Origin of the sequence: Dactylosporangium sp. NPDC050688, from assembly GCF_040654515.1 — a bacterium.
Lineage (GTDB): Bacteria > Actinomycetota > Actinomycetes > Mycobacteriales > Micromonosporaceae > Dactylosporangium.
Window position 1 is genome coordinate 96,421 of sequence record NZ_JBFAIC010000022.1, and the last position, 51,382, is coordinate 147,802.

Genomic DNA, 51,382 nt, shown 5'->3' on the forward strand with positions numbered 1-51,382 from the left:
TTTGCCGGCGGTCGGGCCGGGTCGGGCGCAGGGTCGAGCGGTCCGACGAGTTGGTCAATGAGTTCGGTCAGCGCGCCGAGCCGGGCCAGGTGCTCGGTGCGCTCGCCCGGCGGCACGGCGGCGATGTGGCGCTGGCCAACCAGGTGCTCGGCCACCGCCCAGGCCAGTCGCACCAGGCGGTCCGCCTGCGCTCGATCGGAGGGATCCAGCCGCGCCAGCGTGTCGTTCACCGCAGACCGGGAATAGTCCGGGATCCGCGGCGGCCGTCGATCATCGGCCGGTCGAATAGGGGGTGGCGGGGCGTCGGCCGAGGCCGGCGTGCTCGGCGCCGGAGCGGGTGCGGGTGCGGGAACAGCCGACCGCGGCGGGGATGGTGGCGTCAACCGCCTCGCGGGCGAGGGCGGCGGACCCGATGTCGCATCGGCCGCGATCGTGATCGTTGCGCCGAGCTGCGCGGTCAGGACGGCCAGATGCCGACGGGTGCCGGCGACCTGCTCCGGCGTTACTGGCGACACTACCACCACGTCCTCGCCAGACCATCCGTGGTCGCGCAGCGACTGCGCGAACTGCCTCGGCCCGATCGCAAGCAGCGTCCCGTCGGCGTACCGCATTCCTATCCGGCCGCCCGGCAGGATCGGCAGATGGCAGGCGAATCCCGGCCATGCGGTCGGCTCGAGCCGCGGCTGGCCGCGGTGTCCGCTGACGAGCGGGATGCCGGGCGTACTGGACACGTCCACGCCACCGATCGGCACCAGACGCCCGTCAACATCGGACTCGAACTGTCCTGGCTGACCGTACGACTGCCACCAGGCGGGCCGCCCGTCCGGATCCACCACGGCGAGGTCAAGGCAGCCATCGAGCATAGCCGTCGCTCCGGGCTCGGCCGGGGCCCACACCGTCGCGCCGGTGACGTCAGCGAGCAGGGCAAGGTTCGCTCGCATCCGGCGCCGTTCCGCCTCCGGCTCGGGCCATGACAACCACATGCGCAGGTTGGCCTGGTAGAGCGGCACCGTGGCGAGGGCGGCCGCGAGCTCCGCGCCGTCGACCACCTCCGTGCGCCGGTCGTAGAAACCCAGCACGAAGTCGCCGCCCCGTACACCCACCCTGACGGTGATCAGGGCAGGGTGCCCGGTGCGCAGCGTGGCCGCCGCTGCCCGATCCGCGACGAACGAGCGGCGGGTGGCCAGTATCCGGCCGCCGTCCGGCAACGGCACCGTGACCAGCCCGTGGCGGGGCACGATCAGACCGCCCACCAGTTCGTACCAGCCGAAGGCGGCGCCGACGCGGCCGTCGGGCCGGATGGTGAGCCACTCCACCGGGTATCCGGTCTCCGAGTCCACCGGTACGACCTCGTCCGCCTCGGGCTCGTCCGCGGCGTCGCGGCGGAGGGGGCCGTATGGCTCCGCCGGCGTGGCCGGCACGCGAATCAAGTCGCTGCCGATAGGGGGCACCAGGATGTCGCGGCCGAGCTGGCGGGCCACCGCCCGCAGCAGCGGTAGGTTCTGCTCGCCGGGCACCGCAAGCAGCCGGAGGTCGCTGTCCGTCGCTCCGGCCCGGCGCACGAGCTCGACGAGGTCGGCCGCGCTCAGCGGGGTTTGGATACGGTCCCGACTGGCCAGGCCCCCGTCCGGGGAAACCACCAGGTCGAGGTCGAACAGGCCCGGCGGACGCAACACCGGCCGGTGGTCACCAAGCGCCGGGTTGCCACTCATGGTCCGTGCCGAACCCGCCGTCCCTGCCATGTCGGATACATACGAGCAACTTCCCCGGACGGCTCACATGTCCGGCGGATTCCTTGACGAACGGGCCGACGTCGTCGCTCCGGCGCACCATACTATCGACGTCCCGGATCTTCGTAAAACCTCCGTAAGCTCACTGATGCGTGTCGGCGGTGCCGACTCATAGCCTCCGTGAGAGATGCTAGAGGAGGTTCGATCCGCATGAGTCGATCGCCAGAACCGTCTGTCGAGGCGGGGCCAGGCTCGCGTTCGGTCCAGGCCGACGACCGTACCCAGCAGCTCTACCTGGTCCACGCATCGGCGTTGCGTCAGTTCCTGTCACGGTGGACGGACGGTGACCGCCAGGCCACCGAGGACCTGGTGCGCGAGACGGTTCGGCGGGCATCGGAGATGCTTGAGCCGGCAGGCACCGACCCGATTGCCTCCTCGTCCTGGCTGCTTACCCTGGCGCGACGGGTGGCCATGGACTATGTCCGGTCCAGGCCGGGCCGGGCCGCCCAACCGGGCCCGCGGTACAGGAACGCGAGGAACCTGGCCGGGAGCGCGTCCGACGTGCAGGTCACGCTGGCCCTCAAACAGCTGAGCGCCGAGCACTCCACGGTGATCGCCGAGTTGTTCTACCGGGGTCGCTCGGTGGCGGAGACCGCTGCGTTGCTCAGTGTCGACGAGGCCACCGTCTCGTCGCGGGCATACCACGCGCTACGCGCGTTCCGGTGCGCCATCGCGACCGAGCGTTGACAGTGGGAACCAGTTGACGGTCGGGACTGGCTGACGTTCGGGACCGGGTGTGGGAATGTACGACGCTAGGGTTGCGAGAGGTCGGCCGCGGAGAGTCGGACCTCGACCCGACTTCGCAGTTGGAGCTTGCCGAGGACGCGTGCGACGTGGGTCTCGACCGTCCGGCGGGAGATGAACAGGCGGCTCGCGATCTCGGGATTCGACAACCCCTCGGCCACGAGCCGCGCGACGGTCCGTTCGGTCTCGGTGAGCGCCGCCCAACCGACGGCCGGGCGCCGACTCGCGGCCCGGGGGCCGCGCCGGATGCCGTGGGGGCGCAGCCGGCCTTGGAGCCGACGTAGGTCGGTCAGGGCCCCCATCGCGGCGTACCGGTCCGCCGCACCGGCGAAGACGCTGCGTGCCCCCTCCAGGTCCCCCTGTTTGGCCAGCACCACGGCGAGCTCTTCGGCGGCGGTCAGCGCGTCCAGCGGCGCTCGATGGGCTTCGAAGAGCTTGTACGCCGTCCGGAGCCGCTCCGGGTCGCCGTCGATCATGCCCCGGCACAGGTCGACGTTTGCCTGGGACTTGGGCGAGGACGGCAAGTCCCGGGCATCGTCCACCGCCGCGGCGCCGGCCCGTTCGGCCAGCTCGAGGTCGTCGGCGGCGAGAGCCAGGCGAACCAGTCTGGATACGCACCCCCATCGTCCCCAGCGAGCGAGTGGGCTCGACATGTCCTCCGGGACGAGCCATACGGTCAGCTCGGCGATCGCAGCAGCCAGATCGCCTGCGGTCTCGGCCAGGCAGGCCCGCGCCCACATCAACGGCCGGGCAGCGAGCAGGTCGTCCAGCCCGTTGCCATGGGGATGCTCGCCCAACAGCGCGATCTGCTCGGCGGCGAGTTCGGCGTCGCCCCGACGGGCGTGGATGAGGGCAACAAACCCGCGGAGCAGGAGCGCTTGTTCAGCGGTTCGGGCCTCGGTCTGGGTCGCGTACAGCATGGCCTGATCCCACTGGCCGTCGGAGTAGAAGAAGGCCATGGCGGTGTTGTGCACCTCGGTGATCCGGAGCGAGCCCACTCGCTCCGCCTCCGAGATGGTCGTCCCGAGGGCCGCCTCGAACTCGCTCCATCGGGACAGGTTGAGCAGGTTGATCAGGCGGTTGACCAGCAACAGTATGCGCAGGTCGGTCGACTCCGGATCGTCGGGCCAGGGCAGGGCGAGCGCGCGTTTGATGACCTCGTATGCCTCCTCCGGGCTCGCGATCTGGAGCTGGGCGGCGAGGGCGTACCCGATGCTGATCGCATCGCCGGCCCGGTTCCCAGCCTCGATCGCCTCGGCGATGGTCCGCCCGGCCTCCTCGACCCGGCTGGCGTTGGCGACGGTGACCGCGCGCTGTGCCAGCAGGCGGGCTCGCCAGAGCGGCCCAGGGTCGAGGCGCTCGAGGAGGCCGTCGATGACGGTGATCCCCTCCGCGCTCTGGGTGGGGAGCATCTGGTAGCCGCGGCTGAGGTGCCAGGCGAACTCGCCGGCATCGCTGGGATCGGTCATCCCAGCCAACGCCGACGACCCGAGTCGGGCCAGGTCCTCCGGTCGCCGGAGGATGCGCAGCGCGGCGGCCAGCCGGACAGTCACCGCCTCCCGCCGCCGATCACCGGTCGCCAGCCTGGCCCGAGCGCGGGTGAGCAGGTCGACGGCCACGGCTGGCAACGCCAGCAGCGCCGGGCGCGGGATGCCCAGGAGCCAGTCGATGGCCCAGCCGTCGATGGCCTCGGGGGCAGCGAGCAGATGACGGGCTACCCGGTCCCAGGACGCCTGTTCGGCCGCCAGCCGGCGGGCGGCGTGTTCATGCAGGGCGACCCGCACAGCCTCGGGCACCTGGGTGTGCAGGACCTGCCGGATCAGCGGGTGGCGGATGCCCAGTTCGCGACCGAGCTCGACAACCAGGCCGGCCTGCAGCGCCTCGTCCACATGCTCGACGACGGTCGGGAGCGGTCGACTCGACATCGACGCCAGGTCAGTGATGGTGAATCGCGAGTCCAGGATGGCCGCGGTGCGCAGCGTCGACCGGGCGCCGGCGGACAGGAAGCCCAATCTGCGGCCGATGATGGTGCTCAGCGACGCCGGATACGGCGACGTCCCCGGCAGCATCTCCGCCATCCCGTTCCGGACGTCGACCGCGCCCTCCTCGACCAGCGCGTTGAGCATTTCGACCAGGTAATAAGGGTTCCCTGCGGTCGCCACGACCCCTTCGCGCAACACCGGACCGAGTGGCGCCCCCAACCGCGACTCGGCGATGGCGTCCATCGACGAAGCCTCCAGCGGGAGTAGCATGATCGACGTGGCCTGCCCGTCGCGTAGCGTCGCGGCGTGCAGGCGGGAGAGCGCGTCCGGTTCGGGCAAGGGCCGGGCCGTGGCGATGATCAGCAGCGGACTCTGGCGGGCGACGCGGAACAAGCCGAGCAGCGTGTCGAGGCTCTCCTCGTCCGCCCATTGCAGGTCGTCCGCGACGAGCACCAGGGGGGCTCGGGTGCACTCGCGATCAAAGAGCGCGATGATCCGTTCGCTGGCCGCCCGGATCATGTCGGTGCCCGACCCCCGACCGGCCAGGAGGTCGAGAATCTGCTGGCGGTCCTCGGTGTCACGGGGGATGGCCTCCAGGAGGAACCGCAGCCCGGTCGGGGCGCTCAGTTCGTCGCCGCTGGCCCACCAGACCCGCAGGTCCTCGGCCGCCGGATCGTCGAGGGCGGCCACGACGAGTGACGACTTGCCGATGCCGGCCTCGCCGCCGACCCAGACAATGCCGCCTCGGCCCTGCGTCAGCTCGCCAAATCGAGCCGACAGCTCCTTCAGCCGCTCATCGCGTCCGACGACGTTTACCACCTTCGGCATCGGGCACACTCTAGCGACAGGCGTGACTCGAACCGGATGTCCGGTTCAGTTGATTGAGACGACTTTGTCGGTACGACCAACGCGCGTACATCATTCTGGTGGACCCTGCATACGCTTCGCCCGACCGGAGCCGGACTGGCTTCGGGACGCACACTGGCCTGGGCGGCGACCAAGAGGGAATCGAGTGCGTGCACGGGCCTCCTTGAAGAGACGGCGATCCTGTGATGAGTACACCCCGATGGATCGCCGGATTCCAGGCCCACGCCGACGACGTGACCCAAGTGCAGTGGTGCTCACAAGATCACCACGATGGTAAGGGACGGTGGTGATGGCGGGGAAGCTGTTCTCTACACGACACGGGGCGCGTGGCACAACCCCACTCAGGATCGGGGACGCATCATCGGGGGCGGTGTGACGGTGGACTGCGGGTGACCGGTGTGCCATCGTGGGTCGATGTCACGGGTGGTGACTCTGCCGTCGGAGGGTAGGCTGCTTGCCGTCACCGACCTGCACGGCAACATCGCGGACTTCCGTGCGATCGTGGCCCGGTTCAGGTCCATCATGGACACTCCAGGTCCCCGGCCGCACCTGCTGTTCTGCGGGGACCTGGTGCACGGTCCGGCCATCGCGCCGCAGGCGTGGCCCGAGCATCTCGGCGACTTCTATGTCGACCAGACGCCCCGGCTGCTCGCCGAGGCCCAGCAGCTCCAGGCGGCGTACCCGGAACAGGTCCATTTCCTGCTCGGCAACCATGAGCACGCCCATCTGGGCGGCCCACAGCTGGCCAAGTTCCACCCCGACGAGGCGGCGTACCTGGAACGGCAGTACACCCCGGGCGGCTTCGAACCGATCCGCCAGTGGATCGCGGGCTGGCCGCTGGCGGTCGTCGCGCCGGTCGCGGCCATCGCCTTCACGCACGCCGCGCCGCACGCGCAGATCTCCGGCCCGCGTGACCTCGATGACCTGGCGCTGGGCGGGTACGAGTCGACGCCCTTGATGGACATGTCCTCGACGGGACCGCTCGGGGCGCTGCTGTGGGCTCGTACCACGTCCGCTGAGCGGGCCTTCGCGTTTCTTCGCGCGCTGCACGATGGGTGCAAGGTGGCCGTGTTCGGCCACGACATCGTGCGGGAGGGGCACCTGATCGAGCGTGAGCCGCTGCTGTGCGTCTCCAGCAGCTTCGGCTGCTACGACGGCGACAAGGTGTACCTGGAGTGGGACCTGGCCCGGGCGGCGGGCAGCGCCACCGAGGTCGCCCGCGACGGCCTGCGCCGGCTGCACCCCGACGCCCGGCCGGTACACCGCACCTGAACTCGCGGTGCCGCCGAACTAAGCCGGGCGAAGGTCATGCAGCAGGTTGTTCAAGAGCCGTTCCTCCATCACGGCCTGCCCCGTCCGCCGCATCGCCTCGACCAGGTGCGGGTCCCAGCCGGCCGCCGCCGGTGCCACACCCTGCAGCGGCACGCCGTCGCCAGCGTGCGCCTGATAATCAGCGACGGACATCCGCCACGGTACGCACCGCGGGTGCCGCTGCAGCGCCGCACCCGTCAGCCGGACGCCGGTCCAGTCGAAGTCGTTGCGCCACCTGATCACGGCGTCGGGGGCGGCGTGCAGCAGGCGGTGCACCGCGGCGGACGGCACGCCCTCGGTGCAGATCAGCGGGCGGGACGGGGCGCCGGCGGCCGCCCGCAGCACCGCTGGGTTCTCGCACACGAAGATCTCGTCGCACGGCAGGTGCAGCGGTTCGCGGCGCAGGTGGTACAGCGTTACTCGCACCGGCATGCCGACCTGCGCGGCCTCGCTCAGCCACCTGCCGAGCAGCCCGCCGCGGGCCGGGAGGTTCAGGACCAAGACCTGGCTGGCCAGGTCGTCCGGGATGACGCCGACCGACTCCCACAGCTCCCGCTCCTGTTCCGCGCCGGCCGGTGCGGCGACGCCGAGCCAGGCCGCCAGCGCGCGCAGCGTCAGGCCGCGGACGAAGCCGTCGTTCAGGCCCTTGGTGTCGCCCAGCACCCGGTCGGCGAAGGCCGGCAGCGGCTCGTCGGCCGCCGGCAGCGCGTCCAGGACCCGCAGCACGTCCGGGAACGGCAGGCCGGAGCGGACGATCCGGGTGATCGTGCCGTCCCTGCGCAGGTCTTCGAGCCAGCCCTCGTACCAGGGGGCGTCCGCATGCCGGGACTGCCGGGCCGCTTCGAGGACGGCCGCCCGAGCCGACGTCTCGCGGAGCGCCTCGCCGGGGCGGTTGCGCAACGGGGCGGCGGCCTGCAGCACATCGGTGAGACCGACCTTGTACGCCTCGCGAAGGTACCCGTCGACGCTGTCCAGGCGCACGGTCAGCCGGGCGGCCGAAGCTGGCCGGTACACCCCGGTGACGCCGATGACGACCAGCCGCTCCGCCTCGGTGGGGTCGCTCACCGAGATGCTGCCGGTCAGGTCGCCGCCGGTGCGTTCGAGGCTGCGGCGGGCGGCGGCGAGCAGGCGGCGCCAGCCGGCCTCGCCGGCCAGCGATTCCCACGAGGTCATTCGTCGACGAGCTCGGCGAACAGTTCGTCGGCCTCCGCTGTGGTACGGGCACCCGGCGCCTGCCGGCGTTGCGGCGATCCGAGGGCGGTGGCGAGGCTGCCGTCGAAGTCGGCGACGTTCATCGTGCCGTCCCACACCAGCAGCACGGTGGAGACGGCGTGGTCCACGGCCGAGTGGGACAGGTCGTAGTGGGCCGCGCCGCCGACCGCGGGGTAGGTGGCCCACAGGTCGTAGCCGGTCATGAACAGGTCCAGGTCGAACTGTTTGGCCAGGGCCATCAGCTCGCCCCGGCCGGTGTCGTCGACCCCGGCGAACGCCTCGTCCAGGCCGAGCAGCCGGGGCGCGTCGCGGCGGGCCGAGCCGAACAGGGCGTTCGCGGCGGCGAACAGCGGCAGGTGCAGTGACACGGACTGCTCGCCGCCGGAGAGCTGGCTGTGCCTGGCCCGGGTGAGCGGTTCGACCCCGCCGCCCGGGCGGTGGAGGGTGAACGCGAACACCCGCCACTGCCGGTAGTCGAGCACGTCGGCGAGCAGCTCCCGGTACGGCCGCTCCGGCGCGGTCGCTCGCGCCGCCTTGATCCGCCCGGCGAAGTGCCGGCGCAGCGTGGTGAGCTGGCCGGGGCCGAGCCGGGCCGGGTCGCGCTCCAGGAGCTTGCACACCTCGCGTTGGTCCGGGTCGAGGTCGTCGGACAGCCGCCAGCCGACGCCGACGGTCAGCCCCGACGACATCCGTCGGGCGCGCATCTGGCCGTCCATCGCCTGTACCAGGTCCCGCGACTCGATCGTGCGGTGATGGATCTGCCGGGCGAGCTGGCCGAGCAGCGCGTCCTCGAACACCCGCTGCTCGGCGTCGGTGAGCAGCTGCTCCTGGTCGTGCCGCTCCCGGGCGATGCGCTCGGCGAAGGACGCGACCGGCGTCAGGCCCTGCTCGTCCGCGACGCGGACCACGATCAGGCCGTCGTCGGTGTCCCACTCCGGCCGGTGGTCGAGTCCGGCGGCCGGCAGCTGCGCCTGCAGCTCGGTCAGCGCCGAGGTGAGCCGGGTGGCGCTCTGCTTGAGTGACGTCTCGGTCGGGCTCAGCTCCCGGGTGGCCGCCAGGATCGCCTCATGCAGGGCCACGATCTGCGGGTGCAGGCCGGCGTCAGGATCGGGGTCGGTCAGGTCACGGGCCGGCCAGCGCAGGTCGGTGGGGCAGCGCATGAGTCCAAGCAGGTCCGGCTGGGCGAACGGGCGCAGCCGTCCGGCGTCGTGCTGGGCCTCGGCGAGCGCGGTGACCAGTGACTGCTCGCTGAGCTCGGCGCGGGTGGCCGCGGCGACCTTCGCCTCCCGGGCCTCGGTGAGCGCCTCCCGGCGTTCGCTGAGGATCCGCTCGGCGGCGCTCACCTCGTCGGTGGTGCGCGCCACCTCGGCGAGGACCCGTTCGGCCTCGGCGCCCACGGTCGCGCGCAGCGTCCGGTACGCCTCGTCCTTCTCCTCGTGGCGGTGGCCGGCGGCGCGCGCCTGTTCCTGGGCGGCCGCGTGCCGCTCGGCCGCCTCGCCGTGCCGAGCCTCGGCCTGGGCCAGCTGTTCGGCGGCGGCTGCCGCTTCCGCGTAGGCCGCTTCCAGGCGTACGGCTCGATGCTCCAGCCGGGCGACGGCGGCCGCGACGGCCTCGATCCGGTCCATGGTGAGCGCCCGCTCCGCGCACACCCGCCGCAGGGCCGCGCCGGCGCTGGCCTGCTCGGCGACGGCCTGATCGAGGCGGGCTGCGGCGGCGGTCGCCGCCTCGGTCCGGCCGCGCAACGCGACGCCGGCCCGGTCGTGCTCGCGCAGGGCGGTGCGGACGGGCGCCGGCGACGGCAGCAGCTCGGCCGCGGCCTCCGCCGCCGCCAGGACCGCGGCGTGCCCGGCGCGTTCCTGCTCCAGCCGGCCGGTCGCGGCGTCAAGGTCGGCCAGCGCACGGTCGCACTCGGCGATGCGGGCGGCGCGGCGGGCGGCCCGTGCGGTCGCCCCGATGTACTCGCAGGTGTCCTTGACGTAGCGCCCGGCCTCGATGCCCTGCGCGTATCTACCGTCCCGGCCCACCGCCACCGCGTCCGCGCCGGGACGTACCACATCCGTGAGGGCGATCGAGGCGAGCACGGCGGCGACCCGGTCGGCCGGGACGTCCTGCTGGTCCTCGCACACCAGCACCGTGGCCAGGGTCGGCCCGGACGGCCGTTGCGCGGCGGCCAGCGGTACCAGGTAGCCGTCGCTGGCGTCCCCGGCCAGCGCGCCGGCGGCGGTCTCGTCGTCGGGGTGCAGCCAGGCGTCGAGCAGACCGGCGGCGTGCAGTGCCGCTTCGATGCCGGCGGCGTCGGGCCCGGGTACCCCGTCGGCGAAGCGCACCAGCCGCCACAGCGGGGCGCCGGGCACACCGTCCCGCGCGGCGGTGCGGCTGGTCAGCGGCGGTGGGGCGTCGTCGTGCTCGGCGGCGATGCGGTCCCGCTCCGCGACGATGCCGGCCCGTCGCTGGTCCAGGCCGGCGCGTTCGGCGGCGAGGGCGGCCAGTCGTTCCCGGCGGACGGTCACCGCCGGCCCGACGTGCCGTGTGTACACCTCCTTCAGCCCGGGTGCGTCCGGCTCGCCGATGCCGGTGACGGCGTCGGCGAGGGCCTCGGGCAGCCCGGGCAGCTCCAGGTCGGTGAGCAGCCCGGACTGCTGCTGCGACCAGGTGCGCAGGTCCTCGTGCATCCGCTGGAAGGCCGCGGCGACGGCGTCCCGCGCCCGCTGCTCGTCCTGCCTGGCCAGCTCCACCGCGGCCGTCGCGTCGGCCGCGTCCGCGGCTGCCCTGGCGTGGTCCCGCTCGGCGTGGCTGAGCCGGTCGGCGTGCTCGCGCACCGCCCGCAGGTCCTCACGGCGGCCGGCGACCCGGCCGGCGATCCTGGTGGCCAGGCCCTCGGCCGCGCTGTCCGCACTCGACCAGGGCACCCCCGCGTCCTCCGCGTCGAGTGCGACGTCGGCGGCGAGCCGGTCCGCCTTCGCCGCCGCGGCGCGGCCGGCCACGCCGGCGCGTTCCCACTCGGCGCGCCGCCGGGTCACCGCGTCCTGCTCGACCGTGACCGTCGCGGCGGCGCGGGCGGCCGCCTCGGCGAGGTCGTGCACGTGCCGCTGAAGGTCGGCGAGCTGCTCGTGCGACTGGTACGCCGCCGATGCCTTGAGACTGTCCAGGTGCGCCCGCAGCCGGGCCGGCTCGCCCGCCACCGCGTCCAGGGCGACTGCCGCGGACCGCTCAGCGCCGGCGGCCTCGGCGGCGGCCGTGCGTGCCTCGCGCAGCGCCACCTTCTGCCGGTCGACGGTGTCGCGCCGGGTGGTGACCCCGTCGGCCGCCGCCCGCGCATGGGTGCGCAGGTAGGTGGCGTACACCGACAGGAACGCGGCGGTGGCCGAGTCGGCGGCGACCAGCCCTTCCAAGGTACGGGCGACGGCCTCCATGTCGTCGAACGAGCGCGCCGCCTCCACGATCAGGTGCTCGTCGAGCGGCCGCAGCCCGCGTTGCAGCGTGCGGGACAGCTCGACCGGGTTGAGGTCCTTGGCCAGTTGCGGTTTGCGCAGCGTGAGGACCAGGTCGAGCAGCTGCTCGTACCGGGCCGGCCCGAGCCCGAACAGGCGCGCGTCGACCAGCTGCCGGTACTCCTCCGCGGAGTCGCGCACCGCCTCCGGCCCGAGCTGCGCGAGGATGTCCTTGCGGGTCAGCGGGCGGTCGTCGGTGTCCAGCAGCGAGAAGTCGACACCCACCCGCCCGTCGGCGACGAAGTGCCAGCGGGTGACCCGGTCGGCATGCCGATGGGCGCGCAGCCCGATGCCGATGGTGACGTACTGGTCGCCGTCGCTGAACTCCATCCACACGTACGCGTGGGCGCTGTCCTGCCCGCGGTACAGCAGGTTCGACTTCATCGTGCGGTCCTCGCCGGCGAACGGGTTGAGCCGGCGGGGCTCGATCCGCCCGTCGAGGACGAACGGGAACAGCACCTCGAGCGCCTTGGTCTTGCCCGACCCGTTCGGTCCGCGCAGCACCAGCCACCCGTCGACGAACAGGAACTCCTCGTCGCGGTAGTCCCAGAGGTTGATGATGCCGGCCCGGGCCGGGGCGAACCGGCGCGGGCCACGCTGCTCGAACATGACTGCTCCTAGAACAGGGTCGCCGCGGCGGACCGGCTGCTGACCGTCGCCACGGTGTTGCGGTACCGCCCGGTCAACGGCCGCACGAGCACCCCACCGGGCACCCGGCTGACCGCGCCGAACCGCTCCAGCAGCGCGACCGCCTCGTCGCCGAGCCGCTGCGGGTCGGTGTGCCACTGGGCGCCGAACGCCTTGCCGTACCGGCTGAGGATGCCGTCGACCGCCGAGCGCAGAAAACTGTCGGTGACGAAGGGTAGCCGCTGCTCGGCGGGATCGTCGTCTGCCGGCGTGCTCGACGGGTCACCGGGGTCGCTTCCCTCGTCGAGCCGGACCAGGGTGGCGGTCGGCAGCCCGGCGTCCACCTGCCCGACCAGCGCGTGCCGCGCCGCGGCGGCGTCCACCGCCGGCAGCCGCTTGACCCGCCGGCCGTCCGGGTCCGCCACCCGGTCGGCCATCTCCACCGCGAGCAGCACCGCGGCCTGCGCCACCGACCCGGCGCCCGGGAACCGCTCGGTGGAGAACCCGGCGGTGTCGACGAGCAGGACACCTTCGGCGCGGCGCTCCACCCGCAACCCGGTCAGCCGGTACAGGTCAGCGCCGAGCGCCGAACCCCGCAGGTGGTTGCCGACCGGCTCGGCGACGTCGGCGAAGTACACGACCGGCGACTCCACGACGGCCCGCCTGGCGGACTGCGCCGCCGCCCGGCGCTCGGCGTTGCCGCTGCCGGCCAGCGAACGGTCGAGCAGCCCGGCGACGGAGTCGATGTGCTGGATCACCCGGGTCGGCCGGAAGATGGCGAAGACGGCGTCGCGGGCGATGTCGTACAGCGCCTCGCCGAGCCCCGGGTCGCTGGCCCACGCGGCGCTCGAACCGTCGGTCAGCCGCAGCACCCCGCGCTCCTCCAGCCAGGCCACCGCGTCGACGAACGCCCTGCGGTCACCACCCGAATCGGGGTCCAGGCCCAGGCCCGCGATACGGCCGGCGTCGGAGGCCACCGAGTCCGCCAGTTCGCTGAGCGTGATCTGTACCCCGGCCCGGCCGAGCACCGCCAGGCACAGGCACAGGTACGCGTACCTCTGCCGGTCGAACGGCCGGCCGGTCTTGGTCAGGGCCGGCTGGGTCGGGTCGAGCGCATCGCGGGTCCGGACCAGCCGGGCGGTGCCGCCGTGCAGCTCCAGCCGGTACCCGAACGCCTCGGCGAGGTCCCGGCGCAGCGTGGCGGCGAACCTGCGCACCCGCGGCAGCGCCTTCTCGTCAGGCCAGTCCGCTGTGATCAGCGGGTGCCGCAGCACCAACCGGACCGCGCGCTGATAATCGGCCAGCTCGATGTCCGCGATGTCCTGCGCGTACCGGGAGCTCGCGCTCATGAACCGACCGTCTCCAGTTCACGCACCGCTGTCCGCTCCGCCGGGGTGATGGTCAGCGTGTACCCATCCACCAGCAACCGGCCGGCGGCGGTGCGCACCGTCGTGTACCGGCCCGGCGCCGGCACCAGGGTGAGCCGCACCCCGTGCGCGGCCGCCGCCAGCGGCACCCCGCGCGCCGCGCCGACCCGTGCGGCGAGCGCGGCGTCCAGCAGCCGCAACAGCACGGCGGTCTGCATCTCGTCCAACGTCTGCCCGGTCACCTCGCCCGGCTCCAGCTCGGCCAGTCGGCGGGCGGCCACCGTGTACCGCTGCTCCTGCTCCACCTGCGCGGCCCGCAACCGGTGGCGGCGCTCGTCGCCCCGGTCGACCCGGGCCGGCCGGCCGTTACCCTGACCGGGGGCGCGCCCGGTCTGTACCAGTGTCCGGGACAGCTCCACCGCCGGCGCATCCCACCACGACAAGCGGCTCGGCACCGCCTCAGGATCCGCGTGCGCGACCCCGACATGCCGCGGCGCCCCGAGGCCGAACGCCGCGTCATACAGGGCGTGCGCGGCCGGCAGCGACTCCACCCCGGTGAACCACGCGGCGAGGTGCCGCAGCTGCGACTCACGGCTGACCCCGCCTCGCCGCGCCTCAGTCACGCGGCGCAGCAGCCCCAGCACGTCACCGATCGCGGAGATGGTGGCCTCGGCGAGCCGGTCGGCCTCACTGGACTGGTCCGGCGCCGGCGGCGCCAGCCACGACCGCAGCCCTGCCCAGCGCCGCCGCCAGTCCTCCAGCCGCTCGACCGGCGAGTGGAACAGCCGCTCATCGGCCTTCGCCGCCGCCTCGATCAGCCGCTCCAGGCCGGTAGCCTCCACATCGTGTACCGCCGCCCGCAGCCGAGGCGTGTACCGCTGCAACTCGTCGTGGAAGTCCCGCAGGTGCGCCAGCAGCGCGTCCTTGTGCGCCAGGAACGCCTCGGGCCGCACGTCGTTGGTCCGGCTCAGATCCCCGAGCAGGTGGTAGAACCGGGCGGCCCGCTCGGCGATGTCGGCCAGCGCCCGGTCGAGCCGGTTGAGCTTGCGGTACACCTCTTCGGCGTCCCCGTCGGCGTTCGCCTGGGCGAGGGCCTGCAGGTCGGCGAGCAGGTCGGCGAAGACCAGCCGGGACAGCGTCGAGTCGTCCATCGTGGCGGTGAGCACGTTCTCCACCGCCCGGTGCGCCCGGTACCCTGCCTCGGTGAACTGGTAGACCGAGTGGCGGTTGCGGTACTCCGCGAGCGTCGCCGCCCGGGTGGCGTCCTGACCGCGGTCCAGCACACCCCATTCGACGAGCGCGTCCAGCAGGCGCGGGAGCTCCAATTCGGCCGGGTCGGGGCAGTCGGCGTGCAGCTCGCGGAGCGCGGCCAGCGAGGCGGCTACCTCGGAGGTGTGCAGGACGACGTGGTAGGCGGTGCGGGCGGCGTCGAAGGCGCGCAGGAGCCACAGGTAGGCGAGCCGGTTGTCGGCGGTGACGTAGCTGAACAACCGCATGCGATCGTCCAGCCCGAAGTCGTCCAGCCCGAACGACAGCCCTGGCGAGCTCATCCAACTCCTTCCCCAGCCTCCCTGCACCCTACCGGCGCCGCCCGACAGGCCCGCGCCACCCCGGCCGTCTTTACCGGCAAAGATGCGTTGGTCTCGGCCGTGCGGGCAAGGTTGATCTCCTACCAACCGCGCAGGCGGCACTGACTTGATGGGTTGTGGACAGTTGGCTTACCTGAAGCCTTCCAGCACCAATCCTCATTCACCCGAGGTCGCTCTGACCTGCGCCATCGGCTTGGAAGGCGCACTGAACACGTGTCCGCTCGGCCAACTCGAACAGTTGCTCCCGCTAGGCAGCGACTGGTAGCATCTGTGACATCTACGATAGCTGTGACATCTGCGACGACCAGTCAACCTGTGGGTGAACCATGCGCGCGATCGACACCTCCCATGTTCCTGCCGAGCAGTTCGACCAACTTGAGCGTGCTGCTGCCGAGATCTCGCCCGAGATGCTCGACGTCATTCGTGCGCTGAGTGAGTCCGTTCGTGAGGGCGCCGAAATCGCTGCGTTCGAGCCGACCGCCACACTCACCCCGAATGAGGCTGCCGATCGCCTCGGCATGAGTCGCACGCACCTGTACAAACTTCTCGATCGCGGCGAGATCGCGTTCGATCGTGTCGGCCGTGACCGACGCATCCCATTCAGCGAGGTCGTCAACTTCGAGCAGCGCCGCCAACGCGACCGCCGCGAACTTGCCGAGCGGTTCGCACGCCAGCAGCAGAACCGATCCGCTGCCATCGACGAACTTTCCGACCTCCTCTAAATCGACCGTTCGGCTGGGGCGTCGCTTGCGCTCCCAGCCGGCACTACCCCGGACAATGGCCCGGTGGAATCCCGACGGGCCCGCCCAACCCTCCGAGTCGTGCTGGACGATCTACTCTCCGGATGGGAGGCACCGCATGCCCAGCCGCAGGTTGGTGTTGGAGGGCTCGACCCGCTCTCGCCACTGAGCGAGCTGCCTCATCCGATCATCCACAAAGCACGCGAAAGCTTCGGAGAAGATCCACAACGCGACAACCACGTCGGGCGGATCAGGAGCAGCACCCGCTTCACGCTACTTGAGATCAAGTCCGGCCAATGGCGTGGCGGCGTGTGGATCGATCCAGGCACCGGAGTCTGCTGGCTCGTTGCAGCCGGACTCGCAAAGGGCGGCCACAAAGACCACGACGACTTCTACGAACGCGTGAAGCGTGCCGACCAATCCGGCGAGATCGACAGATGGCTTCCAACCGACGAAGACCGCCGACAGCTTAGGCGTGAAGCCGCGGCAAGGCTGTTGTCTGACTGGGAGCTCAACATACAGCGTCTCGTGCTCGAAGCACTGCGAGTGGTCTCCGAAAGCGGGACCACTGCGTTCATCCTTCCGCACCCGACGGATCCGGAGAAACGGTTTGGAGAGTGCACGCTGACCGTGGCGCAGGTGCACGAACCGGACTTCAAACGCGAAGAAACCGTTGTCGAGATCGACCTCGCGAACGAGTTCCGCACGTCCAACCTGGGCTGACAGGCGACGATTCGTGTGCTGATCTCAGTCAGTCCGCCGGAGACTAGCTGGGACCGCTTTGGTGATACTTTCTCGACAATCGGCGAGATTGGCAGTCATGTCCTTCGCGTCGGCCAGCTGCAGGCGATCACCAATCTTGGCCAAGTCGCGCAGTCAAATCCAAACGACATGGCGCACTACACGCATCGACGGAACCTTGCCCGCAGCTCGGTCGTGGGCCTTGGCGTCCGATCCATGTGCGGTATCTACTTCGTCCCATATCAGGATCACGAATCCCTGCCCAGATGCCCAGTCTGCGAGGAGCGCTACCTGGAATTGCCCACCTGACGCTGCATCGATGGTGTGAATTACCGCCCTGTGTCGGCATTGGGCGGCAGCCCTCGCCGTAGGCTCCCGAGCGCCTAGGCCACGGCCGCCGCGAACGTTGCGTATAGGTCTCCTGACAAGGGCGTTTGCAGCTTCCACGTCACCGCCATCGGTCGCTCGCCCTGGTGGCTGACGTAGGTTGCCGGGCCGAGAAACCAGAATGCGCGGTCGTCGACCCTGGACCGGGCGAAGAGCAGAATCGACCGGCCCATTGCCACATGGCTCCGGTAACGCCGTCCGGTTGGGCTGTCGGCCGGTGTCGTCGACTGGCTCTCCCAATGGATGAGGTCCCGGTTGATGGCGTAGTCGCGGTAACGGGTCGTCGGGGAGAAGTCGCCTCCCGTCTTGTCGAGGGTGAATGCGAGCAGGTCCGCGCCGGCGGACTTCGCGTCGTAGACGCCTTCTCGCCATTGCGGGGTCTTCACGCCGTTGCCCTCGCCGACCGCGGCCAGAATTTCAATTCGGGTGTACTGACCGTGCACCTGCAATGGAATGCTCGGCAGGGGTTGGTGTTGGACGTGGCTGGGCGCATCACTGAGGACGTCAAGCAGCTCATGCAGTTCGGCCATCACCTGGGGATGCGACCACATGAGGTCGGCCGCATGTTGCAACGAGTCGTCCTTCCCGACGACCTGGTCGGCAACGCTCGCCAGCAGCATCCGCAGCAACCGCTGTTCGAGGTCCGGCAGCGTGTCGACGTCCGGAGCCTGCGACCTGCCGAGCAGGGCACGGTAACCATCGAGGCGCTGAGGGTCGTCGAGGTGTTGCAGCCGTCCGATAGCCCGGCGCAGCACTGTTTCGTGCGGTCCGGCGGCGGCTACCGGCAGACCGGCTGCTTCCTGCATCGCCGACCAGCCCTGTTTGCCAGCGTAAATGTCGCTCACTTCGAGCCCGGTCTCGGCGAGATAGTCCGCCATCGTGACGGTCGCACGGCTCTGTGCGAGCGTGCGCAGCTCCGCAACCTTCGCCGGCCAGCGTGACGGGACGGCATCCCGGACGCTGCGCAGCACGATCTCCTGGGCAACACGGTCGAGCTCCATGTGGCAGCCGGCCGGCAGGAATGGAAAGCCGTTCGTGATCGCCTGCTCAAGATCGTGGCGACTGCCGCCCAACAGCGCCCGGTACCGCCGGTCGAAGCGGAACTCTTGCCGGTGCGTCCCGACGAAGTCCAGCACGGTGCAGATGCTCTTGCCCTTGGCGGTGCGGAGTCCGCGGCCGAGCTGCTGGAGGAACAACGTGGCGCTCTGCGTGGGGCGCAGCATCAGCAGTGTGTCGACCGTCGGCATGTCGACGCCCTCGTTGAACAGGTCGACCGAGAAGACAACCTGAATGGTGCCGTTCTCCAGCCCGTTGAGCGCCGCGCGCCGCTCGGCATCCGGGGTGGTGCCGACCACCGCGGTCGCGGCAACGCCGAGTTTCGTGAACCGCTCTGCCATGTACCGGGCATGGGCAATGCTGACGCAGAATCCGAGGCAGCGCATGGCGGCGACGTTGTCGACGTGCGTCGTGAGCTGTTGGAACACCAGCCGGACCCAGGCATCGTTGCTGGTGTAGACGTTGGTGAGGGCGCCCTCGTCGTAGCCGTGGCCGCGCCGCCATGGCACGCCGCGCAGGTCGACGCCGTCGTGGATGCCGTAGTACGCGAACGGGACCAGGCGGTGCTGCTCGATCGCGTCCCAGAGCCGCAACTCGGCGGCGATGCGGTCGCTGAACCAATGCAGGATCGGCTCACCGTCGGCCCGTTCCGGTGTGGCGGTCAGCCCGAGCAGTTCCCGGGGCGTGAGCTCGTCCATGAGAAACCGATAGGAGCTCGCCGCCGCGTGGTGGAACTCGTCGATGATGACCACGTCAAAGCGGTCGGGCGCGAGATGCTCCCGTGCGGTTGCGTTGAGACTCTGTACCGAGGCGAACACGTGCTCAAACGCGGTCGGTCGGGCGCCGTCGACCCACAGCTCGCCAAACGCGTGGTCGCGCATGACCTGGCGGAACGTCAGCAGAGCCTGCTCAAGGATCTCCCGGCGATGTGCGACGAACAGCAGCCGTGCCCTGGGCAGTGCGCCGCGCAGCCGGGCATAATCGACCGCCGCCATGACGGTCTTGCCGGTGCCGGTTGCCGACACCAGAAGGTTGCGGTGGTGACCACGCGAACGGGAAAGCTCGATGAGCTCGAGCATTCGCTCTTGAAACGGTTCGAGACGTACCTCAAGCGGGCTGAGCACGGCCATACTGCGGTCGGTCGGCTTCCGCTCGCGATCCAGCGCATCGTCGAACTCGGCCCGATCGTAGGGGAGGAAGTCGCCGCCCTGCCAATAGCTGTCGAAGACTGCCTCGATCTTCTTCACGACGTCAACGTTGCGTGCGGCCGAGATCCGAACGTTCCACTCGAGTCCCGCCACTTGAGCGGAGTGCGTGAGATTGGACGAGCCGACGTAAGCGGTGGCAAAGGCTGAGTGCCGGTGGAACAGCCATGCCTTGGCGTGCAGGCGGGTCGTGGACAGGTCGTACGAGACGCGAACCTCGGCGCCGAGGTCCGTCAGCATGTCCAGCGCCTTGGCCTCGGTCGATCCGGTGTACGTCGTTGTGAGCACGCGCAACGGTCTGCCTCGCGCACAGTGCGCCCGCAGGGCATCCAGCAGTGGCCGGATGCCGCTGAGCCGAATAAACGCCATCACCACGTCGATGGCGTCGGCAGAAGCGATCTCGGTGTGAATTTGATTGCCGACTCGGGGTTCGCCGGGCGCGTTCGTCAGCAGCGTGGTGTCGAGCAGCGGGATCAACGGCCCGTCCGCCGTGTGTACAGAACCGTCCGGTCGCCGCTCGCCGATTGCGCTGAGCATTTCACCGGGCGCCAGCGGCGACGCAAGCGTCGGCTCCGTTCTCGGCAGCCGCGCGCCGAGCGATTCGAGCAGCCGCTGCGCCACTTCGATGCCGACGGCGACCCGATCCTCCCCCGGCACCGCATCGAGCGCGCGTTCAACCTGTCGCGCTAGCAGCTGCGCGATACGGTCGGCGGCCTCGGCGGATCGAAGGCTCTGTCGTTTGACGAGCTCGAAGTCGACGTTGGCGAGTTGCGCATCGAGCGCTTTGGTAACGACGACCTCATAGAGCCCTGTGGGCAGCTGATCCACCACCGCAACAGTCTGACGGACGATCGACAGCTTCAGCGCTCAGGAGGGATGCTCATGCCGCACTCACTCGGTGCTGGTCCAGGTGTGACATCACCGCTTGGTTGGCTTCCCAGCCGTCGGGGAATTTGACGATTTCGTTCAGGTACATCCTTCCGGTGGACGGGTGGGCATCCAGCAGTTCCGAGATCCCCGCCCGCGCCACCACGATGCACGCATGCCGGTGGCGGGAGGTCAGCACGCACAGCCGGCCTGACTCAAGGTGGAACGCGGTCGCGTCTTTGCGGCCGGACAGGGGGTGCCAGACGATGGTGACGTCGTACTCGCGGCCCTGCAGCCGGTTCGCGGTGTCGACGGTGATCCCCGAGTCCGCCGGCAGGAACTGACGGACCGCCGCCGCCTGGTCCCGGTGTGCCGTCCCGATCGCGATCCGGTCCGCCGTCACCGGGGCGCCGCCCGGGGCCTTCTCCGACACCGCGACCGCGCCCCGCTGCAGCAGCCGCAGCGCGGCCTCGGCGCAGACCGAGGCGACCTCGGCATCCGTACGCATGCTGTGCCGGGCGGGCAGCTCGTGCAGCGCCCAACCAGTGCCGGCCGCCACCGCGAGCGTCGTGTCCAGCGGGGACGAGCCGAAGGCGTGGGTGGCGAAGCTCAAGGACCGGTCGCCGGGGCCGGTGCCGGACGTGAAGCCGGTGAACGGGTAGAACGCCTCCGACACGACCGGCGCCGCGGTGGACGGCAGGCGCCACGACACCGGCAGGCGGTGGACCTTGATGTCCTCGTTGTGCCGCAGCAGCACTGCCACGGCGCTGAGCTGGGGATCCCAGGACAGGCCGGCCCACCGCTCGGTCTCCACCGTCGAGAACGGGTCGAGCTGGCCAGGGTCGCCGACGAACAGTGTCCGTTCGAAGCGGCCCGCGATGCGCAGCAGGGCGTCGGAGCGCATCTGGTACGCCTCGTCGATGATTGCCCAGGGCCATGAGCCGCTGGTCAGTGTCGCCCACTTGGCGGCGGTGCCGACGATGACCTGGGAGCCGCCGAGTCCGGCGACGGCGGTGTCGACGGCGACGTTGCGGTGGGTGCCGATCCGGGGCGTCGCTACGTAGCCCTGCGCCGACAGGCGGCCGATCGGGATGTCGGGCGCCGCGGTGGCCAGGTTGGCGATCAGGTCGTCGACCTGCTCGTTCGTCTGGGCGACGATCGCGAGCGGTTCGCCGGACGCGGCGATGTGCCGGGCCGCCCGCACGACCAGCGTCGACTTGCCGGCGCCGGGCGGCGAGTCGACGACGACGCCCTGGCCCGGCCCGAACTGCAGGTCCGACATCACGGCCGGAAACACGTCGGTGGTCACGACCAGGCCTCCACGGCGTCCTCCTCGGTCGGCGTCGCCGGTGCCGGCGGGCCGCCATGCGTCCACGGCGTGTCCTCGGCCTCCGGGAACTGGCCGGAGGGCTGGAACGCGTCCGAGACCGTGCTGTACGTGACCAGCTCGCCCTCCGCCGGGACGCTGCCGGGCGGGGCGGTGAGTGAGCGCCCCATACCGCCGCTGAGCTCCAACTCCACATCAAGGGCACCATCGACGGGGGCCAGCGCGAGGATCTGCGCCCTCTGCGCGGGCCGGGCCGGCGACGTCACCTCGCGACCGTCGTTCAGCCGCAACGGGTCAACCGTGCGCACCGTGATGCGTGGCCGGAGCTTGCGCCGGGCTCCGCTGTCGTCGATCCGGTCCGGCGAAGCGGCGATGACCGTACCCGTGAACGCCTCGCCGGCAAGGCGGAACTCGGCCATCACGAGCGGATCGTCCAGCGCCCGCTGCGCGTCGTACGACGCCTGCGCACGCTCCAGCCGGCTCAGCCGCCGCGCCGCGGCCACGGCACTGTCGCGGCGGGCCTGCGGCAGGGGGTTGTCGCCGTTGAGGTAGTTGACGTAGTTGGTGTACGCGTCGCGGTCCTCGGCCCAGCGGTCCACGACGTGCGCACCCGGCGTGAGCTTGCGGAGCAGGTCGGCGCCGCGCCACATGAGCTCCCACGTCGGCTGCAGCTGGCTGCGCAGGTTGTCCTGCAACAACGCGAGCGCACGTTCACGGGCTGGGGGATTGCCGTCGGTGCGCGCGTACCGGTCGATGGCCGGCGCCAGCCGTTCGGCGTCGAACGTCGGGTCGGTGGTGGGGCCGGCCGGCGGGGAGTGCTCCGGGTCCTCGGCGGCGATCGCGGCGTCGAACGGTGACACCCCGGCGGGCGGGTCGATCCAGGCCAGCAACGCCGCGAGGTTGGCGTCCTCGACGGTGCTCTGCCCGGTCGCCCAGTGCGCGCCGAGCGCCGACGTCATCGGTACCAGCAGCGACGACCCGGGATACTCGGCCCGCTCGGCGAAGAACGTGAGCCACCTGCCGAGCAGCGGCACGACCGTGGGGACGGCGTACTCGCCGTAGGTGCGCCGCAGCCTGGTCGAGCGGCCGAAGAGCCGGACGAATCCGACGCCGCCGGGGTTCGGTACGAGGATCTGCGGTGCGTCGCTGAACCTGAACCGGGTGACCTTCGCCGGCACCTCTTCCTGATGCCGCGCGAAACTGTCTACATAGGACAGGACGATCCGCCCGAGTTCGGCGGCGAACGCGAAGCGCTGGTCGCGGTTGCGTGGCTGCGGCACGACGAGCAGCCGCGGCGCGTGCCGGTCGTCGCCGAGCAGCGCGGCGAGCGGGGCGTTGGCCTCGCCGGCGAGGGTCAGCGGGACGAAGACCAGCGGCCGGTCGCTGATGTGCGTGTGGCGGACCATGGTGATCCGCTGCGCGGTCTCCTGTTGCACCGCGAGCGCCCGGGCGAGCGACGTCAGCGATGTCATGCCGGCAGCCCGAAGCACTCGTTGCGCAGCCGCAGCGCGGCCCGCAGTACCCCGGCGGCCTCGGCCTGCTCCGGCGACGGCGGCAGACCCCCGCTGGCCAGGGCGAGCGCGGTCGCCACCGACTCGATGCTGCCGAGCTCCTCGCTGACCGAGCGGCCCAGCGCGTGCGTGGTCCCGCGCGCTTCGTTGCGGCAGAAGTACGACAGCTCGCACATGGCGAGGCAGTCGGGGGAGTACCGCGCGGGGATGTGCTCCAACGCGTCGCACAGCTCGCCGACCGGCCGGGTCGGTTTGCCGTCGCGGTCCGGCGCCAGGTCGAACGTCAGCCCCGCGTCTAGCGGCTCCAGCAGGGAGTCGATGCGGGTCATCCGGTCGAGCTGGCGGTTGAGCACGGTGAGCTGCCGCCGCACGTCGATGAGGGTCGCGACCGCGTGGTTGGAGAAGTTCTCCGGGCAGACCAGCACCACCCGGTCCGAGACGGTCGCCGGGTCGTGCCCGAGTTCGGCGAGCAGACGGCGCAGCGCAACGACGTACACGGCGGACTGCACCGCGGTGGCGGCCACCTTGCCGCCGTCGGCCTGACCGTCGATGACGGCGAACGACTTGATCTCGATGACGTGGAAGGTGCCCTTGAACTGGAACGCGATGAGGTCCGGCTCGAGGAACACCTGCCGGCCGCCGACGGGCAGCCGCAGCAGCGGGTGGTCGAAGAGCGTGCCGCCGTCATCGAGCCCGGTCGCGGCCGCCCCGAGCACCTGACGCGCCAGTTTGTGCCGCACCTCGTGGCTGACGTTGCCGGCGACCTCATCAAGGTCCTGGTACGCCACCTCGGGGATCGACAGGTCGAGCAGCTCGCGCAGCATCCGCAGCAATTCGGCGCAGCCGTTCGCCTTCACCTGCGACTCGAACGCCCGGGTGCGGGTGATCGCGAACGGCGACTGCCCGTACGGCGGGGGAAAGCCGACCCGGGCGGCGACGGCGCGCTTGTCGACCCCGGCCGAGTCCATCACGGCCCGGCGCGCGCATGCGGGGTTGCTGGTGAGGGCAGCGATGGTGCGTGCGTTGTGCGGCGTCGGCGGTACCGGGCCACGCAGGTGGTCGAGTCGCAGTTCCGTGCTGTTCACTGACGTCTTCCTTCGCGGGGGAAGCGGCTGGCTAGGAGTCGGTGCCTGTGCGCACACTCCTCAGGTGGCTGCCGAAGAGCCGGTCGGTGTCGTTGAGCTGGGTCCTGGCCCGGGCGGCGGCCGCTTCGCGGTGCGACCGGTCGACCGGTTGGTGCGCGAGCAATTCTGCGCGGGCGGCCCGGATCACGGTGTCCGGTTTCGCCGAGCCGATGCCGTCCGCGGCGCCGGGGATGTTCTCGGCGAACAGCCACAGCAGCCGCGCGGCGTTGTGGTCGATCCCGGGCAGGCGGTCGATGTGCTCGGCGATGCTCACGGCGGCGGTGAGGAAGTCGACCCGAGGGCTGAGCGGGCCGATGATGCGCCGGTCGAGCGGCCAGGTGGAGATCGCCAGCAGCCCGCGGACGGGCGCGAGCCGGTCGGCCGTGAGCGCGGCGCAGAGGTAGTACGGCCGGGCGAACGGCGCTGAGCGGAACGACCGCTCCTCGTCGCGGCGCAGGCTGGTGAGCTTGGCGCTGTTGATGTCGCCGCCGAAGCAGGCGTTGTACACCTGGGCGATCAGCTTCGGCGCGGCCGGCACCGACAGCAAGGTCAGGGCGCTGTGCACCTGCTCGCGCAGCGGCAGGATCGAGGCGCCGTCCCGCTGGGTCGGCACCGCCTCGGGCTCCGGCGCCAACGACTCGACGGCCTCGTCCCAGGCATCCTCCAGGGTGCGCAGCTCCGCCCTCAGTGCCCTGGCTCGGGGCCGGTCGCCGGCCGACATCGCCTGGCGGACGGCAGCGCGCAGCGTCTCGATCTGCTGCTCAAGCTCCTCGGCGCTGTCAGGCACGTCCGCGACCCTACTCGCTCCAGTAAATTCCAGCAATAACCACTTCGGCTGAGTGGATCGCACCGATCATCTCACGCATCGTAACGCCTCCGGACGATTCTCTGCGTCATGACTTTGGCCATGACCTGTGGTTCTGCAGGACGGCCGCGCGCAAAGCATCCGGAAGTCCGTTGTGATCTTCCAGTACATTCCAGTAAGTTCCAGTAATAGCTCAGTGTCTCTGCGGCGCGAACGGGCGCCGGATCGCGTCCTGCACCTCCCTCGGATCTCTCGTCGAACCGGAGCTGTGATGACCACTCAGACCCCGCTGCTGGACCTCATCTTCGACCGCCTTGCCGACGAAAAGGTCGACACAGGCACCGCCGAACTCGTGCTGGCCGCCCTGACCGGCGGCGACCTCGAAGCCACCCTCGGTGGCGTCGCCTCCACCCTGACCGCCGACCCGGAGCCGGCGGAACAGCCGGTCGGGCACATCTTTCTGTCCGCCGTGACCGTCGCCGGCTTCCGCGGTGTCGGCCCCGCCAGGACCCTGCCGATCCGCCCCGGCCCCGGCCTGACCCTCGTCGTGGGCCGCAACGGCTCCGGCAAGTCAAGCTTCGCGGAGGCGATCGAGCTGCTCCTCACCGGCGACAGCGCCCGCTGGGCGGACCGCTCCAGCGTCTGGCGCACCGGCTGGCGCAACCTGCACCACCCCGACCCGTGCAGCATCGAGGCCGAGCTCCGCATCGACGGCACGACCACGCCGATGCGGCTGCGCCGCGAGTGGGCCGCCGGCGCGGGCCTGACGGATGCCACCGTGGCCGGCGCCGGCCTGGCCGATCTGCGGCGGCCGATGGAGCTCTACCGCCCCTTCCTCACCGCCGCCGAGGTCGGCCGTCTTGTCACCGGTACCCCGTCCGCCCTGTTCGACGCCATCGACGCCATCCTCGGCCTCGACGTGCTCACCACCGCCGACCAGCGGCTCCACGCCGCCATCAAGCCCCGCGAGGCGGCGGTGAAGCAGCACCGGACGGACCGCCTGCGGCTGCGTGAAGCCCTCATGGCCCTCTACGACGACCGGGCACGCCGGGCGGCCGCCGCCCTCGGCGCGGGCGATCTGGACGCGATCCTCGACGAGCCGCTGTCCGGTGAGCTGATCGACCGGTACCGCCGGTGGGCCACGCTCACGCTGCCCGACCTCGGCGAGGTGGCGGCGCTCGCCGAGGAGCTGCGTTCGGCGTCCGCCCCGGCCGGTGACGCTGCCGCGACGGTCCGCTCCGCGGAGCTGCTCCGGCTCGCCCTCGACCACCACGAGTCCACAGGCGCCGGTCCGTGCCCCGTCTGCCGCGTCGGCACGCTCGACGACGACTGGCGTACCGCTGCCGCTGCGACACTGGAAGCAACCCGGGTCACCGCGCTCAGCGCCCAGCGGGCCACCACGCGGCGCGCCGAACTCGTCCGCCGCGCCCGTGCGATCGCCACCAATCTGGCACTGCCGGAGGCTCCCGACGGGCTGCCGGTCGAGCAGGTCATCGCGGCGGCCTCGGCGCTGCGTGCCACACCGGCCGCCGGCGAGGACCTGGCGGTGCACCTGCTGACGCACTACCCCACCCTGGTCGCCGCCGTCGATGCGGTACGCGCTGCGGCCGCCGCCTGGCTGCAGGACCGCGACACGGGCTGGCAGCAGCTCCTGCCGGACCTGCGGCGCTGGGCGGACGCCGCGCGTGACCTGCCGGTGCAGGCCGCGGCACTCGCCGAGCTCAAGGCCGCCCGCGCCTGGCTGAAGAACGAGGCCGTGGCGCTGCGCAACCAGCGCCTGGCACCGTTCGCCGCGCACGCCCAGCAGATCTGGGAGGAGCTGCGGCAGGAGAGCAACGTGCAGCTCGGCACGATGAGCCTCGCCGGGACGGCCACCCGGCGCCGCATCGAGTTCCCGATCAGCGTCGACGGCGCCGACAACGGCACCGCCCTCGGCGTCATGAGCCAGGGCGAGATGCACGCCCTCGGCCTCGCCATGTTCCTGCCCCGGGCCTGCGCCGCGGAGAGCCCGTTCCGGTTCGTGGTCATCGACGACCCGGTCCAGAGCATGGACCCGTCCAAAGTGGACGGTCTTGCGAGGGTACTGGCGCGGCTCGCGACCGACCGCCAGGTGGTCGTGTTCACGCACGACCCTCGCCTGTCCGACGCGGTCCGCCGCCTGGAGATCGACGCGGTCACGCTGCAGGTGGTGCGCGCCGAGCAGTCCGTGGTGTCCGTCAAGCCGGTGCTCGACCCCGCACTGCGGTACCTGGACGACGCCAGGGCGCTGGCCCGCTCGACGGAGGTCGGCGCCGACGTCAGGACTCCGGTCGTCGCGGAGCTGTGCCGCTCCGCCCTCGAGTACGCCTGCCAGCGGGTGGTCTGGCGGGTCCGCACGGCCCGCGGCGACCGCCACGCCGACATCGAGGACGCGCTGGAGCGCGCACACAAGACGACGTCGCTGTTCGCCCTGGCCCTGTTCGACGACGTGGACCGCGGCGGCGACGTGCTCAGCCGGCTCCGCAACGCGTACGGCGGGTGGGCCGTCAACGCGTACGACCTCAGCCGCAAGGCGGTGCACGGTACCGTCGTCGTCGCCGACCTGCCCGGGTTCGTCAACGACACCCGCCGGCTCGCGCAGGCCCTGCGATGACCCCGGCACGCTGCCTGGATGCCGCGGACGGACTGCTGCGCAGCGGCCCGTCCGGCGTCTGGTGGCCGAAGGTGTGCGCATGCCTGATCCGGCTGGCGCTGGAGCTGGCGATCGAGCAGTACTGGCTGCGGACGAGCCCGCAGGTCGCCTCCTGCACCGCACAGCGAACCAGGCTGCTGATGCTGCGCCGCCGCTCCGGGGCGGAACTGGCCAGGCGGGCGGCGTTCGCCTGGGGCACGCTGTCCACGGCCACCCACCACCACTGCTATGACACGGCCCCGACCGCCGCCGAACTGCGCCGCCTGCACACGGAGGTCACCCTGCTGGCAGCCCGCCTCCACGATGCGGCGCCGGCTCCGCTTTCTCGATCTGCGCAGTGTTGATGCAGACGGTTGCGTGAACTGGCCTCTTGTGCCGGAATCGCTGGATGGGGAGGGCTGTCGAGGTGCGAAGGCGGGCGTTGGCACAGCGCAGGAGGGACGTCGGCTTGAGCCAGGAGCGGCTGGCCGCGGTCCTCGAGGTTGACGATCGACCGTCGTGCGGTGGGAACGGGCCGAGACCTCGCCGCAGCCGTGGCACCGGCCGAGACTCGCCGAGGCGCTCGGAATCTCACTCGACAAGCTGGCCGACTACCTTGCCTTCACCGAGGACGTGCGTCAGCCGGTGGGAGCCGTCGACTCTGCCACTCGTGCGCCGCTGCCTCGGCACAGTGACGACGACCTCGACGTGGTGCAAGCGTTTCGTCAGGCGGACCGGCAGCTGGGCGGTGCCCACCTGTACACGACGGTCACCAATTACCTGCAGCAGAAGGTCGCCCCCCGGGTGTTCGGGTCCGCACCTGATGACGTGCGCCATGACGCGTTCGGCGTCGCTGCCGGGCTGACGGAGATGGCCGGGTGGATGGCCCACGACGCCGGCGTCGACGATCTCGCCGAGCGGCACTTCCAGCGTGCGCTTGCCTTCGCGACGCTGGGCAAGGACAGCCAACTCCGGGCACACATCTGCGGAAGCCTCAGCCATCTGGCGCTCCACGCGAAGCGCCCGGACCGAGCCTTGCAGTACGCGAGGCAAGGAAGGGACTGGTTGCGCTCCGGGCCGCCACACGCCGGCCTGTCTGCCAAACTGCTGGCACTGCAGGCCCGCAGCCATGCCGCTGTCGTCGATCGAGCCGCCTGCCTCGAACAGCTCCGCGCCGCGGAACGTGCGTTGGGTGGCAGCACAACTGCTGTGTCGGTCTGGGTGAGTGGCTTCGACGAGGCGTCGCTGGCGTTGGAGTCGGCTCGCTGTCTGAGCATGATCGGGCAACACGGCGCGGCGCGGCGGGCCGCGACGCAGGTGATTGCCGCTCGACCGCAGGACCGGGCGCGCAGCCGGGCGTTGGCGCAACTCGAACTGGCCGGGGCATTGATCGGGCAGCAGCGTCCCGACGAGGCGGCCGTGGCCGCATCGGATGCGCTCCGCTCCACCCGCGCACTAGGCTCGGCAGTTGTGATGCGGCAGCTTGAACAGGTTGGACGCCGGCTCGTTCCGTTCTTGCCGAACAGCGATGTCGCCGTGTTCTTGGACGTGCTTCGCGGCGAACTTCGGCAGCGATGCTGGCTCGCCCGATGGGCACCCGATCAGGACCCTGCCGGCGGACGGCCGCAGTGAATCCCGATGCGCCGTTGTACCAGCGCGATCCTGAGGCCTGGCGCGCGCATCTCGCAGAAGGGAACCGAACCCAGCCGCGCAAGCGGGTCAGCGCGGACGTGCTGTTCCGCGACAGCTACGGTCGATTACTGCTGGTCGACCCACAGTACAAGCCCGATTGGGACCTGCCGGGCGGCATGGCCGCGGCCAACGAACCGCCGCTCGCCGCCGCCATCCGGGAGGTCGGTGAAGAGCTCAGCCTGACCTGGGCAGGCGGTGATCTGCTCGTGGTCGACTGGGTGACGCCGCACGACCCATGGGACGACCTGTTGGCGTTCGTCTTCGACGGGGGCGTGTTGACCGCCGACCAGCAGCAGGCCATTCGACTGGGTGACGGTGAGCTGAGTGCGGTTCGGTTCTGCACGACCGTCGAGGCGAGCAGGCTGCTGCGCCCGTACGTGTGGCGTCGCGTTCAGCAGGCACTCGACGCGATCCGGTCGGGGCGGGCGTACTACCTGCACGACGGCGAGCGTAGCTGACTGCTCACGCGCACAGCGACGGCGGCGTTGGCGTCGCGAACCGTTCCAACCAGGACACGGGCGGAGGAGTGCCGGAGCTGCGACGCCGGCGCAGATCGTCGACGTGGCGGCGCCAGCCTTTCCGGCAGAGCGTCTCGGCATTGGCGATGGAGGCCGGCGAATACGAAACATCTGAGGCAGCGACGGACAGCTGATCCACTTCGTCGGCGTAGTCGCCGGCGAACCAGCGCAGACCGGAGAACGGCGACCAACTGTCGTACGCGGCCCGTGCCGATTGAGGGAGCCGCAGCCAGCAGTCGACGATGTCCGCCACTACCAGGACCCGGTCCTCGTGGTCCTCGACGACGTCGGCGATCAACGGAACCACTTCGATCGCAACCTGTACTTGCAGCAGTGCCCGGGCCACCGTTGTCGCCCTCGATGCACGACCTGACGCTCGGGCCACCCACGTTGACCTTGTCCACTGGACGCTCCTCGTCATGAATACAGCAGACGCCTCGATGGCGGGTTCGACCATTGCATCGGTGGCGCAGAACGGACGCATCAAGGGCTCAGGGCCAACGCCTCCACCACGTCGCGGAATGGCCCGCTACCGTTGGCAAATGCCCGACGTGTCGTACGACGATCTGCTGGCCGACTTCACCGGCGCTCGCCCGTACACCCCGGAAACCGCGGCGAGTGCTCCCAGTTCGGCCGGCGTGCATGTGGTGCTCGAACAAGGGACGGTCGTCTACGTCGGGGCGACGGGTGACCTGCGGCGCAGGCTGCGGCAGCACCTGACCGGCAACCGGGGCTCCTCGGTGTTGCACGACCAGGTCGGCCAGCTCCTCGATACGCCGGGCAGCACCGCTTCGGCCGGGGAGATCGCAGCCTGGCTGGGGGAGTGCACGGTTCGCTGGTACGAGACGGACAACCCTGAGGGCACGAAGGAAACTCTGGTCCTGGCGCTCAAGCCGCGATTCAACCGGCAGGTTCCGAAGCCTCGCTGAGTCGGGTCCTCATGAAAACCGCCCGTGGCGGTGTTGTCGGTGGTCACCGGGGTTGTGGTGGACTGTCGGGATGAGTCCGAAGAGTCGTGGGCGCCCGGCTGGCCGGGGGAAGCCGAAGACCCGCCGCCAAGCTCCTGCCCGATCGCTGCGGCTGTCGGACCGCCTCGTCCGCGCGGCCCGGGAGCTGCTCACCTACACCGACCGCCTGGAGGTCGAGCAGTGGGCGTCCGGGTGGCTCGGCCAGGCGTGGCTGGACGCGCCGCTGGGGGAGCGGGACCCGGAAGGCATGTTCATCCTCGAGGTGGTCGGCCGCTGCTCCACCCACCCTTCCCCGCACGGACTGGCCGCCGTCACCGCGCTGCGGATGGTGGCCGCGCCCAGCGAGCACGCGCTGCTCGACGGCACGATCGACATCCTGCGGGAGTCCCAGCCGGCGCCACCATGGCCCGAGGCTGAGTCGAAGCCGGTACGCGCCATGCGCGCCGTCGACGTCTACGACAGCGAGCGGGTTCTGTTCATCGAGTACGGGACGCACACCCTCCTCGCGCAGATCCTCACCACCGGCGGGGTGGTCGTGGAACTGCTGGGACTGCTACAGGTCGGCGCTGCCGAGGCATGGAGCGACATGCGGGAGGCCGACGAGGTGCCGATGCCGATCGAGGAGGTACCGGTCGCCGACGCGCTCGCCGACCTCGCTGACGCGCTGCGGCGCACCGACATGGTGTGGCCGCGGCACGACGACGAGGACTTCGTCGACCTGCGGGCGCTCGCGTGGGCGCGGTGCCGGGCGTACCTGCCGGAATGGCCGGACGTCGTGCCCATGAGCGACGCGGAGCGGGACGAGTTGGTCGAGGCGTTCGTCGGGCGGACGGTGGACTCCGAGGCGTACCGGACGCTGGCGGACCTCTTCCTCGACTACGGCGACGGGTACCTCAACAACCGGCCGTTCGGCTGGAGCCCCGGCGCGGTCGGGATGTTCCTCACCGACTGGCTGCCGCGCAAGGCGCTGCTCGACGCCGAGGACCGGGCCGCGCTGCCGGACGCGTTGCGCGGTTGGGTGCGGTTCGCGCTGGAGCGGCGCGGGGTCGCCGACGAGTGGATCACGCCGGTGGTGGACGCGGTCGACATGTGGCTGCCCGAGTTCGAGGCCGCGATCGACGACGAGTCGTCCTGGGGGCCAGCGAAACAGATCGCGGCCGAGCTGGTCGCCCGCGGCGTCGACCTGAGTGACAAGGACGCCGTGGACGACGTGATCCGGCAGCTGAACGCCGAAAGCCTTGCCAGGCGGGTGATCGACCCGCCACAGTGACCGCCGTGAGCGATGCGTTGCGCCGAGCTGCCGACGAATGCCCGATCATGTGCCGTGCCGTCGCGCTGGCCGGTTGGGTTGGTGAGGGCCGACCGGTGACGGCGAAGGGCGTGCTCAAGCCCGTGGATATCGAGGCTGCCATGGCCGCGATGGGCCTTGCCGCGCCGGTACGATCGCGAACCGCCGCCGACGTCGAAGCCCTGCACCGGCCGTGGGTGGCTGCGCAGGCCATCGGGCTGATCAAGGTCGACGCGGGCCGGGCGGTGGCCGCTGGCCGTACCTCGTCGGATGCCCTTGAAGCGTGGTGGGCCGCGCTGTCGGCGGTGCTGCGGGCCGAGTCACACGACCATCGGGGCGAGGGCGCGACCGTGCTCTGCCGGATGCTGCTGGCGGTGCTCGCCGATGATCCAGCGATCGAGAAGATCGAGGACCTCGTCGAGGGCAGGCTGCTCGCCGACGAGGTCAGCCCGGTCTATCAGGCGTTCCGCCGGGGCGTCATGCCAGTCGACGCCGGGCTGGAGCTGCTCGCCGCGTTCGGCGCGGTCGACGCCGCGATGCGGCTGACGCCGCTGGGCCGGTGGGCGGGGCAGCGGTTCCCTGCGGCCGTCACCGCAGAACTGTCCGCCGACGAACTGCTGGCCCGGCTCGCCGGCGTGGACGAGCAGGAACTGCTGCGAGCGGCGCAACGCTGGTACACCGGCCGCGACGTGCACAAAGCCGCAGCCGAGGTGCTCGCCGCGGCGGAGCGCGCGACGCCCGCCGCCCGGTGCGCCGGGATCGACCTGGTCGGGGCGCTGGGCATGGCCATGCGACCCGTGTGGCGCTCGGCGCTGCGCCGGCCGATGCTGGCCCCGCACGCGCGTGCCGCACTGTCCACCTGGGACCCGAACCCTCGGCCGCCGAGCGAGGCGGACCATCGGTGGCTGGCGGTCGAGTACGCGCTCGCCGCCGAGGATCTCGAAGAGGCGTGGCACCTCGTGGACGAGTTCGGCGGCCTGGAGGTCGTCGCGGGCAGCACGCATCCCGACGCGGGCGCGCTGCTCGACGCGCTGAAGGCGTCCGGTCCGCCGCCGCGTCAGGTGTACCAGCTGAAGATCGCCCTGTCCCGGGTCAGCCCGCCGGTGTGGCGGCGGGTGCGCGTGCCGGGGACGGTCATGCTGGACGTGCTGCACCACATCATTCAGGTGGCCTTCGACTGGGACGACGACCACCTGCACCTGTTCGAGTCCGAAGGGCGCCGTTACGCCGACCCGGACTTCGAGCTGGACGACTGCGCGGACGAGTCCGACATCCGCCTGGCAAAGGCGCTGGCTGTCGGCGGCAGCATGACGTACACCTATGACCTGGGCGACTGCTGGGAGCACCGGATCACCGTCGAACGCGTCGACGAGGTGGACGCGGTCTCGGCGGCCGACATCGTGTGCGTCGACGGCCGCGGCGACGCCCCGGTCGAGGACTGGCACGAGGAAGCCGGCCCGGCCACGACCCCGTTCGACGCTGACGCGATCAACCGCAGGCTGGCCGAAACCCTACGCTGACGGCGCCTCCCGAACGGGACGAGCGATCAGGGCCGCGATGAGCGTTGCGAGCCGGGCGGCCATCTGTCCGCCGATGATGCGGACGTTCTGGTCGGCGGTGATCGCACTGATCTCCGCAAGCGATCGGATGGACAGCTCGTCGGCGTACGAGGTGGCGACGAACTCGACGCGACGCGTTATTCCCACAGTCGCTCCCGGAGTGCTCGCGTTCGAAGCTGGTCGACAGCGGCGTCGACATCACCGCCGGGTGACCGGCGCAGATCCCACGCCGCGACCAGCGGATCCGTGTACCGGCGTGGCAGCCCGTCCCTGGTGGACGGCAACGTGCGGGACATGGTCAGGATGGTCGGATCCCGCGGGGTGCACAATGCGACCGTCGCATCCGCAGACCGTACGGTCGCGAAGCCGTGTTCCTCCAGCGAGGGCTGGTTGACGACGTAGGCGACGATGCGGTTCGGGCGGCGCCACGGTGCGTACAGGTCAGCGGCAAGGTCACCGGACACCGCTGGTGGGGCCTCCTCTCGGTCGTGGGCGACCTGTTCGATGCGGGCGAGCTGGGCCGCGAGGTCGCCGGTCGCAGACCAGTACGTCGTCAGTCCGCGCGGACCTGGGTACTCCACCATGAACCGGTCCCAGCACCGTGCCCTGTCGACGACCTGCCAACCGGCCGGTGTGCGCGCCACCAACTCGTCGAGCATCGGCAGTTGCTTGCCGACCGCCACGTGCGACACCCCGAGCCGGCGAGCGATCTCCGACTGCGAGACGGGCTCGACGGCGCTCAGAGCGAACAGCCGGAGCATCGCCAGCCGGACCCAACTCGTGCGCCCGGGATGTGTCGGGCCGGCAGACGGTTGGTCACCGGATCGGTACACCTCACCCATAAAGTAGACGACGGCGTCGTCGACCGCTGCGTAGGCGACGCGGTGGTCCCGCTCGGCAGCGCTCCTTAAGGCGCGTCCCGCTCGTGCGACCACGAAGAGCAGGCCGTCCGCGTGCGGCCGGAGCGTCGCCACGGCTCGGTCGATCTCCTGCGGGCTCGGCGAATGCCGCAGCAGCATCACCTGGCGACGTGACCATTGGCCGTCGCCCGTATCGATCTCGACCTCGGCGCTGCCAGTGACCCGCCGATCCAGTCCGACATCCAGCAGCAACTCAACGCCGTCACCGCTCTCCACATAGCGACTGTAACCTAGATGCAAAATTCCTAGGTAGGTTACAAGTACGCTGCAATGGTCGACAGGAGCGGCTCTCGGGGAGCATGAATCACCTTGGTATGAACTGCGCGCTGCAAGGGTGCGGTCACCGGACGCGGCAAACCCGGTTCGCATACCGTGCGGCCGCCGCGAGTTGCGCTGCAGCTGCGGCTCGCACCGGTACGGCACACTGAACGGCGTGAGGGCCTACGTGGGTGTGACCGACGGTGACTGGTTCCGGTTCCTCGCTGCCCGGCCGCACCTGCAGGAGGTCAACTTCTGGCGGCCCGCCAGTGACAAGGCGTTCCGGGCCGTCCAGGTCGGCGAACCGTTCCTCTTCAAGACCCACCACCCGCACAACCAGGTCGTCGGCGGTGGCTTCTTCAGCGGTTTCGCCCGCCTGCCGATCTCCACGGCGTGGGAGCTGTTCGGCGAAGGCAACGGCGCCGCGAGCCTCCAGCAGATGCGGCAGCAGATCAGCCGGTACCGGAAGCAGCCGATCCCACCGAGGGAAGACCCGGACATCGGCTGCATCTTCGTACGCGACACCCGGTTCTTCGAACCTGACGCCATCGCGCCGGCGCCGCCCGACTTCGCCTCGAACATCGTCCAGGGCAAGGGCTATGACCTCGCCGACAGCGCGTACGCCGGCTACTTCAGCGACGTCATCCACCGGCTCACCGACCCCACCGTCGAACTCGACCTCAGCGGACCCTGGCACCGGACCGGCCCCGTCTACGGCGACCCGCGCCTGCAGCCGCAGCGACTCGGGCAGCAGGCGTTCAAAGGGGTCGTGCTCGACGCGTACCGCCACCGGTGCGCGATCACCGGCGCGAAGATCCGCCCAGTGTTGCAGGCCGCGCACATCCTGCCGCTACCGAACGGTGGCGAGCACCGGCTCGACAACGGGCTGCTGCTGCGCTCCGACGTGCACATCATGTTCGACCGCGGGTATCTCAGCGTCGACCCGAAGCACCGGCTGCTGGTCAGTCCGCGGCTCCGCGAGGACTTCGGCAACGGCGAGGAGTTCTACTCCCGCCACGGCCAGCAGATCTCAGTCCCCGACCGTGCCGCAGACCGGCCGAACCGCGAGTTCCTCGAGTGGCACGTCGACACGGTCTTCCACGCCGGATGACCGGCCGCGCTGTTACAGCTGCCGCACGGCGAACGAGTTGAGCCTGGCGCCGATGGCCCGCTCCACCAGCCCGGAGAGCACACGAAACGGGCCGACCGGAGCCAATGCAGGTTCATCCGTGCGGTACTCGAACGCCAGCTTGGCGACGTTCAGCTACAGACGGCCCACCTCACCGCCGGCGCAGACAGCATCAGGAGCCTTCATCGAGAAGCTTCGCGGCTGCTCCCGGATCCATGAGGTTGGACCATGCCTGTTCGGCCGGGTCGAGCGGGCGCTCGGGCAAAGAGTACTCGGGGAACCATCCGTCGAGGTCACAGCCGGGGACCAGATCCAGCACGACGATCGCCATGGCGGGTGGGACGGAGCCGATGATGCGGACCGCGACGTAGGTTTCGTGGCCGTGGTTGGCGCGGACCTGGATGCCGAGGACTGCGCCGCCGACGGTTGCGGTGTGTTCGCGTCCGTCGAGCAGAGACGTGCGGGCCAAATCTCTGACCGCCGCGGCGAGTGTGCGCTCGAACCGGGCGGCGGACTCGGCCCGGTAGCGGGCCCGGTCGGTGTCGTCTGGGAGCAGGTGTGCCGTGTAGGTGCCGGCTGTGATCGGTCGATGGTGCGTGGCGTTGTACCGGGCTCGGGCGGTCTTCGCGTCGGCCGCGAGTGCGGCGTAGAAGTCGGTGGTGGCGCCGTCCTCGCGCCATCCGGCGGCGACGAGCCATACCGGCACCTCGGCGTTTGGTTCGTCGATCCAGACGGCGCCGCGCCACCGTTGGATCTTGACTTTGAACAGCACTTCGTCGTCGATCGCGGCGATCCGCTCGTGCGGGGTGGCCGAGTCGGCGAACTGCTGACGTGTTTTCGCCAGCAGGGGGTGAGGTATCTCGTCGAGCGGTTCATCCACCGGCGGCGTGGAGATTCTGAGGTCTTCGTGTAGGCAGCGCAGCGTCGGGCGGGCCCGTTCCATGAAATTCGGTCAGTCCTTCTCGTCGACTCCGCCGACTGTGTCCAGTTGTTCACGGCTCAGCCCGGCCAGCAGGGCTACCCGGGACGCGCGGGTGCCGTCGAGTTGGCGCATGAGTTCGCGCATGCGCTGGCGCATTTCCTCCCGCCGGGCGTCGAGGTAGAACTGGACCGCTTCCGCGACCAGGTCTTTCTTGGTCATGCCGAGGAAGTTGGCCCCGCTGGAGATCAGTTCGTCGACCGCTGGGTCGACCTTGAGCGGAGCCTGCCGCCGTGGCGCGCTGGATGTCGTCATGGTCCACCTCCGTCCCACAACGGTACCTCGGGTACCTCGCCGCAGGCTCGTGTCGACGTCACCCTGCTGGCGGAAACCTTCGTCGGTACGGACAGCCGTTGGCGGTCCGCTGGTGGAGCCGGCCTCGGATGATCAGCCCACTGTAATCGATCAATCTCCTACCGTAGGGTGAGCGACCATGACGACGGGGGCACGGTGGTGGGCCGAGCCGCCGCCGGGCCAGGCCAGCTACCTTGCGGGCATCGACCCTGCGCTCCTCAGCGTCGCGCTTGACCCGATGCCGGCGGGCGCTCCGGCTGTCGTGCGATTCCGTCCCGCAGCGGCAAAGTACGTCGGGGACCATGTCAACGCCTTCCTCGAAGCGTTGGACCACGCCGCGCTGAACCTGTTCCCGCGCTGGCTGCCCGCGGCCGAACACTTCGACGGTGCCTCCGCGCTGAGCGTCGCCGCGGTGCGGGCGGCTGCCGCGGAGACGGCCGGCAGGTCGCAGCACTTCGGTCCGTTCCTCGCCTTCACCGCCGAACGCGCGGTGCGCCACCGCCGCGGCGACGTCGTGCCCGATCGGATCAGGTTCCCCGCCGAGGTCCGCGCCCGTGGCCTCGGCGCCATCCTGGCTGACGCCTATCAGCGGCCCTCCGTCGCGGTGCTGGTCGATGTGCCGGACCGGCTCGACCCCGACGGTGAGCGAGCCCTCGTCGCCGCCGCCATCTGGCTCGCGGAGCAGGGCCGTTTCACCGTCTGGCTCGCCGGTCAGGCACCGCAGGCGGTCGACCGGATCCCCATCGTGCAGATGGCGCTGCCCGACGACCTGGCCCACCTCGCCGCCGACACCACGCCGATCGCCCGGCCCGACGATCGGCCAGTCCTGCCCGTGTTGACCTATCCGCCGCTGACCGGGGCGCCCCGCGCCGACAGCCCCGCCGAACTGGCACTGGAGCGAGCGCTCGCACCACATCTCTGGGCCCGCAGCCGCCAGTGGAACCACGTCCTCGAGTGGCACCTGCTCGGCAAGGCGTACCGGCTGGACCTGTACTGGCCAGACGACGGCCTTGTCGTCGAGGTCGACGGCGACGACCACCGCGAACGCTGGAAGTTCGCCGACGACCGGCACCGCGACGCGCGACTGCAACTGCTCGGCCACGACGTCCTGCGCTTCACCAACGACCAGGTGCTGACCGACCCCCTTGCGGCGGCCCTGACGATCCGCGACCTGCTCCTGCTCCGGCGCACACACCTCTCCGCGAAATGAGGCAGCATGCCATCGACCGAAGACGTCCCAAGCCTGACCCCCAACCAGATCCTCGCGCTCGTCGTGCTCATGTCCGAGGCCCGGGAGCTCGACAACAACGAGCTGAAGGAGCTGGCCGGCTTCGCGCTCACCGGTACGGACAACACCAAACTGGAGACCAAGCTCGGTCTGGTGCGGACCGACCGGACGCACCGGCCGTTCTCGCACGAGCTGACCGACAAGGGCTGGCGGGTGGTCCGGGACCTGCACACGACCGAGCCGCCGAAGGCCGGCAAGTCGGCGTCCCGCACGATCCTGACGCTGCTCGGCAACCTGCACCGGTCGATCGAGCAGCTGCAGCACACCCACGGGGTGAAGCTCAGCCTGGGTGAGTTCTTCACGCAGCAGGCAGAGCCCAAGCCCGAGGCCGCGAACGACGAGAACGACGCGCAGACCCGCGTCCGCCTCGCGTACGCCGAGCTGGCTGGCCGTCCCGGCGACTGGGTCGGGCTCGCCGACCTGCGTGAGCAGCTCGCCGACCTCAGCCGCGCCGAGGTCGACGGCGCGCTGCTCATGCTGCTCGACCAGGACGGCGTCCGCATCATCCCGGCGGCCAACACGAAGGCGCTCAAGAAACGGGACATCGCGGCGGCCGTCAAAATCGGTGGAGAGGACAACCACGCCCTGGCGATCGGCCAGCCGTGATCCCCGCCGCTGAGCGCGCCGCCCTGGAAGCCCTCCACTTCAACCCGGCGCCGACCCCCGACGACATCTGGCACGAATCGCGGTACAACGTCCCGGAGCTGCACGAGCGCGCAGTCCGCGAGATCCTCGGCGGGGTCGGCCGGGCCCGCCGCAGCGACACCGTCACCCCGCTCGGCGTCGCCCTGCAGGGCCGGGCCGGCGCCGGCAAGACCCACCTTCTCGGCGCGGTCCGCGAAACCATCCAGCGGGCCGACGGCGGCGGATACTTCTTCCTGGTCAACATGATCAACGGCAGGACGTTCTGGGAAAGCACCGTCCAGGGCATCATCGGCGGGCTGACCCGCGACGCGATCGGCTGGGGCACCCAGCTCAAGACGTTCCTGCGCCGGCTCACCGCCCAGCTCGCGATCCCGGCCGAGGTCCGCGACGCGGTCGCCGGCAACACCACCCTGACCCGCGCGCACCTCGACACCTTCATCACCGCATTGCGGCGGTTCGACAACATCACCGGGCGCGAATGCCAGGACACGGCCCGAGCGCTCGTGCTGTACGGCTCGCTCGACTTCGATCACCAGGACATCGGTCAGGCCCACCTCATCTCCGAGCCGACGGAGTCGACCGACCGTACCGACTGGGGATTCACGGCAGCGGTACGCCAGCCGCAGGAGGTCGTCAGCGACATCTCGCGGCTCATCGCGCTGACCCTCAGCCCGAGCGTGATCGCGATCGACCAGCTCGACACGCTCTTCGCCCAGACCACCACCGCGTTCTTCGACCGCGACGAGCGACTCGATCCGGACCAGGTCGCCACGGTCGCGCCCATCGCCGACGGCCTGCTGACCCTGCGCGACATCACCCAGCGCACCCTCATTGTGATGTCGTGCCTGCCTGACACGTGGGAGCTGTTGAAGCGGGGCGCACCCGGGCCGGTGATCCAGCGCTTCCGGGAGACGCTGCTGCCCGACAGGATCGACAGCGCCGACATCGCCCGGTTGATCGTCGCGAAGCGGTTCGCCGAGGCGTACGGCGCCGAGCACTTCAACCCGCGGTACCCGACCTGGCCGATCAAGCCCGAAGCGTTCGAGGACGCTCGAAGGTTCACGCCCCGCGACCTGCTGCGCCGCGTCGACCAGCACGTCCACCGCTGCCTCAGCACCGACGAGGTGATCGGGCTCGTCCGGTTCACCGACGAGCCGCCGGTCCCGCCGAAGCCGACGGTTGAGCCGGATGACCACGCCGACCTCGCGCCGCTCGACGCGATGTTCCAACAGTTCCTCGACACGGCCGACGTGACTGGCGCCCTCGACCGGTACACCGAGGACGCCGCGATGCCACCGCTGCTCGCCGCCGGCATCCAGGCCTGGATCGATGAACAGACCCCCAGCGGCGTGGTCTACAAGCAGGACCCGAAACCGAGCCCGAAACCCGCGCTGCACGGTCGCCTCATCGAGGTCGTCGACGAAGCCACCGAGAACGAGGCGCACTGGGCCTTCCGCGGGATCGCGCACACCCACCCCCGAGCGGTCATCGCCAGGGTCAAGAACGCCTGTACCGTGGCGGGCCTCGACCTTGCGATCCCGCAGCGGCGGCTGGTCCTGCTCCGGCAGCGGCCCTGGCCGAACGGTGAACGTACCAAGGAAACCCTCGACGCGTTCTTCGCCGCGGGCGGTGTCTGGCACCAGATCAGTGAGGACGACCTCAGGACCTTCGACGCGTTGCGGCGCATGCAGGCGGCGCAGCACGCCCTGCTCGGAGAATGGCTGGTGGCCAGGCGCCCGGCCAGCCGCACCCGGCTCTTCACCGAGGTCCTTGCGCCACCCGCGAAGCAGCCGGTACCCGCACCGCAGGAATCCACGGACGACACGTTCGACGGCAACCGCCACACCATCGGTCTCGGGCGCCTGATCAGCGACGACAGCGCGTTCACCGTCGACCTGGAGTCACTGCGCAGGCACACCGTCATCTTCGCGGGCTCAGGCTCCGGCAAGACCGTTCTCATCCGCCGCCTCGTCGAGGAATGCGCACGGCAGGGCGTGTCGTCCATCGTGCTCGACCCGAACAACGACCTGGCCCGGCTCGGCGACCCCTGGCCCGAACCGCCGGCCGGTTGGGGCGCCGGTGACGACCGCCGCGCCCGGGACTACCTGGACCACACCGACGTGGCGGTCTGGACCCCGAACGTCAGCAGCGGCCGCCCGCTGTCGTTCCAGCCGCTGCCCGACTTCACCTCGCTGCGCGACTCGCGGGACGAGTTCGACCAGGCCGTCCGCGCCGCGGTTGAGGCACTCGCCCCACGCGCCGGGGTCAGCGGCACGACCCGGCTCGCCGCCCAGGGCAAGGCGGTGCTCACCGAGGCCCTGCAGGCGTACGCCCGCGGCGGCAAGGTCGGACTGGAAGGCTTCACCGACTTCCTCGCCGACCTGCCGGACGACGTGAGCCGGATGAACCGGGCCAACAAGCTCGCCTACGACCTGTCGGAGACCCTCAAGGCCGCCATGGTCAACGACCCGCTCTTCGGCGGCCGGGGCGTCGCCGCCGACCCGGCGGTGCTGCTCACCCCACCACCCGGCAAGCGCGCCCGGGTGTCGGTCATCAGCTTCATCGGCCTCATGTCCGACGAGGAGAAGCAGAGCTTCGTCAACCAGCTGCAGATGGCACTGTTCACCTGGCTCAAGCGCAACCCTGCCGGCGACCGTCCGCTCGGCGGACTGTTCATCATGGACGAGGCCCAGACCCTTGCCCCCTCGTCCGGCACGACGACAGCCACCGCGAGCACCATCACCCTGGCATCCCAGGCCCGCAAGTACGGCCTGGGCCTGGTCTTCGCCACGCAGGCGCCGAAGGGCCTGCACAACCAGATCTCCGGCAACGCCACCACGCAGTTCTTCGGCCTGCTGAACTCCCCGGCCCAGATCGACGCCGCGCGGGAGCTCGCCCAGGCCAAGGGCGGCAAGATGCCGGACATCGGCCTGCTCGGCAGCGGCCGGTTCTACGCCGCCGGCGAAGGCTTCTCCTTCGTGAAGGTCCGCACGCCGCTGTGCCTGACGCACCACCCGAAGGCGCCGCTGTCCCCGGAGGAGGTCATCGACCGCGCCCGGCGCTGACTCCTGACGCCGCCCTACTCGTTGTCGAAGCCGACCCGATCCGGATCCACGTGTAAGGAGTGCAGATGACGTCAGGAGCAGCGGGCGGTGGCGAAGTCCTGGTGGCCGCGGCCGGAGTGGCAGCGCTGCGTCCACTCGCCCGCGACGAACCGGAACCGCCCGTCGTCGCCGCGCCGCAGGGTGATGCGGTAGCGGATCGCCTGGATGGAGTCGTCGCCGAGCTTGCTCAGGGTCACGGTGAAGTGCGGGTCGTCCTGCAGCAGGTACACCTCGCCCGGCCCTTCGACCCCCTGGTGCAGATCCAGCAGCTCCGCGACGGTGGTGTCGGCCGCCTGCGCCCATCCGGGACGCTCGGCGTCGATGAGCGCGTTGAACCCGGGCGCCGACATCGCCCCGGTGCCCCGGTCCACCTCGATCCGCGCCGTCCACTGAGGACCGCCGGGGACGCTCGGCGGAGTCCACCGGGTGGCGTCGGACTGCTGGACCGGGTCGCCGCAACCGGCGACCAGGAGCAGCGCCACGACCGCCGACTTCATACCAACACACCTGTTTGACGCTCGACGCTGTTGCATAACGCAACAGACGCGCATGGGCCGGGTGTGGTTGACAGGGGTGGAGGTAGCCCCACCCCATCGGGGAGTCAGGGTCAATCCGTTCGGCTCGATCCGTCCGTACCGTCGGCGGCATGGACACAGCGTTGGAGATTCGGGGCCTGACCAAGCGCTTCGGGGACAAGGTCGCCGTCGACGGTATCGACCTTGCCGTCCCGCGGGGATCGTTCTACGGGATCGTCGGGCAGAACGGCGCCGGCAAGACCACCACCCTGTCCATGGCGGTCGGGCTGCTGCGGCCCGACAGTGGCAGTGCCACGATCTTCGGCGCCGACGTGTGGGCCGACCCGGACCGGGCCAAGGCGCTCGTCGGGGTCCTGCCCGATGGGCTCGCCATGCCGGAACGGCTCACCGGGCGGGAGGTGCTCACGTACCTCGGCCTCCTGCGCGGCATGCCCGGGCATGTGGTGGCAGAGCGCGCCGCGGAGCTGCTCGCCGTGCTCGAGCTCGACACCGCGGACAAGGCGCTGGTCATCGAGTACTCCACCGGTATGCGCAAGAAGATCGGGCTCGCCACCGCGCTGCTGCACGCGCCCAGGCTGCTCGTGCTGGACGAGCCGTTCGAGGCGGTCGACCCCGTCTCCGCGGCGACCATCAAGACGATCCTGCGCGGGTTCGTCGCCGGCGGTGGGTCCATCGTGCTGTCCAGCCACGTCATGGCGCTCGTCGAGCAGCTGTGCGACCACGTCGCCGTCGTGGATGCCGGCACCGTCGTGGCGGCCGGGCCGCTCGGGCAGGTGCGCGGCGACCGGTCGCTGGAGGACACGTTCGTCGCGCTCGTCGGCGGGCAGGACAAGGGGATCAAGGAGCTGTCGTGGCTGTCGAACTGACCATGGCGCAGATGAAGCTGGCCATCCTGCGGCACGCCTTCCGCGGAAAGCGCGGGCAGACCGCCGCCACCGGTGCCGTCCTCGGTGCGGTCCTCGCCGGTGGCACGCTGTACCTGAGCGGGCGGCCCGAGCTGCTCGCCGCCGCGTACGCGGTCTGGATGCTCGGCTGGATGCTCGGCCCGGTCTTCATGGGCGGCGGCGACGAGACGATCCGGCCCGAGTACTTCGCGCTGCTCGGCATCGACCGGCGGTGCCTGGCGACCGGGCTGCTGACCGCCGCGTTCGTCGGCGTCGCGCCGCTGGTCAGCCTCGTCGCGCTGGCCGGCCTGCTGTTCGCGGGCAACCCGCTGGTGGCGGTACCGGCGATGCTGCTGCAACTGGCCATGTTCGTCCTGCTGTCCAAGGTCAGCGTCGCGGTCGTCGGCGTGGCGCTGCGGTCCCGGCTCGGCGCGGTCGGCTCCGGCGCGCTCAACGGCCTCATCATCGCCGCGCTCGGGCAGTGCTGGGTGTTCTTCGCCCTGTTCGGCGAGACCGGGGTGCCCTCAGCCGTCTGGTACCTGCCGTCGTCGTGGGGGCTGCTCGCCGTCCGCGGCTCGTGGTGGGCGCTCGGCGCGCTGCTGGCCCTCAACCTGGTGCTGCTCGCGGCGTGGGCGGCACTGCTCGGCAAACGGGCCACCCGGGTCTCCGGCCGCGGCCGCCGCCCGATCACCGCCGCCACCCCGAACACCGCGGTCCTCGCCAAGGAGCTGCGCACCTGGTCCCGCGACCTGGTCCGCAACCACCAGCTGGCGTTCGCCCTCGCGTACGGCCTCGGCTTCGCCGCCAGCCCGCTGCTCATCGGCTGGGACGGGATGCTGCCGTACGCCGGACCGATCTTCGTCGTCATGGCCGCCGCCATGGCGGCCAACCTCTACGCCACCGACGGCACCGCGCTGTGGCTGACCCTGATGACCCCCGGCGCCGGCGACGTGCGGGGCAGGCAGCTCGCCTGGCTGGCGGTCCAGGGCCCGATCGCGCTCGTGCTGACCGTCGCCCTCACCGCCCTCACCACCGACGCCCCCTGGCCGCTGGTGCTGTCGCTGCTGGTGTCCCTGCTCGGCGGCGCGGCCGGCCTCGTCCCGCTGCTGTCCGTGTACGCCATGGTGCCCGGCACCGACCCGCACCGACGGGCCGGCAACCCGCTGCGCACCAGCGAGGACGACGGCGGGCTGACCGGCCTGGCGTACCTCACCCTGGCGTTGGTGGCGGTCACCGGTGTACCGGCGGCGCTGACCGCGATCTGGCTCGGCTGGACGGGCGTCCCGGTCGGCGTGCTCACCGGCGCCCTGTGCGCGTGGGGCTTCGGGGCGCTCGCCGAACGCCGCCTGCGGTCCCACGGGCCGGAGCTGCTGGAGACGATGCGTACCGGCCGCAAACCGCAGACCCGCCGCGGCTCCCGCACGCAGCTGAGCGGCCCGCAGAAGGCGATCGCCGGCTGGTGCTTCGGCCTCGGTGCCGTCCCGCTGGTCCCGCAGGGCATCGTGGCCGCGGTCTTCGTCGCCGACGGCAATCTGCGCCACTCCTGGTTCCTGGCCACATACATGCCGGCGGGCTGGCGGTACCCGGTGGCGGCGGCGTTCATCGCCCTCGGCCTCACCATGTACGGCACGGCGCTGTGGCTGATCCGCCCGAAGGGTGCGAAGCAACAGCCGGAACGGCCTTACAGCTCCGCCGCCTGCTGAAGGCCCTCCAGGTCGACCACCGTCACCGTGCGGTACCCGGTGACGATCAGGCCGGCGCGGCGGAAGTCCCGCAGCGACTTCTGCACGGTGACCTCCGCCGCGCCGCACAGGCTCGCCAGCTCCGACTGGGTCAGCTCGAAGCCGATCTCCAACCCGGTCGGGGTGCGGCGCCCGTACGCCAGCGCGATCTTCACCAGCACCCGCGCGACGCGGACCTTGGCGGAGTAGGCGGTGAAGTCGACCCGGAACTGGTTCGCCCACCGTAGGCGGTCGGCGACCATGCCGGCCAGCGCGAGCGCAGCGCTGGGCTGCTGCTCCAGGAACGCCCGCAGCTGGGCGCGGCCGATCACGCTGTACGTCATCGGGGTGCACGCGGTCGCCGTCGCCGAGCGGGGGAGGTCGTTCAGCGCGGACATCTCGCCGATGAGGTCGCCGCCGACCCGGATAGCCAGCAGCGACTCCACCCCTTCGCTGGTCAGGACGGTCACCTTCGAGATGCCGGTGTGGAGCAGGATGACGTGGCGATCCCGGGCGCCCTGACTGATCAGCACGTCACCCGGCGCGGCCCGGCGGCGCGGCGTCATGCTCCGCAGGCTGTCGCGGGCCGCCGGTGCCAACCGGTGCAGGTAGGTCCCCGGTGCCCAGGTGGCGGTGTCGACGAGACGCATCTTCAGTCCCCTCCGGCACGCATCGATGGCCGAGAATACCAGGAGGAGTGTCCCGACTACTGTCCGCCGATGGCGGCGGCCAGGCACAGCCAGCCGACCGAGCCGGTGACCGCGACCGCCGTCCACGGGATTCCGGCTCGGACCGCCTGGTACTTCCGCATCGCGATCCCAGCGAGCACCTCGGCCGCCGCCCATGCCTCCCGCCGCTGCTGCTCGACCGGGGCGGGGTCGACCGGTCCTCGGCGGGCCCCGAGGTCGGGCAGCGCGAAGCGGTTGCCAGCCGCGTCGTCCGGACGGTCCGGGCCGGTCAGGCGCGGCGCGAGGCACCGGCCGAGATGCCAGCCCGCGACGCAGGTCCCGACGATGATCGCCGCGGCGAGGCCGATCATGCCCATGGTGGCGACCGCACCTGCGCGCATCGCGGCGGCCGGCAGTCCCGGTTGATTGGCGGCCAGGGCGACCATGCCGGCCAGCCCGGTCAGCAGTACCGCGGCCTTCGTGTCGGCGTGCTGGACGGAGTTCTGCGCGGCGGCGCCGACGGACACGGCGATGCGCAGGTCCTCCAGCGGCTCCATCGGTTCCGGCGTTGCGTTCATGCCTCCATCACAGCCCGGATCGCGGCGGCGGAATGCCTCACAGGAAGGGTTCGCCGGTTTCCGTCATGCCGTATTTCGACGGAATCTCCAGCGGCAACCATCGATATACAGAAGCCGGCCGCCGGTGCCCGCCGCGCGGCGAACAAGCGGTGAAAGGTGGCGGCGATGTCCGAACCGGCCCATCCCAGACGTTGTGTGCTCGTCGCGGTCGACATGGAGCGCTACAGCCCGCGGGACAACCTGCGGCAGTACCGGGCGCAGCACCTGTTCCGTGAGGTCATGGCCGAGGCCGTGGCCAGTATCGGCCTGGATCGCGCCAGCTGGACCACCCAACAGAGCGGCGACGGCGAGCTGGCGATCCTGCCCGCGGACACGTCCGAGCTCACCGTCGTGGCGGACTTCGTGCCGGCGCTCGACCGGATCCTGCGGGAGCACAACCACAGCCTGCTGCCCGAGGCGAAGGTCCGGCTACGTGTCGCGATCCACCAGGGCCTGGTGCATCTCACCGGCGCCAACGGATTCCCCGGCGAAGCGGTGGTCGAGGTGAGCCGGCTGCTCGACGCCGACCCGCTGCGGCAGGCGCTGACGACGTTCCCGCAGGCGTCGGTCGCGCTCATCGTGTCGCGCAGCATCTTCCAGGACGTCGTGCGGCACGGGTACCGCGGGCTGCGACCCGAACGGTTCGGGCACGTCCGGGTGGCGGTCAAGCAGCTGACGACGGACGCCTGGATCGGCGTGCCCGACGAGGACGTGAGCGGAGTCGTCTGGGACCAGCCGCCCCCGCCGGAGCCTCGCCTCGCCGCGGCGCAGCCGGCCGCCACCGAACCGGCCACCGCGACGTACCAGATCAGCGGCGTCACCACCAACGGGCCGGCGGTCTTCGGTCCGGGCGGCACCGCCATCGGCACCGTGCATGGCCACTGGAACGGCAGGACCGATCAGTGACCGCCGCCGAGCAGCCGCAGCCCTCACCCCAACCCCCACCTCAACCTTCGCCTCAGCCTTCACCGCAACCCGAGTCCTCGCCGGCAGCGGAGCCCTCGCAGGAGGCCCACCAGGCGGCCCAACCGCAGTCGGCGGACACGTCGACGCCGGGTGCCGCGGACGGCGACGCCGGCACGGCCAGCGCCCGGGACACCACAGACGCCCTCGACGACGCGGTCCGCTCGCTTCCCACGACGATGATCAGGTCCTACGGCATCCTGGACTCGGAGTTCCTCGGCCCATCGGCCATCGGACCCGGTGCGACGTCGATCGGCGCGATCCTGAAACTCGGCGCCGGCCCCGGTCGGCGACGCTGTGTCAACCAGCCGCTGGACGGCGCCGTGGTGCTGGAACGCATCCACACCTACGCCCCGACCGCCACGCCCGACCGGTTGGTCGAACGACTCATCCGGCGCCCGGTCGCATATCTCAACGGACCGCCGGGCAGCGGGCGGATCACCGCTGCCCTCATCGGCCTGGCGCGCACGCACGCCCCAGACCGGATCACCCAGGTGCGCCTCGTCGGTGACGAGCCGATCCATGAGTACCTCACGGACCGCGATCTGCTCAGGGCGGACCACGGACATGTCGTCGAGCTGGCCGACACCGTCGAACCCGAACCGTCGGAGCTGGCGCAGCTGTCGACCCTCGCCCGCGCGGCGCGCGCGTGCGTCGTGCTCATCGGTGCCATCGACGCCAACCGCCGGCGGCTCGTCGAATACCGCGTCGAGCATGCCCCGCCCGACCCGCGTGACGTCTTCCTGATGTGGCTGGAGCGGCGGCTGCGGGACCGCAGCGGCTGCATCGACGCCTGCCCGACCTGCGAAGGTGCCTGCATCCGGCGGTACGTCGAACACTGCCGCACCCAGTACGTGCGGTACCTGCCGGGGAACACCATGGCGGACGCCGTGCGGTTCGCGGAGGACTTCGCCGAACGCTTACCAGACGGCACCGTCGCCGTCGACCTGCTCGCCGACCGCGGGACGCTGCGAGCCAAGGCGGCGAAGCTGCTCGGCGCGGCGCCTGCGGCGCGGGACGGAGAGGATCCCACCAGCCACCGCGCCCGCCGCCTCGCCCAGCACCGCCGCGCCGCCCGCCTCGCGTTCGCCGTGTTCCACGGCTACCCCTTGACCAGGGTGTTCGAGGCGACCGAGGCGCTCAACCGACGGTTGGACGAGGCCGCCGGGCGTTCGACGAGCGACCGTACCGTGCTGGAACGCAGCCTCGAAGACCTGCTCGACGGCATCCGTCACGAGGTCCCAACCGACTGGGCCGACAAGGCCGGCGCGGCCCGCATCGCCCGGCTCCGGCAGCCCGGCCTGGTCCGCGGCCTGCTCGACGTCGCCTGGCACGAGTACGACACGGCGCGGGAACCGCTGCTGCGATGGCTCGACGACCTGGTCGAGAGCGACGATGTCCGGCCCGTCGCCGCGGCCGCCGGGCTGCTGTGCGAGTACGACTTCGAACAGGTCAGCAGGCACCTGCTGGCGAGCTGGGCGGCGAGCAACACCCGCTCGCGGCGTGAGGCCGCCGCCCTCGCCTGCGAGCTGGCGGTGCACAATCCGGCGCTGGAATCACGCGTCCTGGCCTGCGTCGGGGGATGGGTGGAGCAGCCGGGCAACCGGCGCGACACGGCCGTGCGCACGTACGCCACCAACACCTTCCGGCGCCGGTACCCGCTCGACGCACTGATGGCGCTGGAACGCGCGGCCCGCGACGACATGCAGCGCACCAGCAACGCGATCCCGGTCGGCGTACGCGGCATCTACTCCACCAACAGCACCGCCGTGCTGCAGCGGCTGGTGCGCTGGCCGGACTCCCCGATCGCGAACCTGCACACCATGGCCAGCCGATGCCTGCTGCAACTTGCCGAGGTGGACAGCGACGCCATCGGCGAAGCGGCGACCAACGCCTGGCCGGCGCTGCTGCGGCAGACCGCCATGGGCGATGTCTCCGCCGCCGACCACGCCGGCCTCTGGCCTGGTGCCCTGCTCAACCCGGTGACGGCCCGCCAGGCCTGGGCGGTGTTCGAACGCTGGATTGCCCGCGCCGCCGGCGACGCCGATCTCACCGACGTGCTCTGCGAGGTGCTCGACCACGTGCTGCAGGGCGGCCCGCTCAACCGTCGCGCCCGGTTCTACCTGCAGTACTTCTGGCAGCGAAACATGCCGGACAACCCCGTCCTCCACATCGTCGACCGCATGCTGAAAGGCCGAGACCATGAGCACTGACTTCTACCGGGCCGGCGAGGCGACCGCAGCCTCCGGCAAGGCCCGCTTCCGCCGGTTCTTCACCGAATGGTGGCAACCCACCACGGTCGTGACCCCGCCACCCGACGTGGAGGCCGCGCTGGTCGACTGCCGGCCCACCGCACCGATCGCACTGGCGGCGAAGGGCGACGCCTTCGACTTCTCGGTCCGGCCGACCTTCACCTGGCGCGCCAGGCGGATGACCCGCGCCAGGTTCGAGGAACTCGTCGACGCGTTCACCCCCGACGTGCTGGACGCGTTGCGCCTGCGTACTGAGCGGGTGGCCCGCACCTTCGAGCCGCACCGCTCCGAGCATCTCGAACAAGAGCTCAACGGGCGTCTGGCCGCCAAGGACTGGGTCATGGGCCCCCTCGACGAGCGGCTGACCTGCCGCCCGGAGGTGTTCGTGCTGCCCGATCCGCGGGTCCGCGAGAGCATGCAGCCCTACTGGCAGCAGCAGATCCGGATGCAGACCGAGCACGAGCTGGCCATGCGCCGGGCCGAGCTGATCCGCGAGCGTACCCAGGCGTGGTCGAGGGTCATGAGGACGCTGGAACGCGATCCGCGCAGCCGGCACGCGGCGTCGCTGGTCGAGCACGAGGGCTTCGCCGAGGTCTTCACGGCCATGACGCAGGGCCGCAAGGACGAGCTGCTGAGGCTCATCGACCTGCTGGAGAAGGCCGGCCGCAGCTACAACGGGATCGGCCTGTACGAGTACGCCGAAGGCCTCGACGCCGCGCTCGCCGAGTACCGCAAACGCGCAGGCATGGACGAGGAGGAGTGAACGCCTCAGCAGCGGCTCGACCTCGTCGCCGACGGCACCGTCGCCCGCGAGTGGCAGCCCGAGCCGGACGGCTACGTCGTGCGCGACACCAGCCGGCTGCCGCCCGGCCTGCGGGTGCGCATCAGCCGCGGTACCGACGTCTTCTACGAGGCCAGGGTCGCCTCACCCGGCACGAAACGGACCGGCGCCGTCGACCCGAACCCGCTGCACGGCCGCGGCAAGCCCGTCCCGCGCGCCGCCCAGGCCGCCGCCGACGCGCTCGCCTACAGCTCCGGCCTGGTCGGCCCCGACATCCGGTACGTCGTGCTGTGGAGCGACGACCTCATCGTGGAGGACCCGAACGGCACCGGCTCGGGCCTCGGGCAGATCGCCACCGTGGCGGCGCTGACCCCGGACGGGGGCGGGCCGTACCTCACCGTCGCCCTCGACGCGAGCCCCGAACCCAACGCCCGCACGCACCCGACCGCGGAGGGCGCCCTCGGCGACCCCGACCGTTCCCTGATCGTCATGCGGATGCCGCACTTCACCCCGTCGCCGCCCGCCACGCTGCAGATCGTCGCCCCGCCGGCGGCGGTCAAGGCCGAGCTCCTCCGCGACGGCGAGCTGCTGCAGACCGTACCGCTGAACAACGGCGTCGGGCGCGTGGACCTCGCCGGTCCGGTCGAGCTGACCGTCCGCGCGCTCGACGCCCAAGGTGCGGTGGTGGCCCAGCGCCCGTTCACCGACACCCTCCGGTCCGCCGGCCTTGAACCCGACGTGAAGGGCTGGTGACCCGCCCACGGACGGCTCACCGGCTCACTTGTGATCTTGCCCGGTGATCGAAGTCGTGTCCTGGTCATCCAGACGACCAGGAGACCCCGTCGCTGCCGGACGGTCAGCCGGACCTGCGCTACCTGCGGATGGCCGCGGAGAGCATCGGCCGCACGATCGACGGCGAGTTCAC

40 protein-coding genes and 1 pseudogene are annotated in these 51,382 nt (G+C 71.0%); 22 read left to right on the top strand and 19 right to left on the bottom strand.

Going from position 1 to position 51,382, the window contains the following annotated elements:
- A pseudogene (locus tag AB0H83_RS22105) lies at positions 1-1,517 on the bottom strand (hypothetical protein); the annotation flags it as partial.
- Between the two features lie 423 nt (positions 1,518-1,940).
- On the opposite strand from AB0H83_RS22105, the gene AB0H83_RS22110 reads away from it, so the two are divergent.
- Entirely contained in the window at positions 1,941-2,477 is a 537-nt protein-coding gene (locus AB0H83_RS22110) for a sigma factor (protein ID WP_360096890.1), read from the top strand.
- A 65-nt stretch (positions 2,478-2,542) separates the two neighbouring features.
- Here AB0H83_RS22110 and AB0H83_RS22115 read toward each other — a convergent pair whose 3' ends face one another.
- Positions 2,543-5,344, bottom strand: coding sequence for an AAA family ATPase (locus tag AB0H83_RS22115; RefSeq protein WP_360096893.1), 2,802 nt, complete (start codon positions 5,342-5,344; stop codon positions 2,543-2,545).
- A 453-nt stretch (positions 5,345-5,797) separates the two neighbouring features.
- Here AB0H83_RS22115 and AB0H83_RS22120 point away from each other — a divergent pair, with 453 nt between their 5' ends.
- Positions 5,798-6,655 carry a metallophosphoesterase gene (locus AB0H83_RS22120; RefSeq protein ID WP_360096896.1) on the top strand — a complete coding sequence of 286 codons (858 nt, stop codon included), beginning with the start codon at positions 5,798-5,800 and terminating at the stop codon, positions 6,653-6,655.
- 18 nt (positions 6,656-6,673) lie between these two features.
- On the opposite strand, the gene AB0H83_RS22125 is transcribed toward AB0H83_RS22120, so the two are convergent.
- From AB0H83_RS22125 to AB0H83_RS22140, 4 genes are read right to left on the bottom strand one after another with little or no spacing between them, the layout of a single operon-like run.
- Positions 6,674-7,867, bottom strand: coding sequence for a TIGR02679 domain-containing protein (locus tag AB0H83_RS22125; protein ID WP_360096899.1), 1,194 nt, complete (start codon positions 7,865-7,867; stop codon positions 6,674-6,676).
- The gene (locus AB0H83_RS22130) at positions 7,864-12,006 is read right to left on the bottom strand and encodes a TIGR02680 family protein (protein WP_360096902.1); all 4,143 of its coding nucleotides are present in this window, start codon (positions 12,004-12,006) and stop codon (positions 7,864-7,866) included. The genes AB0H83_RS22125 and AB0H83_RS22130 overlap by 4 nt, the downstream gene beginning before the upstream one ends.
- An 8-nt stretch (positions 12,007-12,014) precedes the next feature.
- Complete coding sequence (locus AB0H83_RS22135; protein ID WP_360096905.1) at positions 12,015-13,373, bottom strand: TIGR02678 family protein; 1,359 nt, start codon at positions 13,371-13,373, stop codon at positions 12,015-12,017.
- The gene (locus tag AB0H83_RS22140) at positions 13,370-14,941 is read right to left on the bottom strand and encodes a TIGR02677 family protein (RefSeq protein ID WP_360096908.1); all 1,572 of its coding nucleotides are present in this window, start codon (positions 14,939-14,941) and stop codon (positions 13,370-13,372) included. The genes AB0H83_RS22135 and AB0H83_RS22140 overlap by 4 nt, the downstream gene beginning before the upstream one ends.
- Before the next feature lie 365 nt (positions 14,942-15,306).
- On the opposite strand from AB0H83_RS22140, the gene AB0H83_RS22145 reads away from it, so the two are divergent.
- From AB0H83_RS22145 to AB0H83_RS22155, 3 genes are all read left to right on the top strand, one after another.
- Positions 15,307-15,702 (top strand): excisionase family DNA-binding protein, encoded by a 396-nt coding sequence (locus tag AB0H83_RS22145; protein WP_360096911.1) that lies wholly within the window; start codon positions 15,307-15,309, stop codon positions 15,700-15,702.
- Between the two features lie 99 nt (positions 15,703-15,801).
- Positions 15,802-16,443 (top strand): hypothetical protein, encoded by a 642-nt coding sequence (locus AB0H83_RS22150; RefSeq protein WP_360096914.1) that lies wholly within the window; start codon positions 15,802-15,804, stop codon positions 16,441-16,443.
- A 15-nt stretch (positions 16,444-16,458) separates the two neighbouring features.
- Positions 16,459-16,770: a DUF3039 domain-containing protein gene (locus AB0H83_RS22155; RefSeq protein ID WP_360096917.1), complete on the top strand. Its 312-nt coding sequence runs from the start codon at positions 16,459-16,461 to the stop codon at positions 16,768-16,770.
- 74 nt (positions 16,771-16,844) lie between these two features.
- On the opposite strand, the gene AB0H83_RS22160 is transcribed toward AB0H83_RS22155, so the two are convergent.
- Genes AB0H83_RS22160 through AB0H83_RS22180 form a run of 5 tightly spaced genes read right to left on the bottom strand, consistent with a single transcriptional unit; the run spans position 16,845 to position 24,725 of the window.
- Positions 16,845-19,940 carry a DUF3427 domain-containing protein gene (locus tag AB0H83_RS22160; RefSeq protein ID WP_360096920.1) on the bottom strand — a complete coding sequence of 1,032 codons (3,096 nt, stop codon included), beginning with the start codon at positions 19,938-19,940 and terminating at the stop codon, positions 16,845-16,847.
- Positions 19,941-19,989: 49 nt separating this feature from the next.
- Entirely contained in the window at positions 19,990-21,258 is a 1,269-nt protein-coding gene (locus AB0H83_RS22165; RefSeq protein WP_360097017.1) for an AAA family ATPase, read from the bottom strand.
- A 23-nt stretch (positions 21,259-21,281) separates the two neighbouring features.
- Positions 21,282-22,775 carry a hypothetical protein gene (locus AB0H83_RS22170; RefSeq protein ID WP_360096923.1) on the bottom strand — a complete coding sequence of 498 codons (1,494 nt, stop codon included), beginning with the start codon at positions 22,773-22,775 and terminating at the stop codon, positions 21,282-21,284.
- Positions 22,772-23,899: a hypothetical protein gene (locus AB0H83_RS22175; protein ID WP_360096926.1), complete on the bottom strand. Its 1,128-nt coding sequence runs from the start codon at positions 23,897-23,899 to the stop codon at positions 22,772-22,774. The genes AB0H83_RS22170 and AB0H83_RS22175 overlap by 4 nt, the downstream gene beginning before the upstream one ends.
- A gap of 31 nt (positions 23,900-23,930) precedes the next feature.
- Entirely contained in the window at positions 23,931-24,725 is a 795-nt protein-coding gene (locus AB0H83_RS22180; RefSeq protein WP_360096929.1) for a hypothetical protein, read from the bottom strand.
- Positions 24,726-25,014: 289 nt separating this feature from the next.
- On the opposite strand from AB0H83_RS22180, the gene AB0H83_RS22185 reads away from it, so the two are divergent.
- The 4 genes from AB0H83_RS22185 (at position 25,015) to AB0H83_RS22200 (ending at position 29,543) form a co-directional block, all read left to right on the top strand.
- Complete coding sequence (locus tag AB0H83_RS22185) at positions 25,015-27,375, top strand: AAA family ATPase (RefSeq protein ID WP_360096932.1); 2,361 nt, start codon at positions 25,015-25,017, stop codon at positions 27,373-27,375.
- Positions 27,372-27,758 carry a hypothetical protein gene (locus tag AB0H83_RS22190; RefSeq protein WP_360096935.1) on the top strand — a complete coding sequence of 129 codons (387 nt, stop codon included), beginning with the start codon at positions 27,372-27,374 and terminating at the stop codon, positions 27,756-27,758. Before AB0H83_RS22185 ends, AB0H83_RS22190 begins: the two co-directional genes overlap by 4 nt.
- 154 nt (positions 27,759-27,912) lie before the next feature.
- A complete protein-coding gene (locus tag AB0H83_RS22195) occupies positions 27,913-29,025 on the top strand; it encodes a hypothetical protein (RefSeq protein WP_360096938.1) in 1,113 nt (370 codons plus the stop codon).
- The gene (locus tag AB0H83_RS22200; protein ID WP_360096941.1) at positions 29,022-29,543 is read left to right on the top strand and encodes an NUDIX hydrolase; all 522 of its coding nucleotides are present in this window, start codon (positions 29,022-29,024) and stop codon (positions 29,541-29,543) included. The genes AB0H83_RS22195 and AB0H83_RS22200 overlap by 4 nt, the downstream gene beginning before the upstream one ends.
- 4 nt (positions 29,544-29,547) lie before the next feature.
- On the opposite strand, the gene AB0H83_RS22205 is transcribed toward AB0H83_RS22200, so the two are convergent.
- Positions 29,548-29,949 carry a hypothetical protein gene (locus tag AB0H83_RS22205; RefSeq protein WP_360096944.1) on the bottom strand — a complete coding sequence of 134 codons (402 nt, stop codon included), beginning with the start codon at positions 29,947-29,949 and terminating at the stop codon, positions 29,548-29,550.
- Positions 29,950-30,145: 196 nt separating this feature from the next.
- Between AB0H83_RS22205 and AB0H83_RS22210 the strand changes: the two genes are divergently transcribed.
- The 3 genes from AB0H83_RS22210 to AB0H83_RS22220 all read left to right on the top strand — a co-directional run bounded on the left by AB0H83_RS22210 (position 30,146) and on the right by AB0H83_RS22220 (position 33,379).
- Positions 30,146-30,532 carry a GIY-YIG nuclease family protein gene (locus AB0H83_RS22210; RefSeq protein WP_360096947.1) on the top strand — a complete coding sequence of 129 codons (387 nt, stop codon included), beginning with the start codon at positions 30,146-30,148 and terminating at the stop codon, positions 30,530-30,532.
- A 70-nt stretch (positions 30,533-30,602) separates the two neighbouring features.
- Entirely contained in the window at positions 30,603-31,841 is a 1,239-nt protein-coding gene (locus tag AB0H83_RS22215; RefSeq protein ID WP_360096950.1) for a hypothetical protein, read from the top strand.
- Between the two features lie 5 nt (positions 31,842-31,846).
- On the top strand, positions 31,847-33,379 hold the full coding sequence (locus AB0H83_RS22220; protein WP_360096953.1) for a plasmid pRiA4b ORF-3 family protein: 1,533 nt from the start codon (positions 31,847-31,849) through the stop codon (positions 33,377-33,379).
- Here AB0H83_RS22220 and AB0H83_RS22225 read toward each other — a convergent pair.
- Positions 33,371-33,565, bottom strand: coding sequence for a hypothetical protein (locus tag AB0H83_RS22225; RefSeq protein ID WP_360096960.1), 195 nt, complete (start codon positions 33,563-33,565; stop codon positions 33,371-33,373). The genes AB0H83_RS22220 and AB0H83_RS22225 overlap by 9 nt on opposite strands.
- A complete protein-coding gene (locus AB0H83_RS22230) occupies positions 33,556-34,554 on the bottom strand; it encodes a hypothetical protein (protein WP_360096963.1) in 999 nt (332 codons plus the stop codon). The genes AB0H83_RS22225 and AB0H83_RS22230 overlap by 10 nt, the downstream gene beginning before the upstream one ends.
- 217 nt (positions 34,555-34,771) lie before the next feature.
- On the opposite strand from AB0H83_RS22230, the gene AB0H83_RS22235 reads away from it, so the two are divergent.
- A complete protein-coding gene (locus tag AB0H83_RS22235) occupies positions 34,772-35,707 on the top strand; it encodes an HNH endonuclease (RefSeq protein WP_360096966.1) in 936 nt (311 codons plus the stop codon).
- A gap of 190 nt (positions 35,708-35,897) precedes the next feature.
- Here AB0H83_RS22235 and AB0H83_RS22240 read toward each other — a convergent pair whose 3' ends face one another.
- Positions 35,898-36,605: a hypothetical protein gene (locus AB0H83_RS22240; RefSeq protein WP_360096969.1), complete on the bottom strand. Its 708-nt coding sequence runs from the start codon at positions 36,603-36,605 to the stop codon at positions 35,898-35,900.
- A gap of 72 nt (positions 36,606-36,677) precedes the next feature.
- Complete coding sequence (locus AB0H83_RS22245; RefSeq protein WP_360096972.1) at positions 36,678-36,959, bottom strand: hypothetical protein; 282 nt, start codon at positions 36,957-36,959, stop codon at positions 36,678-36,680.
- 178 nt (positions 36,960-37,137) lie between these two features.
- On the opposite strand from AB0H83_RS22245, the gene AB0H83_RS22250 reads away from it, so the two are divergent.
- Genes AB0H83_RS22250 through AB0H83_RS22260 form a run of 3 tightly spaced genes read left to right on the top strand, consistent with a single transcriptional unit; the run spans position 37,138 to position 41,996 of the window.
- Positions 37,138-38,208 (top strand): DUF559 domain-containing protein, encoded by a 1,071-nt coding sequence (locus tag AB0H83_RS22250; RefSeq protein WP_360096975.1) that lies wholly within the window; start codon positions 37,138-37,140, stop codon positions 38,206-38,208.
- A 6-nt stretch (positions 38,209-38,214) separates the two neighbouring features.
- The gene (locus tag AB0H83_RS22255; RefSeq protein WP_360096978.1) at positions 38,215-38,892 is read left to right on the top strand and encodes a hypothetical protein; all 678 of its coding nucleotides are present in this window, start codon (positions 38,215-38,217) and stop codon (positions 38,890-38,892) included.
- On the top strand, positions 38,889-41,996 hold the full coding sequence (locus tag AB0H83_RS22260) for a DUF87 domain-containing protein (protein ID WP_360096981.1): 3,108 nt from the start codon (positions 38,889-38,891) through the stop codon (positions 41,994-41,996). Before AB0H83_RS22255 ends, AB0H83_RS22260 begins: the two co-directional genes overlap by 4 nt.
- 71 nt (positions 41,997-42,067) lie before the next feature.
- Here AB0H83_RS22260 and AB0H83_RS22265 read toward each other — a convergent pair whose 3' ends face one another.
- On the bottom strand, positions 42,068-42,532 hold the full coding sequence (locus AB0H83_RS22265) for a hypothetical protein (RefSeq protein ID WP_360096984.1): 465 nt from the start codon (positions 42,530-42,532) through the stop codon (positions 42,068-42,070).
- A gap of 149 nt (positions 42,533-42,681) precedes the next feature.
- Between AB0H83_RS22265 and AB0H83_RS22270 the strand changes: the two genes are divergently transcribed.
- Together AB0H83_RS22270 and AB0H83_RS22275 are read left to right on the top strand one after the other, a co-directional pair.
- A complete protein-coding gene (locus AB0H83_RS22270) occupies positions 42,682-43,437 on the top strand; it encodes an ABC transporter ATP-binding protein (RefSeq protein ID WP_360096987.1) in 756 nt (251 codons plus the stop codon).
- The gene (locus tag AB0H83_RS22275; RefSeq protein WP_360096990.1) at positions 43,422-45,158 is read left to right on the top strand and encodes a hypothetical protein; all 1,737 of its coding nucleotides are present in this window, start codon (positions 43,422-43,424) and stop codon (positions 45,156-45,158) included. Before AB0H83_RS22270 ends, AB0H83_RS22275 begins: the two co-directional genes overlap by 16 nt.
- On the opposite strand, the gene AB0H83_RS22280 is transcribed toward AB0H83_RS22275, so the two are convergent.
- Both AB0H83_RS22280 and AB0H83_RS22285 read right to left on the bottom strand, forming a co-directional pair.
- Positions 45,137-45,826, bottom strand: coding sequence for a Crp/Fnr family transcriptional regulator (locus AB0H83_RS22280; protein WP_360096993.1), 690 nt, complete (start codon positions 45,824-45,826; stop codon positions 45,137-45,139). The genes AB0H83_RS22275 and AB0H83_RS22280 overlap by 22 nt on opposite strands.
- Positions 45,827-45,882: 56 nt before the next feature.
- Entirely contained in the window at positions 45,883-46,422 is a 540-nt protein-coding gene (locus tag AB0H83_RS22285; RefSeq protein WP_360096996.1) for a hypothetical protein, read from the bottom strand.
- Between the two features lie 165 nt (positions 46,423-46,587).
- On the opposite strand from AB0H83_RS22285, the gene AB0H83_RS22290 reads away from it, so the two are divergent.
- The 4 genes from AB0H83_RS22290 (at position 46,588) to AB0H83_RS22305 (ending at position 51,210) form a co-directional block, all read left to right on the top strand.
- Positions 46,588-47,367: a hypothetical protein gene (locus AB0H83_RS22290; protein ID WP_360096999.1), complete on the top strand. Its 780-nt coding sequence runs from the start codon at positions 46,588-46,590 to the stop codon at positions 47,365-47,367.
- Positions 47,364-49,637 (top strand): hypothetical protein, encoded by a 2,274-nt coding sequence (locus AB0H83_RS22295; RefSeq protein ID WP_360097002.1) that lies wholly within the window; start codon positions 47,364-47,366, stop codon positions 49,635-49,637. The genes AB0H83_RS22290 and AB0H83_RS22295 overlap by 4 nt, the downstream gene beginning before the upstream one ends.
- The gene (locus tag AB0H83_RS22300) at positions 49,627-50,439 is read left to right on the top strand and encodes a hypothetical protein (protein WP_360097005.1); all 813 of its coding nucleotides are present in this window, start codon (positions 49,627-49,629) and stop codon (positions 50,437-50,439) included. Before AB0H83_RS22295 ends, AB0H83_RS22300 begins: the two co-directional genes overlap by 11 nt.
- Before the next feature lie 78 nt (positions 50,440-50,517).
- Positions 50,518-51,210: a hypothetical protein gene (locus tag AB0H83_RS22305; RefSeq protein WP_360097008.1), complete on the top strand. Its 693-nt coding sequence runs from the start codon at positions 50,518-50,520 to the stop codon at positions 51,208-51,210.
- Positions 51,211-51,382 lie beyond the last annotated feature (172 nt).

Coding starts and splice junctions, on each gene's coding strand:
- AB0H83_RS22140 (WP_360096908.1), bottom strand. CDS start 14,941: ATGAGCTCGCCAGGGCTGTCGTTCGGGCTGGACGACTTCGGGCTGGAC.
- AB0H83_RS22270 (WP_360096987.1), top strand. CDS start 42,682: ATGGACACAGCGTTGGAGATTCGGGGCCTGACCAAGCGCTTCGGGGAC.
- AB0H83_RS22215 (WP_360096950.1), top strand. CDS start 30,603: ATGAGTCCGAAGAGTCGTGGGCGCCCGGCTGGCCGGGGGAAGCCGAAG.
- AB0H83_RS22250 (WP_360096975.1), top strand. CDS start 37,138: ATGACGACGGGGGCACGGTGGTGGGCCGAGCCGCCGCCGGGCCAGGCC.
- AB0H83_RS22125 (WP_360096899.1), bottom strand. CDS start 7,867: ATGACCTCGTGGGAATCGCTGGCCGGCGAGGCCGGCTGGCGCCGCCTG.
- AB0H83_RS22280 (WP_360096993.1), bottom strand. CDS start 45,826: ATGCGTCTCGTCGACACCGCCACCTGGGCACCGGGGACCTACCTGCAC.
- AB0H83_RS22185 (WP_360096932.1), top strand. CDS start 25,015: ATGACCACTCAGACCCCGCTGCTGGACCTCATCTTCGACCGCCTTGCC.
- AB0H83_RS22245 (WP_360096972.1), bottom strand. CDS start 36,959: ATGACGACATCCAGCGCGCCACGGCGGCAGGCTCCGCTCAAGGTCGAC.
- AB0H83_RS22135 (WP_360096905.1), bottom strand. CDS start 13,373: ATGAGCGCGAGCTCCCGGTACGCGCAGGACATCGCGGACATCGAGCTG.
- AB0H83_RS22170 (WP_360096923.1), bottom strand. CDS start 22,775: ATGACATCGCTGACGTCGCTCGCCCGGGCGCTCGCGGTGCAACAGGAG.
- AB0H83_RS22300 (WP_360097005.1), top strand. CDS start 49,627: ATGAGCACTGACTTCTACCGGGCCGGCGAGGCGACCGCAGCCTCCGGC.
- AB0H83_RS22165 (WP_360097017.1), bottom strand. CDS start 21,258: ATGTCGGACCTGCAGTTCGGGCCGGGCCAGGGCGTCGTCGTCGACTCG.
- AB0H83_RS22130 (WP_360096902.1), bottom strand. CDS start 12,006: ATGTTCGAGCAGCGTGGCCCGCGCCGGTTCGCCCCGGCCCGGGCCGGC.
- AB0H83_RS22255 (WP_360096978.1), top strand. CDS start 38,215: ATGCCATCGACCGAAGACGTCCCAAGCCTGACCCCCAACCAGATCCTC.
- AB0H83_RS22145 (WP_360096911.1), top strand. CDS start 15,307: ATGCGCGCGATCGACACCTCCCATGTTCCTGCCGAGCAGTTCGACCAA.
- AB0H83_RS22110 (WP_360096890.1), top strand. CDS start 1,941: ATGAGTCGATCGCCAGAACCGTCTGTCGAGGCGGGGCCAGGCTCGCGT.
- AB0H83_RS22115 (WP_360096893.1), bottom strand. CDS start 5,344: ATGCCGAAGGTGGTAAACGTCGTCGGACGCGATGAGCGGCTGAAGGAG.
- AB0H83_RS22265 (WP_360096984.1), bottom strand. CDS start 42,532: ATGAAGTCGGCGGTCGTGGCGCTGCTCCTGGTCGCCGGTTGCGGCGAC.
- AB0H83_RS22120 (WP_360096896.1), top strand. CDS start 5,798: ATGTCACGGGTGGTGACTCTGCCGTCGGAGGGTAGGCTGCTTGCCGTC.
- AB0H83_RS22190 (WP_360096935.1), top strand. CDS start 27,372: ATGACCCCGGCACGCTGCCTGGATGCCGCGGACGGACTGCTGCGCAGC.
- AB0H83_RS22290 (WP_360096999.1), top strand. CDS start 46,588: ATGTCCGAACCGGCCCATCCCAGACGTTGTGTGCTCGTCGCGGTCGAC.
- AB0H83_RS22285 (WP_360096996.1), bottom strand. CDS start 46,422: ATGAACGCAACGCCGGAACCGATGGAGCCGCTGGAGGACCTGCGCATC.
- AB0H83_RS22210 (WP_360096947.1), top strand. CDS start 30,146: ATGCCCGACGTGTCGTACGACGATCTGCTGGCCGACTTCACCGGCGCT.